The 55,302-nt window shown below is 39.5% G+C and carries 68 protein-coding genes, 3 pseudogenes and 1 other annotated feature (1 of these 72 only partly in view); of the genes and pseudogenes, 64 read left to right on the forward strand and 7 right to left on the reverse strand.

Features of this window, described 5'->3' with window-relative positions:
• Positions 1–6 precede the first annotated feature (6 nt).
• From BET01_RS22595 to BET01_RS08110, 3 genes and pseudogenes are all read right to left on the reverse strand, one after another.
• Positions 7–159 (reverse strand): annotated as a pseudogene (locus tag BET01_RS22595) (transposase); the annotation flags it as partial.
• 91 nt (positions 160–250) lie between these two features.
• Positions 251–1,549 carry a S8 family peptidase gene (locus BET01_RS08105; protein ID WP_120196301.1) on the reverse strand — a complete coding sequence of 433 codons (1,299 nt, stop codon included), beginning with the start codon at positions 1,547–1,549 and terminating at the stop codon, positions 251–253.
• A 155-nt stretch (positions 1,550–1,704) separates the two neighbouring features.
• Positions 1,705–2,151, reverse strand: coding sequence for a hypothetical protein (locus tag BET01_RS08110; protein WP_120196302.1), 447 nt, complete (start codon positions 2,149–2,151; stop codon positions 1,705–1,707).
• 174 nt (positions 2,152–2,325) lie between these two features.
• Between BET01_RS08110 and BET01_RS08115 the strand changes: the two genes are divergently transcribed.
• From BET01_RS08115 to BET01_RS08125, 3 genes are read left to right on the forward strand one after another with little or no spacing between them, the layout of a single operon-like run.
• The gene (locus tag BET01_RS08115) at positions 2,326–3,033 is read left to right on the forward strand and encodes an N-acetylmannosamine-6-phosphate 2-epimerase (protein ID WP_120196303.1); all 708 of its coding nucleotides are present in this window, start codon (positions 2,326–2,328) and stop codon (positions 3,031–3,033) included.
• A 22-nt stretch (positions 3,034–3,055) separates the two neighbouring features.
• Positions 3,056–3,910 carry a MurR/RpiR family transcriptional regulator gene (locus BET01_RS08120; protein ID WP_120196304.1) on the forward strand — a complete coding sequence of 285 codons (855 nt, stop codon included), beginning with the start codon at positions 3,056–3,058 and terminating at the stop codon, positions 3,908–3,910.
• Positions 3,911–3,962: 52 nt separating this feature from the next.
• On the forward strand, positions 3,963–5,000 hold the full coding sequence (locus BET01_RS08125; RefSeq protein ID WP_120196305.1) for an acyltransferase family protein: 1,038 nt from the start codon (positions 3,963–3,965) through the stop codon (positions 4,998–5,000).
• Here BET01_RS08125 and BET01_RS08130 read toward each other — a convergent pair.
• Positions 4,983–5,852 (reverse strand): class I SAM-dependent methyltransferase, encoded by an 870-nt coding sequence (locus tag BET01_RS08130; RefSeq protein ID WP_120196306.1) that lies wholly within the window; start codon positions 5,850–5,852, stop codon positions 4,983–4,985. The genes BET01_RS08125 and BET01_RS08130 overlap by 18 nt on opposite strands.
• A gap of 221 nt (positions 5,853–6,073) precedes the next feature.
• On the opposite strand from BET01_RS08130, the gene BET01_RS08135 reads away from it, so the two are divergent.
• The 46 genes and pseudogenes from BET01_RS08135 to BET01_RS08365 all read left to right on the forward strand — a co-directional run bounded on the left by BET01_RS08135 (position 6,074) and on the right by BET01_RS08365 (position 37,290).
• Complete coding sequence (locus BET01_RS08135; protein WP_120196307.1) at positions 6,074–6,343, forward strand: hypothetical protein; 270 nt, start codon at positions 6,074–6,076, stop codon at positions 6,341–6,343.
• A 149-nt stretch (positions 6,344–6,492) separates the two neighbouring features.
• Positions 6,493–7,848 carry an N-acetylmuramoyl-L-alanine amidase family protein gene (locus BET01_RS08140; protein ID WP_120196308.1) on the forward strand — a complete coding sequence of 452 codons (1,356 nt, stop codon included), beginning with the start codon at positions 6,493–6,495 and terminating at the stop codon, positions 7,846–7,848.
• Positions 7,849–8,261: 413 nt separating this feature from the next.
• Complete coding sequence (gene rpsJ, locus BET01_RS08150) at positions 8,262–8,579, forward strand: 30S ribosomal protein S10 (RefSeq protein ID WP_013274341.1); 318 nt, start codon at positions 8,262–8,264, stop codon at positions 8,577–8,579.
• A 180-nt stretch (positions 8,580–8,759) separates the two neighbouring features.
• On the forward strand, positions 8,760–9,395 hold the full coding sequence (rplC, locus tag BET01_RS08155) for a 50S ribosomal protein L3 (RefSeq protein WP_120196310.1): 636 nt from the start codon (positions 8,760–8,762) through the stop codon (positions 9,393–9,395).
• Positions 9,396–9,424: 29 nt separating this feature from the next.
• Positions 9,425–10,045 carry a 50S ribosomal protein L4 gene (rplD, locus tag BET01_RS08160; RefSeq protein ID WP_120196311.1) on the forward strand — a complete coding sequence of 207 codons (621 nt, stop codon included), beginning with the start codon at positions 9,425–9,427 and terminating at the stop codon, positions 10,043–10,045.
• Positions 10,045–10,344, forward strand: a complete 300-nt coding sequence (gene rplW / locus BET01_RS08165) for a 50S ribosomal protein L23 (RefSeq protein WP_120196312.1) — start codon at positions 10,045–10,047, stop codon at positions 10,342–10,344. Before rplD ends, rplW begins: the two co-directional genes overlap by 1 nt.
• A gap of 195 nt (positions 10,345–10,539) precedes the next feature.
• Positions 10,540–11,388, forward strand: a complete 849-nt coding sequence (gene rplB / locus BET01_RS08170; RefSeq protein ID WP_120196313.1) for a 50S ribosomal protein L2 — start codon at positions 10,540–10,542, stop codon at positions 11,386–11,388.
• Positions 11,389–11,407: 19 nt separating this feature from the next.
• Positions 11,408–11,689: a 30S ribosomal protein S19 gene (gene rpsS, locus BET01_RS08175; RefSeq protein WP_013274336.1), complete on the forward strand. Its 282-nt coding sequence runs from the start codon at positions 11,408–11,410 to the stop codon at positions 11,687–11,689.
• Between the two features lie 72 nt (positions 11,690–11,761).
• On the forward strand, positions 11,762–12,148 hold the full coding sequence (rplV, locus tag BET01_RS08180; protein WP_120196314.1) for a 50S ribosomal protein L22: 387 nt from the start codon (positions 11,762–11,764) through the stop codon (positions 12,146–12,148).
• Between the two features lie 11 nt (positions 12,149–12,159).
• On the forward strand, positions 12,160–12,816 hold the full coding sequence (gene rpsC, locus BET01_RS08185) for a 30S ribosomal protein S3 (RefSeq protein WP_120196315.1): 657 nt from the start codon (positions 12,160–12,162) through the stop codon (positions 12,814–12,816).
• Positions 12,816–13,241: a 50S ribosomal protein L16 gene (gene rplP / locus BET01_RS08190; RefSeq protein WP_120196316.1), complete on the forward strand. Its 426-nt coding sequence runs from the start codon at positions 12,816–12,818 to the stop codon at positions 13,239–13,241. The genes rpsC and rplP overlap by 1 nt, the downstream gene beginning before the upstream one ends.
• A 2-nt stretch (positions 13,242–13,243) precedes the next feature.
• Positions 13,244–13,450: a 50S ribosomal protein L29 gene (rpmC, locus tag BET01_RS08195; RefSeq protein WP_120196317.1), complete on the forward strand. Its 207-nt coding sequence runs from the start codon at positions 13,244–13,246 to the stop codon at positions 13,448–13,450.
• 93 nt (positions 13,451–13,543) lie between these two features.
• Positions 13,544–13,798, forward strand: coding sequence for a 30S ribosomal protein S17 (gene rpsQ, locus BET01_RS08200; protein ID WP_120196318.1), 255 nt, complete (start codon positions 13,544–13,546; stop codon positions 13,796–13,798).
• A 23-nt stretch (positions 13,799–13,821) separates the two neighbouring features.
• Positions 13,822–14,190 carry a 50S ribosomal protein L14 gene (rplN, locus tag BET01_RS08205; protein ID WP_120196319.1) on the forward strand — a complete coding sequence of 123 codons (369 nt, stop codon included), beginning with the start codon at positions 13,822–13,824 and terminating at the stop codon, positions 14,188–14,190.
• Between the two features lie 14 nt (positions 14,191–14,204).
• Entirely contained in the window at positions 14,205–14,510 is a 306-nt protein-coding gene (rplX, locus tag BET01_RS08210) for a 50S ribosomal protein L24 (protein WP_120196320.1), read from the forward strand.
• 21 nt (positions 14,511–14,531) lie between these two features.
• Positions 14,532–15,071: a 50S ribosomal protein L5 gene (rplE, locus tag BET01_RS08215; RefSeq protein ID WP_120196321.1), complete on the forward strand. Its 540-nt coding sequence runs from the start codon at positions 14,532–14,534 to the stop codon at positions 15,069–15,071.
• A gap of 14 nt (positions 15,072–15,085) precedes the next feature.
• Positions 15,086–15,271: a type Z 30S ribosomal protein S14 gene (locus BET01_RS08220; RefSeq protein ID WP_120196322.1), complete on the forward strand. Its 186-nt coding sequence runs from the start codon at positions 15,086–15,088 to the stop codon at positions 15,269–15,271.
• A gap of 24 nt (positions 15,272–15,295) precedes the next feature.
• Entirely contained in the window at positions 15,296–15,697 is a 402-nt protein-coding gene (rpsH, locus tag BET01_RS08225; RefSeq protein WP_120196323.1) for a 30S ribosomal protein S8, read from the forward strand.
• 175 nt (positions 15,698–15,872) lie between these two features.
• Entirely contained in the window at positions 15,873–16,415 is a 543-nt protein-coding gene (gene rplF / locus BET01_RS08230; protein WP_120196324.1) for a 50S ribosomal protein L6, read from the forward strand.
• A 17-nt stretch (positions 16,416–16,432) separates the two neighbouring features.
• Positions 16,433–16,801, forward strand: a complete 369-nt coding sequence (gene rplR, locus BET01_RS08235; RefSeq protein WP_120196325.1) for a 50S ribosomal protein L18 — start codon at positions 16,433–16,435, stop codon at positions 16,799–16,801.
• Between the two features lie 20 nt (positions 16,802–16,821).
• On the forward strand, positions 16,822–17,331 hold the full coding sequence (gene rpsE, locus BET01_RS08240) for a 30S ribosomal protein S5 (RefSeq protein ID WP_120196326.1): 510 nt from the start codon (positions 16,822–16,824) through the stop codon (positions 17,329–17,331).
• A 13-nt stretch (positions 17,332–17,344) separates the two neighbouring features.
• A complete protein-coding gene (gene rpmD / locus BET01_RS08245; protein WP_120196327.1) occupies positions 17,345–17,527 on the forward strand; it encodes a 50S ribosomal protein L30 in 183 nt (60 codons plus the stop codon).
• 26 nt (positions 17,528–17,553) lie between these two features.
• The gene (rplO, locus tag BET01_RS08250) at positions 17,554–17,994 is read left to right on the forward strand and encodes a 50S ribosomal protein L15 (RefSeq protein WP_120196328.1); all 441 of its coding nucleotides are present in this window, start codon (positions 17,554–17,556) and stop codon (positions 17,992–17,994) included.
• Between the two features lies 1 nt (position 17,995).
• Positions 17,996–19,318 (forward strand): preprotein translocase subunit SecY, encoded by a 1,323-nt coding sequence (gene secY, locus BET01_RS08255; protein WP_120196329.1) that lies wholly within the window; start codon positions 17,996–17,998, stop codon positions 19,316–19,318.
• 84 nt (positions 19,319–19,402) lie between these two features.
• Positions 19,403–20,047, forward strand: coding sequence for an adenylate kinase (locus BET01_RS08260; RefSeq protein ID WP_120196330.1), 645 nt, complete (start codon positions 19,403–19,405; stop codon positions 20,045–20,047).
• Between the two features lie 3 nt (positions 20,048–20,050).
• Positions 20,051–20,815, forward strand: coding sequence for a type I methionyl aminopeptidase (gene map, locus BET01_RS08265; RefSeq protein ID WP_120196331.1), 765 nt, complete (start codon positions 20,051–20,053; stop codon positions 20,813–20,815).
• Between the two features lie 10 nt (positions 20,816–20,825).
• Positions 20,826–21,107: a KOW domain-containing RNA-binding protein gene (locus tag BET01_RS08270; RefSeq protein ID WP_120196411.1), complete on the forward strand. Its 282-nt coding sequence runs from the start codon at positions 20,826–20,828 to the stop codon at positions 21,105–21,107.
• A 5-nt stretch (positions 21,108–21,112) separates the two neighbouring features.
• Positions 21,113–21,331 (forward strand): translation initiation factor IF-1, encoded by a 219-nt coding sequence (gene infA / locus BET01_RS08275; RefSeq protein ID WP_120196332.1) that lies wholly within the window; start codon positions 21,113–21,115, stop codon positions 21,329–21,331.
• Positions 21,332–21,639: 308 nt separating this feature from the next.
• The gene (rpmJ, locus tag BET01_RS08280; protein ID WP_003497809.1) at positions 21,640–21,753 is read left to right on the forward strand and encodes a 50S ribosomal protein L36; all 114 of its coding nucleotides are present in this window, start codon (positions 21,640–21,642) and stop codon (positions 21,751–21,753) included.
• A gap of 28 nt (positions 21,754–21,781) precedes the next feature.
• Entirely contained in the window at positions 21,782–22,150 is a 369-nt protein-coding gene (gene rpsM, locus BET01_RS08285; protein WP_120196333.1) for a 30S ribosomal protein S13, read from the forward strand.
• 233 nt (positions 22,151–22,383) lie between these two features.
• Positions 22,384–22,785 carry a 30S ribosomal protein S11 gene (gene rpsK / locus BET01_RS08290; RefSeq protein ID WP_120196334.1) on the forward strand — a complete coding sequence of 134 codons (402 nt, stop codon included), beginning with the start codon at positions 22,384–22,386 and terminating at the stop codon, positions 22,783–22,785.
• Positions 22,786–22,801: 16 nt separating this feature from the next.
• Entirely contained in the window at positions 22,802–23,395 is a 594-nt protein-coding gene (rpsD, locus tag BET01_RS08295) for a 30S ribosomal protein S4 (RefSeq protein WP_120196335.1), read from the forward strand.
• A 108-nt stretch (positions 23,396–23,503) separates the two neighbouring features.
• On the forward strand, positions 23,504–24,472 hold the full coding sequence (locus BET01_RS08300; protein ID WP_120196336.1) for a DNA-directed RNA polymerase subunit alpha: 969 nt from the start codon (positions 23,504–23,506) through the stop codon (positions 24,470–24,472).
• Positions 24,473–24,589: 117 nt separating this feature from the next.
• Positions 24,590–25,126, forward strand: coding sequence for a bL17 family ribosomal protein (locus BET01_RS08305; RefSeq protein WP_120196337.1), 537 nt, complete (start codon positions 24,590–24,592; stop codon positions 25,124–25,126).
• A 198-nt stretch (positions 25,127–25,324) separates the two neighbouring features.
• Complete coding sequence (locus tag BET01_RS08310) at positions 25,325–26,572, forward strand: N-acetylmuramoyl-L-alanine amidase family protein (RefSeq protein ID WP_120196338.1); 1,248 nt, start codon at positions 25,325–25,327, stop codon at positions 26,570–26,572.
• A gap of 23 nt (positions 26,573–26,595) precedes the next feature.
• Positions 26,596–27,618: an N-acetylmuramoyl-L-alanine amidase family protein gene (locus BET01_RS08315; protein ID WP_120196339.1), complete on the forward strand. Its 1,023-nt coding sequence runs from the start codon at positions 26,596–26,598 to the stop codon at positions 27,616–27,618.
• A 146-nt stretch (positions 27,619–27,764) separates the two neighbouring features.
• A complete protein-coding gene (locus tag BET01_RS08320; RefSeq protein WP_120196412.1) occupies positions 27,765–28,670 on the forward strand; it encodes an energy-coupling factor transporter ATPase in 906 nt (301 codons plus the stop codon).
• Positions 28,660–29,508, forward strand: coding sequence for an energy-coupling factor transporter ATPase (locus BET01_RS08325; protein WP_120196340.1), 849 nt, complete (start codon positions 28,660–28,662; stop codon positions 29,506–29,508). The genes BET01_RS08320 and BET01_RS08325 overlap by 11 nt, the downstream gene beginning before the upstream one ends.
• Positions 29,509–29,521: 13 nt before the next feature.
• Positions 29,522–30,322, forward strand: a complete 801-nt coding sequence (locus BET01_RS08330; RefSeq protein WP_120196341.1) for an energy-coupling factor transporter transmembrane component T family protein — start codon at positions 29,522–29,524, stop codon at positions 30,320–30,322.
• A gap of 24 nt (positions 30,323–30,346) precedes the next feature.
• A pseudogene (gene truA, locus BET01_RS08335) lies at positions 30,347–31,081 on the forward strand (tRNA pseudouridine(38-40) synthase TruA); the annotation flags it as partial.
• A gap of 549 nt (positions 31,082–31,630) precedes the next feature.
• On the forward strand, positions 31,631–32,065 hold the full coding sequence (gene rplM / locus BET01_RS08340) for a 50S ribosomal protein L13 (protein WP_120196343.1): 435 nt from the start codon (positions 31,631–31,633) through the stop codon (positions 32,063–32,065).
• Positions 32,066–32,093: 28 nt separating this feature from the next.
• Positions 32,094–32,486, forward strand: coding sequence for a 30S ribosomal protein S9 (rpsI, locus tag BET01_RS08345; RefSeq protein WP_120196344.1), 393 nt, complete (start codon positions 32,094–32,096; stop codon positions 32,484–32,486).
• 472 nt (positions 32,487–32,958) lie between these two features.
• Positions 32,959–33,786 (forward strand): BglG family transcription antiterminator LicT, encoded by an 828-nt coding sequence (licT, locus tag BET01_RS08350; RefSeq protein WP_120196345.1) that lies wholly within the window; start codon positions 32,959–32,961, stop codon positions 33,784–33,786.
• 14 nt (positions 33,787–33,800) lie between these two features.
• Positions 33,801–34,292 carry a PTS sugar transporter subunit IIA gene (locus BET01_RS08355; RefSeq protein ID WP_120196346.1) on the forward strand — a complete coding sequence of 164 codons (492 nt, stop codon included), beginning with the start codon at positions 33,801–33,803 and terminating at the stop codon, positions 34,290–34,292.
• A gap of 112 nt (positions 34,293–34,404) precedes the next feature.
• Positions 34,405–35,838: an N-acetylglucosamine-specific PTS transporter subunit IIBC gene (nagE, locus tag BET01_RS08360; protein ID WP_120196347.1), complete on the forward strand. Its 1,434-nt coding sequence runs from the start codon at positions 34,405–34,407 to the stop codon at positions 35,836–35,838.
• Positions 35,839–36,261: 423 nt separating this feature from the next.
• Positions 36,262–37,290, forward strand: a complete 1,029-nt coding sequence (locus BET01_RS08365; RefSeq protein WP_120196348.1) for a transglutaminase domain-containing protein — start codon at positions 36,262–36,264, stop codon at positions 37,288–37,290.
• 122 nt (positions 37,291–37,412) lie between these two features.
• On the opposite strand, the pseudogene BET01_RS22500 reads toward BET01_RS08365, so the two are convergent.
• Positions 37,413–37,520, reverse strand: a pseudogene (locus tag BET01_RS22500) (winged helix-turn-helix transcriptional regulator); the annotation flags it as partial.
• A gap of 727 nt (positions 37,521–38,247) precedes the next feature.
• On the opposite strand from BET01_RS22500, the gene BET01_RS08375 reads away from it, so the two are divergent.
• From BET01_RS08375 to BET01_RS08445, 15 genes are all read left to right on the forward strand, one after another.
• The gene (locus tag BET01_RS08375) at positions 38,248–39,405 is read left to right on the forward strand and encodes a trans-sulfuration enzyme family protein (protein ID WP_120196349.1); all 1,158 of its coding nucleotides are present in this window, start codon (positions 38,248–38,250) and stop codon (positions 39,403–39,405) included.
• Positions 39,402–40,313 (forward strand): PLP-dependent cysteine synthase family protein, encoded by a 912-nt coding sequence (locus tag BET01_RS08380; protein WP_120196350.1) that lies wholly within the window; start codon positions 39,402–39,404, stop codon positions 40,311–40,313. Before BET01_RS08375 ends, BET01_RS08380 begins: the two co-directional genes overlap by 4 nt.
• A gap of 321 nt (positions 40,314–40,634) precedes the next feature.
• Positions 40,635–41,960, forward strand: a complete 1,326-nt coding sequence (aspS, locus tag BET01_RS08385; protein WP_120196351.1) for an aspartate--tRNA(Asn) ligase — start codon at positions 40,635–40,637, stop codon at positions 41,958–41,960.
• A 309-nt stretch (positions 41,961–42,269) separates the two neighbouring features.
• Positions 42,270–42,593: a PadR family transcriptional regulator gene (locus BET01_RS08390; RefSeq protein WP_120196352.1), complete on the forward strand. Its 324-nt coding sequence runs from the start codon at positions 42,270–42,272 to the stop codon at positions 42,591–42,593.
• A gap of 13 nt (positions 42,594–42,606) precedes the next feature.
• Positions 42,607–43,278, forward strand: a complete 672-nt coding sequence (locus tag BET01_RS08395) for a hypothetical protein (RefSeq protein ID WP_120196353.1) — start codon at positions 42,607–42,609, stop codon at positions 43,276–43,278.
• 97 nt (positions 43,279–43,375) lie between these two features.
• A complete protein-coding gene (gene cbiM, locus BET01_RS08400) occupies positions 43,376–44,389 on the forward strand; it encodes a cobalt transporter CbiM (RefSeq protein WP_120196354.1) in 1,014 nt (337 codons plus the stop codon).
• Positions 44,370–45,200: an energy-coupling factor transporter transmembrane component T gene (locus tag BET01_RS08405; RefSeq protein ID WP_243117158.1), complete on the forward strand. Its 831-nt coding sequence runs from the start codon at positions 44,370–44,372 to the stop codon at positions 45,198–45,200. The genes cbiM and BET01_RS08405 overlap by 20 nt, the downstream gene beginning before the upstream one ends.
• The gene (locus tag BET01_RS08410; protein WP_120196355.1) at positions 45,197–45,937 is read left to right on the forward strand and encodes an energy-coupling factor ABC transporter ATP-binding protein; all 741 of its coding nucleotides are present in this window, start codon (positions 45,197–45,199) and stop codon (positions 45,935–45,937) included. The genes BET01_RS08405 and BET01_RS08410 overlap by 4 nt, the downstream gene beginning before the upstream one ends.
• Positions 45,938–46,098: 161 nt before the next feature.
• Positions 46,099–46,659 (forward strand): nitroreductase family protein, encoded by a 561-nt coding sequence (locus BET01_RS08415; RefSeq protein WP_120196356.1) that lies wholly within the window; start codon positions 46,099–46,101, stop codon positions 46,657–46,659.
• A 169-nt stretch (positions 46,660–46,828) separates the two neighbouring features.
• Positions 46,829–47,082: a binding site (T-box leader), on the forward strand.
• 110 nt (positions 47,083–47,192) lie between these two features.
• A complete protein-coding gene (gene tyrS, locus BET01_RS08420; protein WP_120196357.1) occupies positions 47,193–48,404 on the forward strand; it encodes a tyrosine--tRNA ligase in 1,212 nt (403 codons plus the stop codon).
• A gap of 173 nt (positions 48,405–48,577) precedes the next feature.
• The gene (locus BET01_RS08425; RefSeq protein ID WP_243117161.1) at positions 48,578–49,555 is read left to right on the forward strand and encodes an effector binding domain-containing protein; all 978 of its coding nucleotides are present in this window, start codon (positions 48,578–48,580) and stop codon (positions 49,553–49,555) included.
• A 27-nt stretch (positions 49,556–49,582) separates the two neighbouring features.
• Complete coding sequence (locus tag BET01_RS08430; protein WP_243117159.1) at positions 49,583–50,143, forward strand: NUDIX hydrolase; 561 nt, start codon at positions 49,583–49,585, stop codon at positions 50,141–50,143.
• Positions 50,144–50,277: 134 nt separating this feature from the next.
• Positions 50,278–51,150: an aminoglycoside 6-adenylyltransferase gene (locus BET01_RS08435; protein WP_120196359.1), complete on the forward strand. Its 873-nt coding sequence runs from the start codon at positions 50,278–50,280 to the stop codon at positions 51,148–51,150.
• 123 nt (positions 51,151–51,273) lie between these two features.
• Positions 51,274–52,398 carry a helix-turn-helix domain-containing protein gene (locus BET01_RS08440; protein WP_120196360.1) on the forward strand — a complete coding sequence of 375 codons (1,125 nt, stop codon included), beginning with the start codon at positions 51,274–51,276 and terminating at the stop codon, positions 52,396–52,398.
• A 111-nt stretch (positions 52,399–52,509) separates the two neighbouring features.
• Positions 52,510–53,379 (forward strand): GNAT family N-acetyltransferase, encoded by an 870-nt coding sequence (locus BET01_RS08445; protein WP_120196361.1) that lies wholly within the window; start codon positions 52,510–52,512, stop codon positions 53,377–53,379.
• Positions 53,380–53,643: 264 nt separating this feature from the next.
• Here the strand turns inward: BET01_RS08445 and BET01_RS08450 are convergent, their stop codons facing one another.
• Both BET01_RS08450 and BET01_RS08455 read right to left on the reverse strand, forming a co-directional pair.
• Entirely contained in the window at positions 53,644–54,207 is a 564-nt protein-coding gene (locus tag BET01_RS08450) for a MarR family winged helix-turn-helix transcriptional regulator (protein WP_120196362.1), read from the reverse strand.
• A 97-nt stretch (positions 54,208–54,304) separates the two neighbouring features.
• A protein-coding gene (locus BET01_RS08455) for an acyl-CoA thioesterase/bile acid-CoA:amino acid N-acyltransferase family protein (RefSeq protein ID WP_120196363.1) crosses the window boundary here: on the reverse strand, positions 54,305–55,302 show its 3' portion. 280 nt of this gene lie beyond the right edge of the window; 998 of the gene's 1,278 nt are visible here — the last part of the coding sequence; its start codon lies off the right edge, out of view — the gene reads right to left on this strand; it ends in the stop codon at positions 54,305–54,307.

The raw sequence follows: 55,302 nt of genomic DNA on the forward strand, positions 1-55,302 counted from the left end.
TCAGCCTTTCTCCACAAAATATCTTGATAGGTCAATGTGATCCATAACTTCACAAAAAGTGTATACTGGATCGGAAATATCAATTAATTTTTCGATTTCCAATGGTAATTTTAACTGTCTTACAGTATAATTAACGTTGGTGTTTTTATTTATTAGCATAATTAATTATACCAAAAAATCGCTCAAGCCTCACGGCCTGAGCGATTTTTCTTTAACGGAGTTTTTTTACAGCCCCTTTTTTTGTATAATATTACTTCCAGTTCAGCGCACTGTAAGCGTCTAAAAGGCCGCCGCTTACGACTTTCCCCTGAAGAGAGTCCAGCTTTCTGCTGGAATTAAGCAGAATCTGTTTTACATCGGATAAGGAAATATCGGTCCGGTAAGAATAAACCATGGCAGCCACTCCAGTAACCATAGGAGCTGACATAGAGGTACCGCTCATAAAACCGTATTTATTACCTGGTATGGTACTGAGGATATAAGTGCCGGGAGCGGCAATATCCACACTTTTCGCTCCAAAATTGGATTCCTTGCTTAAGGTACCATCAAAGAGAATGTTTGCTACGGATATTACATTGTCAAAGGGGAGGGACGCTGGATACACAGGATTGATATCTGTATCATAACCAAGCCCGGAGATTCCTCCGTTTCCACTAGAAACAACAAATAGCATGTGAGAATTTTTGATGGTCTGGGCTAGTTCCTCGCTGTAGGCGGAGGTTCCCATACTTAAGTTGCAGATGGAAGCCCCATTGGCCTCGGCATAACGGATGGATTGAATGACTGCCTCCGGAGTTCCGGTGCCTTCTTTTCCACCCAGTGCCTTAAGGGGCATGATTTTAACATAACGGTTGTCTGTAATCCCAGCTATGCCATAAGCACCTCTTGCGGCCCCTATGGTACCAGCTGCATGGGTTCCGTGGCTGTCCTCACTTCCTAAAAACACCTTGTTGTTTCCAGAATAGAAGTTCCAGCCGTGGATATCATCTACAAGCCCATTGCCATCATTGTCCAGGCCGTCTCCAGCAATTTCACCTGGGTTTGTCCAGATGGAATCCCTAAGTTCTTGATGTTTGATATCAATGCCCGTATCTATGATGGCAAGAATGACAGAACGCTTTTCCCCTGCTTTTTCATAGGTTTCCCAAGCTGGTTGTATATCTATATCGATTCCTGCTACCGCTTTTGTAACTTTAGATTCATAATCCCCCGGGCCAGGTATTGGAAGTCCAAGACCCATACCGGATTTTAATCCGTCATAAACGTTATCAACTGACTGGAACTTAGATTTTAATTCCACAAGACGGAATTCGCCATCATTTTTCAATCCCCATTGATAGGTGGAAAATTCATCAGATGGGGATAGATTTACAAGTCCAGGCCCAATGGCAAGTGGGTGAAGGGCTTGTCCCTCATCGGTTGAAAACGAGCGGAGCACATGTTCGGTCCCTGGCTGATTTCCTGACGGTAATTGATTGGTCAGTTCAAAGGAAAGGCCGGTGAGCAAAATGGCAAGGGACAGACATGCGACTCTGGTTCTTTTTTTCATTATTTCGTTCTCCTTACTATGAAGCATTCATTAAAACTATTGCTATTATATCATAAACCCTACGCAGTGAGTCTTCAAATTATGTGAAAAAAAAGATTTATTTTATACTGAGATTGGAAAAAAAGAAAAACCCGGCTTTTCACCAGGTTTTCTATTTATGACTCCTCTTCCATATAAGGTTCCAATTTTGTATCATTTGATGACTCATTTTTACTCTTTTCAGAAGTTCTTCTCATTAACTCTTTATCGGCTTCTGCTTGACTAATGGTTCCTTTATCAACCAGCTTCTGTATCTCTGCTTCAGTAAGGCTGGTCAGGTTTTGAGTGCTGTCTGTGCCGGATTCCGAGGAATTGGATACAGAATCTGATTGGGATTTCAGCTGATAGGCTCTTCCCTCTTTGCTGATCTCTAAGGTATCCTTTGTCCGATCAGAGGGGGAAGACGCTGTTGGAACGTTGGTGGAGCCAGTGTCTACTAATCCTGTAATCTGCGCTTGTTGGGTTGCGACCTGCTCAGTGGACTTTTTTTCTTCTTCTTTTTGCAACTGGAGTTCCATTTGATAATCAAGGGTGGATGTTCCAGATATGCCTGTTATACTCATTTTAATTCCTCCTTTGTATATGAAATACAAAAAGTATAACATCAACATGTGTTCGTAAACTGAATTTAACCTTAAATTGGCTAGGGATATGAATAAAATTTCTAATTAAATTGTATTGAAATATATTTTTTATTTATGGTATGATTGTCTCATAAAAGAAAAGGGGGAGAGGCCATGAGAAAAAATCTTTACGATAAGCTTAGAAATGGTCTGATTGTATCCTGTCAGGCACTCAGCGATGAACCCCTATACAGTCCCCACATCATGTCCCGGATGGCATATGCCGCAAAAGAGGGTGGAGCTGTTGGCATCCGTGCCAATACGGTAGTGGATATCACAGCCATTAAACAAGAAGTAGACCTTCCTATCATTGGGATTGTAAAGCGAGAATATGATGGAAGTGAAGTGTATATAACGCCCACCATGAAGGAAATAGATGAACTGGTATCATGCGAGGCTGAGATCATTGCAATAGATGCCACCAATAGACCCCGCCCTGGAGGAAGAACTCTATCTGAATTTTGGAAGGAAGTCAAAGAAAAATATCCAGATCAGCTTTTCATGGCAGATTGTGCCTCTTATGAAGAAGGAATGAATGCGGCTTCTCTAGGTTTTGATTTCATTGGAACCACCATGAGCGGGTACACAGAGGAGACAAAAGATGCAAATCTTCCAAACCATGAATTGATGAGAAGGCTTTCTCTGGACTCACCAAAACCAGTGATTGCTGAGGGTGGTATCTGGACCCCGGAACAGTTAAAAGAGGCATTCTCTTTAGGCGTATTCGCTGCAGTGATAGGAAGTGCGATTACAAGGCCCAGGGATATCACCAAACATTTTATTTCCGGTTCCGGATGCCGAAGCGGTAATGAAATCAGATGAGGATAAAAGGAGCGTATATAATATGAAAGGGGATTTTTTAACCAGAATCCGTTTGGAATACAATCAGTTCACAAAAGCAGAGAAAAAGGTAGCTGATTACATCCTGCAAAATTCCAGAGAAGTCCTGTTTATGTCAATTACCGGACTAGCCGAGGCATGCGAAGTAGGAGATACCAGTGTATTTCGTTTCTGCAAGACCTTAGATTTAAAGGGATATCAGGAATTTAAGATGAGATTATCTTTGAGCCTTCACGATGAGACCACTGGACAGGGGCGTCTGGAAGGTAATATCAGTTTAAACGATTCCTTTAAAGAGGTCGCACGTAAAGTACTTAATACCAATATGGACACCCTGGAAGAGACGTATTCCCTTCTAGATGAAGTGCAGTTTGGAGCAGTCATTGATGCCCTTTATAAGGCAAGACGAATCTGTTTTTTTGGAGTTGGAACCAGTATGATATCCGCATTAAAAGCTGCGAATAAGTTTATGCGCATCGAGCCTAAAGTATTTTGTATCCAGGATGGACATATGCAGGCAATGGCAGCTTCTATGATGGAAGAAGGAGAAGCGGCTGTATTTTTCTCTTATTCCGGTGCTACAAAGGATACCATTCATGCTGCAGAGCTTGCGAAAAAGGCAGGTGCGGTTACGGTATGTATCACTCGGTTCTTAAAATCACCCCTCACTTCCTTTGCAGATATGACGCTTTTGTGTGGAGCCAATGAAGGCCCCCTTCAAGGAGGTTCCACTTCCTCTGAGATCAGTCAGCTATTTTTGATTGATTTAATGTATACGGAGTATTATAGGAGATATTTTGAACAGTGTGACAGGAATAATGAAAAAGCGTCGGCTTCTGTTCTGGATAAGATGTGGTAACTACAATGTTTCTATAAGATGTTTCTAAAAGATAAGGGAGAATGGTGGCCTCATGGAAGAGCAGAAGTTTAGAAATAAAATCATTTGGTTCACATTTTTCTTTAGTGTCCTTGTTATCTGGGTTCACTCCTATAACGCAGTTCTGTTTTTAGGTACAAATAAAATCGCTTACCGGGCTGATTATCTGGAGCGCTTTTTAGGTGATACAGTGGCTCAGGTGGCAGTCCCTGGTTTTTTCCTGATTTCATCTTATCTATTCTTTCGAACCTTTGCCTTAAACCGGATCTGGGTGAAATGGAATTCTAGAATACGAAGCGTCTTAGTTCCTTATATCCTATGGAATTTCCTCTATTATCTGGGTTATGTCATAGGTAGCAGGATTCCTGTTCTTACGAATATTATGGGGATGGGGAGAATTCCTTTTACCATCACTCAGGCAGGAGAAGCAATTCTATACCATACCTATAATTATGTGTTTTGGTATTTGAATCAACTCATTATACTTCTTATGTTGTCACCTATTATCTATCTTGTGGTAAAGAAGAAAATCATAGGAGGCGCTTTCTTATTAGGGATTTTAATCTCCATCTATTTAGGAGGAGAATTGAGGTTCGTAAATCTGGATGCCATGCTTTATTATACCGTTGGGGCATTTGCAGCAGTCCATGGAAAAGAAATTGTTGAAAGAACCTGGGATTTAAAAGCACTTTTGGTCGGAGGGACCTTGATTGTCTTAGCTTGTCTTGTGTATGGTTTTGATTTTCCAGGAGAGGCCGTAGGGGAGGTGGCAGCTTCCATTGTTTTGTTTCGTTTGTTTGTTCCAGTGGCTTTGTGGTTGATGGTTCCGGAATTTCTTCTGTTTGAAGCAAAGGAATGGATGAAGCAGAATTTCTTTCTTTATGCAATTCATTTTGCAATGGTAAGACTCATAAACAAAACAGGAGCATTTCTGCTCCCGTCTGTTCCGGTCATTCCCGTTGGAATCTTTCTAATGATGCCGGTTGTATGCGTTTTCCTTAGCTATTACATTGCGTGTCTTTTAAGAAAATTTCTGCCAAGAACCTGGTGTTTATTAAACGGAGGTCGATGACCAGCGTCCTGATGCGCCACATGGAAGTACCAGACCTGTCTGTGTGACTGGTAATCCAACTTCCCCAGCCTCTACAGTACCGCCGTATTTCTTTGCAACTTCCGTAGACAACATATAGGACAAGACAGAAGGTGCAAGCCCTGTTGTGTAAGAATTAATGAGGAAAAAAAGTGGGTCATCTGAGAGAAGCTTGGAACAGATCTGAACCAGTGGGTAGATGGCATCTTCAATCTTCCAAATCTCACCCTTAGGTCCTCTTCCGTAAGAAGGAGGATCCATGATAATGGCATCGTACTTAGTTCCTCTGCGGACTTCTCTTTCCACGAACTTCACACAGTCGTCTACGATCCAACGAATGGAAGCAGATTCTAAATTAGAGGAGCGAGCATTCTCTTTTGCCCAACCTACCATTCCCTTGGAAGCATCTACATGAGTAACAGTTGCTCCAGCCTGTGCTGCTGCTAAAGTCGCACCTCCTGTATATGCAAATAAGTTTAATACCTTGATCGGCCGTCCTGCCTTTTTAATTTTCTCACTGAACCAGTCCCAGTTCGCTGCTTGCTCCGGGAAGAGTCCCGTATGCTTAAAGCTAAAGGGTTTAAGCTGAAATGTCAGCTCCTTATAGCTTATGGTCCATTGCTCAGGAAGATTAAAAAATTCCCATTCTCCTCCGCCTTTTGCACTACGGTGATAATGGCCATTCATCTTCTTCCAGCCTTTTTCTGTTTTGGGAGTTGACCAGATGACCTGAGGGTCAGGACGAACAAGGAGATAATTCCCCCAGCGTTCCAGTTTTTCTCCTTCTGTACAATCTATAATTTCATAATCTTTCCAGCCGTCTGCAATCCACATATTCGGTGCCAACCTTTCTTTCTAACAATCCTGTATTTCCTATATTTTCGATGATTCTATGATTATACTGGAAAGAACTTTATGCGTCAAGTACGGTACTATACAGGTTTTGGACGGCTTTATTCACGTCTTGTATTTATGTCCTATATAATAAGGTATAAATAAGATTAAGAGGTGAACCGTTATGAGTTGTTTACGCATGGGCTTTTGTGTAGGAAACTGTGGTCAGAGCTGTTGGTGTAATTACCGATTCTGCAATGGCTGCGGTAATTCTTGTAATCTCTGCTTTAACAATTGCTCTAACCGCAGATGTTGCGGTGGGAACCGCTGTTGCCAACGCTGTAACCGTTGTGGTAACTGTAGATGCAGATGTGGATGCAGAAATAATCGTTGTAATTAACAGAATGTATTGTCATTCTTTCATACTTCATAGATTTGGGTGGGTTTCCGGCTTTGCCGGGCCCGCCTTTTTTGTTGCATATCAGACATAAAAGGTTAAGAACTCTTTCATATTCTTATGGATGGCAGAACAGAGCAATAATTTTGTAATAGAATTGAAAGATTAAAACAGTTGAATTATCTGAGAATAATTGTTAAAATAAAATTAGTAAAAAAGGAAATCCCTGTAAGGAGTGACAATATGAAAAGAAAAGGTCTCATTGTACTGGCGGTAACTGCCGTGCTGGCGGTTCATGTTTCCACGGTAGATGCCTATGCTGGATGGGAGAAATCCGCTTCCGGCAATAACTGGGTGTTTGCAGATGAATCTGGGAATAAAGTAACCAATACCTGGAAAAAAGGTGAAGACAACAACTGGAGATACTTAAACAGCAGTGGTGAGATGTCACTTAATTCCTGGGTGGAGAATACTTATTATGTGGATTCCAACGGAATTTTAGTGACGGATAAGTGGATGAAGTTTCAGGATAATGGCTCTGCTAATTATAAGTGGTATTATTTTGGAAGCAGTGGAAAAGCCATTATGGACAACTGGTCTAAGATCAACAACAAGTGGTATTACTTTGATGCCAATGGGGAGATGCAGACTGGTTGGGTTTTAGATGATATGTATTACACTGGAACAGACGGTGCGATGAGGACAGGCTGGCAGAAGCTATATCCCCCTGACAGCAACGAAGAAACTGGTAGGGTTAATCCTGGAGACAGTGATGACGGAAAGTTCTGGTACTACTTTAGTGAGAACGGGAAAAAGTATGTACCAAAAGATGTGTCCGGAGATTATGGTTCTTATAAGATTGATGGAATCGCTTATTGTTTTGATTCAGATGGGTCTCTTCAGACTGGCTGGAAGAATGTTGGTGTGGACAACGCAGAGCACGAGATTCAAAATTACAAATACTACGATAGTAATGGTAAACTAAGAGTGGGTTGGTTTTCCGTTGAGCCTCCAAAGGAAATTTCGGGTTATGAGGAAAATGTTGAATGGTTTTACTTTTCCACTGCAGGCGTACCAAAAGCCGGACCGAAAGAGGGAGAAGCTACTACACAGAATTTAACCAAAATCAATGACAAGACTTATTTGTTCAATGAGTTGGGCAATCCTGTCTATGGTCTTCAGAAAGTATCCATTGGCGGATCTTCTGATTATACGGCTTTTTATTTCGGAGAAAAGAAAGCCAGCACCATGCAAAAAGGCAAAGTTAAGGTAATAGAAGGTGATGGCAGCGACGCAACCTATTATTTTAGTGACAGCGGTCGTGGCTACACCGGAGTAAAGGATGGTTATCTCTACTATATGGGAAAGCTTCAATGTGCGGATAGCGGGAATAAGTATGATCCAATTGCTATTCCAACAGGAAGCACGAAGACTACCTATGTAGTGAATACCTCTGGTAAAGTATCAAAGAATACTACAGTCAAAAGCGCAGACGGTGTAAAGTATAAGACCGGAAGCAACGGTAATCTGATCAAGGTAGATGAAGAGAATCCATCTGGTAATGAAGGGAAAGCCCCCACAGAACCAGCTTGGCAGTAGGAAAATGGTTCAGACATGGGGCATTCATCATTTGCGGACTGCATCCTATAGAAAAAGACAGGCAACTTTGGCTTTGTGAGCAAGCTCACACGGGAAAGTTGTCTGTCTTTTTCTGCATGACTTAGTTTTATGAATAATTTCAAAAAAAATGCTTGCAATGGAAAAAAATATATGTTATTATGTTAAGGCTGTGGCATGATAGCGTTGAAACGAGAGGTTGCTGCTTGTATAAGCAGGTTTTCTCGTAGAGCGAATGTCAAGTTAGGAAACTGGCGACAAGTCACTGTACAATTTAAAACTCTGGAATTGAAAGAGAAACTCTGTGTGAGGTCCTGTAGGACACACACGGTAACGTGTACAGTCACCGCTTGTCGTACTTCTATTATAAGTGCGAAAAGGAGGCGACTTTTTTTATGGCAAGTCAAGTAATGAGAATCACATTAAAGGCATACGATCATCAGTTAGTTGATCAGTCTGCAGGTAAGATTATCGACACTGTGAAAAAGACAGGATCTAAAGTGAGTGGACCAGTGCCGTTACCAACCAAGAAGGAAGTGGTAACTATCTTAAGAGCGGTTCATAAGTACAAAGATTCAAGAGAACAGTTCGAGCAGAGAACACACAAGAGACTCATTGATATCATCACACCAAGCCAGAAAACTGTTGATGCATTATCCAGATTGGAAATGCCAGCAGGTGTGTACATCGATATCAAGATGAAGAATAAATAATCTTCATCAGAAACAATTTAGGTAATGTCCTGAAGGGTTTTAATATAGAAGCAACACTTTTTTCCTGTAAGGAATCAACATCTCTGCCAGGCAGAGTCATAGTGTTCCACGTATATTGGGCTGTTCTAGGATGATTGCGAAAGCAATCCGCTGTAGAATTAACAAACAGGAGGTAAAAACATGAAGAAAGCTATTTTAGCGACGAAGATCGGAATGACACAGATCTTCAATGAAAATGGAGTATTAACTCCAGTAACAGTTCTTCAGGCTGGTCCTTGTGTAGTAACACAGATCAAGACCGTTGAGAACGATGGTTACAGTGCAGTACAGGTTGGTTATGTTGATAAGAGAGAAAAACTCGTTAGCAAGCCAATTAAAGGCCATTTTGAAAAAGCTGGCGTTTCTTACAAGAGATTTGTAAGAGAATTTAAGCTTGAGAATGCTGATCAGTATTCTGTTAAAGACGAAATCAAAGCTGATATCTTCGCTGCAGGCGATAAGATAGATGCAACCGCAATCTCCAAAGGTAAAGGTTTCCAGGGTGCTATTAAGAGACACGGACAGTCCAGAGGGCCTATGGCTCACGGTTCTAAGTTCCATCGTCATGCTGGTTCCAATGGTGCTGCTTCTGATCCAAGTAAAGTATTTAAAGGCAAGAAGATGCCTGGACAGATGGGTAACAAGAGGATAACAATCCAGAACCTTGAAATCGTAAGGGTTGATATTGAAACTAACCTGATTTTAGTTAAGGGTGCTATCCCAGGACCAAGAAAATCTCTAGTAACAATCAAGGAAACAGTAAAGGCATCTAAATAATGCTTTTATAAGAAAGGAGGATCATACAGATGGCAAACGTATCTGTTTACAATATGGAAGGTAAAGAAGTTGGCACATTAGAGTTAAGCGATGCAGTGTTTGGCGTAGATGTTAATGAACATCTCGTACACATGGCAGTCGTAAGCCAGCTTGCAAATAAGCGCCAGGGAACACAGAAAGCAAAAACACGTGCTGAAGTATCCGGTGGCGGAAGAAAACCATGGAAGCAAAAGGGAACTGGTCACGCAAGACAGGGTTCTACAAGATCTCCACAGTGGACAGGCGGTGGAGTTGTATTCGCTCCAACACCAAGAGATTACACAATCAGACTGAACAAGAAAGAAAAAAGACTTGCTCTTAAATCTGCATTATCAAGCAGAGTAAGCGAGAATAAATTCATTATTGTTGATGAGTTAAAGTTTGATGAGATCAAAACAAAGAAATTCCAGGCTGTATTAAGCAACTTAAAGGTATCCAAAGCACTTGTGGTTGTTGGTGACGACAGCACAAACGTAGTATTAAGCGCAAGAAACATTGCTACAATTAAAACTGCTTTTGTTAACACAATCAATGTATACGATATCTTAAAGTACAACACAGTTGTTGCTACCAAGACTGCTGTTGCAGCAATCGAGGAGGTGTACGCATAATGGCAGATATAAAATATTACGACGTAATTCAAAAACCTGTAGTAACTGAGAAGAGCATGAACGCTATGGCGTCCAAAAAGTATACATTTATTGTTCACACAGATGCTAACAAGACTATGATTAAAGAAGCTGTTGAGAAGATGTTCCCAGGCACTAAAGTTGCCAACGTGAACACTATGAACTTAGAAGGTAAGACCAAAAGAAGAGGTACAACTTTCGGTAAGACATCTAAGACAAAGAAAGCGATCGTTCAGTTAACAGCAGATAGCAAAGAGATCGAAATTTTCGAAGGACTGTAAAATCGGAACGCTTGGTGGCGCGTGAAACACTAGAAACGGTTATTTCGTTTTTCGTGTGAAAACGGATACTCCAAACTGAGTGAGGAGTATCTTTTGCACCGTCAGAGAGTAAAACATACAAACAGTCAACCTATGTGATGAACCTTATATCACGATAATTAGATACGCCAGGCGGCGTTGAGAGGAGAAATAATCATGGGAATTAAAAAGTATAACCCATATACCCCTTCCAGAAGACACATGACCGGTTCGGATTTCAGCGAAATCACAAAAGATACACCTGAAAAATCTTTGATTGGTAAGACAATCAAGAAGTCAGCTGGCCGTAATAATCAGGGTAAAATCACTGTTAGACATCGCGGAGGCGGCGTTAAACGTAAATTTAGAATCATCGATTTCAAGAGAAATAGCAAAGATGGTATTGTTGCAACTGTAATTGGTATCGAATATGATCCAAACAGAACAGCAAATATCGCTTTAATCAGCTATGTTGATGGTACAAAAGCCTATATCCTCGCTCCTGCTGGTTTAACAGACGGAATGAAGGTTATGAGCGGTGAAACTGCAGAAGCAAAAGTAGGTAACTGCTTACCATTAAACAAGATCCCGGTTGGTACTCAGGTTCATAACATTGAGCTCTACCCAGGAAAAGGTGGTCAGTTAGTTCGCTCTGCTGGTAACGGCGCACAGTTAATGGCAAGAGAAGGCAAGTTTGCAACTCTTCGTTTACCTTCTGGTGAGATGAGAATGGTTCCAATTAACTGCAGAGCCAGCATTGGTGTTGTAGGTAATGGTGATCATAACTTAATCAATATTGGTAAAGCCGGTAGAAAACGTCACATGGGATTCCGTCCTACAGTCCGCGGTTCTGTTATGAACCCGAATGACCATCCACACGGTGGTGGTGAAGGTAAGACTGGTATTGGCCGTCCAGGTCCAAGTACACCATGGGGCAAACCAGCACTTGGCTATAAGACCAGAAAGAAAAACAAGCAGTCTAACAAGTTAATCGTTAGAAGAAGAGATGGAAAAACCGTCAAATAATTGAAGGAGGTTAGAATCTATGGCTCGCTCACTTAAAAAAGGACCATTTGCAGATGCACATTTACTCAAAAAAGTAGATGTTATGAACGCAGCAGGACAGAAACAGGTAATTAAGACCTGGTCACGCCGTTCTACAATCTTCCCACAGATGGTTGGACATACAATTGCAGTTCATGATGGCAGAAAACACGTTCCAGTATATGTTACCGAAGATATGGTTGGACATAAACTGGGTGAATTCGTTGCTACTAGAACTTACAGAGGACATGGCAAAGACGAGAAAAAGTCTGGTCGTAAGTAAATAAAGAAACAGACTCCCTCCGGGTAGTCCTAAGGACTCCCAAAGGGCGTTATAGTTGAAAGGAGGATTACCATGGCTAAAGGACATAGAAGCCAGATTAAGAGAGAAAGAAATGCCGAGAAGGACATGAGACCGTCAGCAAAGTTATCCTATGCTAGAGTATCTGTTCAGAAAGCATGTTTCGTATTAGATGCTATCAGAGGCAAGGACGTTCAGACAGCACTTGGTATTGTACTTTACAATCCCAGATATGCTTCTACTTTAATAGAAAAGTTATTAAAATCAGCATTAGCTAATGCTGAAAATAACAACGGAATGGACCCAACAAAGCTTTATGTTGAAGAATGTTTTGCTAACAAGGGACCAACAATGAAAAGAGTAAAACCGAGAGCACAGGGCCGCGCTTATAGAATTGAAAAAAGAATGAGCCACATCACGGTTGTGCTTAATGAAAGATAAGGAGGCAAATAATGGGACAGAAAGTTAATCCACACGGCTTAAGAGTCGGTGTTATTAAAGACTGGGACTCAAAATGGTATGCTGAAGCTGATTTCGCAGACAACTTAATAGAAGACTATGCGATCAGAAAATTTCTGAAGAAGAGATTATACAGCGCTGGCATTTCTCATATTGAAATTGAAAGATCATCTGACCGAGTTAAGGTTATTATCCACACAGCTAAACCAGGTGTTGTAATTGGCAAGGGTGGTTCTGAAATTGAGAGATTAAAAGTTGAAGTTCAGAAACTTACAGATAAGAAGTTATTTGTTGATATTAAAGAAATTAAAAGACCAGATAAAGATGCTCAGCTTGTTGCTGAATCTATCGCTCAGCAGTTAGTAAATCGTGTATCATTCCGTCGTGCGTTGAAATCCACTATGGGTCGTTCTATGAAGACTGGTATTAAGGGTATCAAAGCTGCAGTTGCAGGCCGTCTTGGCGGTGCAGATATGGCTCGTAGCGAGTCCTACAGCGAGGGAACAATTCCGTTACAGACATTAAGAGCAGATATTGACTACGGTTTCGCTGAAGCAGATACAACCTTCGGTAAGGTCGGCGTTAAGGTTTGGATCTATAATGGTGAAGTACTTCCAACTAAAGGAAACAAGGAAGGGAGAGATAAATAATGTTAATGCCAAAAAGAGTTAAACGTCGTAAACAGTTCCGTGGAAACATGGCTGGTAAAGCTTTAAGAGGCAATAAGATCAGCAACGGTGAGTTCGGTTTAGTCTCTTTAGAGCCATGTTGGATCAGATCTAACCAGATCGAGGCAGCCCGTGTTGCCATGACTCGTTACATCAAGCGTGGTGGTAAAGTTTGGATTAAAATCTTCCCGGATAAACCTGTAACAGCAAAACCAGCAGAAACCCGAATGGGTTCCGGTAAGGGCAGTTTGGAATACTGGGTAGCAGTAGTAAAACCAGGCCGTGTATTATTCGAGATCGCTGGAGTACCTGAAGAAACAGCACGTGAAGCTTTACGTCTTGCTATGCACAAATTACCATGCAGATGTAAAATTGCTGCTAAAGCAGATTTAGAAGGCGGTGAATAACAGTGAAAACTAATAAGTATGTAGAAGAATTAAAAGCAAAATCAGTCTCTGAACTGAATACAGAATTAGTAGCTGCTAAGAAAGAACTTTTCAATTTAAGATTTCAGAATGCGACCAATCAGCTTGATAACACAAACAGAATCAAGGAAGTTCGCAAGAACATTGCTAGAATCCAGACTGTTATAACTGAGAGAGCAAAGTTAGCTTAAATTGTTATTTCATAAAAGCATGACACACACGAGTGCGTGTAAACTTATAGATAGGGCCGATGAGGCCATAAACTCGAAAGGAGAATACCTAACGTGGAGAGAAATCTTAGAAAAACCCGTACTGGTAAGGTTGTAAGTGACAAGATGGATAAAACTATCGTAGTTGCTATTGAAGACCATGTAGAACATCCTTTATACGGCAAGATCGTAAAAAGAACGTATAAATTAAAAGCACATGATGAGAAGAATGATTGCAACATGGGCGATACCGTAAAAGTAATGGAGACAAGACCACTATCTAAAGATAAGAGATGGAGACTTGTTGAGGTTATTGAAAGAGCGAAATAATTTACTAGGAAGGAGTAACAGGCATGATTCAGCAGGAGACCAGATTAAGGGTTGCTGATAATACCGGTGCAAAGGAACTTCTTTGCATCCGTGTTATGGGTGGATCTACAAGAAGATATGCTAGTATTGGTGATATTATCGTTGCCACTGTTAAAGATGCAACACCTGGTGGTGTTGTAAAGAAAGGCGATGTAGTTAAGGCCGTTGTTGTACGTACTGTAAAGGGCGCACGCCGTAAAGACGGTTCCTATATCAAGTTCGATGAGAATGCTGCCGTAATTATCAAAGATGACAAGACTCCAAAAGGAACTCGTATCTTTGGGCCGGTTGCCAGAGAGTTAAGAGAGAAGCATTTCATGAAGATTGTTTCCTTAGCTCCAGAAGTATTATAAGGAGGTGTCGGACTGTGCATAAAATTAAAAGAGATGACCTGGTTAAAGTTATCGCAGGTAAAGATAGAAACAAACAGGGTAAGGTTCTTAATATAGACGCTAAGAACAATAAAGTAACCGTTGAAGGTGTTAACATGATTACAAAGCATGTTAAGCCAAGTGCAGGCAATCAGCAGGGCGGAATCGTTCAGAAGGAAGCTGCATTTGATATTTCAAACGTTATGCTCGTTGTTAACGGAACAGCAACAAGAGTTGGTTTTGAAGTAAAAGATGGTAAAAAAGTACGTGTTGCAAAAGCAACCGGTAAGGTAATTGACTAATTCGGAGAGGAGGAATAAAAATTGGCTAGATTAAAAGAGACTTACAATACAGAGATCGTAGAAGCTATGATCAAAAAATTTGGCTATAAGAACGTTATGGAAGTGCCAAAGTTAGATAAGATTGTCATCAATATGGGTATTGGTGAAGCAAAAGATAATGCCAAGGTTTTAGACTCTGCAGTCAGAGATTTAGAGATTATCTCCGGTCAGAAGGCAGTCTTAACAAAGGCTAAGAAATCAATTGCTAACTTCAAACTTAGAGAAGGTATGCCAATCGGTTGTAAAGTAACATTACGTGGGAAGAGAATGTATGAATTTGCTGATCGTCTGATCAACCTTGCACTTCCTCGTGTACGTGACTTTAGAGGCGTAAATGCCAACGCATTTGATGGTAGAGGTAACTTTGCACTTGGTATCAAGGAACAGCTTATTTTCCCTGAAATTGAGTACGATAAGGTTGACAAGGTAAGAGGTATGGACATTATTTTTGTTACTACCGCTAAGACAGACGAAGAATCCCGTGAACTTTTGACATTATTCAATATGCCATTTGCAAAATAGTAGGAGGAATAATCATGGCTAAGACTTCAATGAAGATCAAACAGCAGAAACCAGCAAAATTCTCCTCAAGAGAATATAGTCGTTGCAGAATCTGCGGTCGTCCACATGCTTATTTAAGAAAATACGGAGTTTGCAGAATCTGCTTCCGTGAATTAGCATACAAGGGTCAGATCCCAGGTGTTAAAAAAGCTAGCTGGTAAAATTAGGAAGGAGGCAATTTCAAAATGACAATGAGCGATCCAATTGCAGATATGCTTACAAGAGTACGTAACGCAAATACTGCCAAACATGATACAGTAGATATACCTTCATCCAAGATGAAATTAGCTATTGCTGATATCCTTGTGAAAGAGGGATACGTTAAAAAATATGATATCGTAGAAGACGGTGCATTCCAGTCAATTAGAATCACTTTAAAGTACGGTAAAGATAAAAATGAAAAAATCATAACAGGTATTAAGAGAATCTCCAAGCCAGGTTTACGTGTATACGCAAACAAAGAGGAGTTACCTAAAGTACTTGGTGGTTTAGGAATCGCAATTATCTCCACAAATCAGGGTGTGATTACTGATAAAGTAGCACGTAACATGAATGTTGGCGGAGAAGTTTTAGCATTTGTTTGGTAGGCATTGAACACTTAATGAACGTGAGCTGCAGGCGAAGCGTGAGTTTAGTATGAAAGCCGTTCTTCGACCAAAGGGAGAAGAACTACCCTGTGAACCGTAGTGGGAATCAGGGGTTAAGCATCTGAAAACAGAGGGAACAAAACGTTCCTTCCGAGAATTTAAGGAGGTAAACGGCATGTCACGTATCGGAAGAATGCCTATCGCGATTCCAGCAGAAGTTACTGTAACAATCGCAGAAAATAACAAAGTGACTGTAAAAGGTCCTAAGGGAACTCTTGAGAGAGATTTACCTGTAGAGATGACAATCAAAGAAGAAGATGGTCATATCTTAGTTACTAGACCAAATGACTTAAAGAGAATGAAAGCTTTACATGGTCTGACTAGAACACTTGTTAACAATATGGTTGTTGGTGTTACTAGCGGCTATGAGAAGAAGCTGGAAATCAACGGTGTTGGTTACAGAGCTCAGAAGCAGGGTAACAAATTAATTCTGTCTCTTGGTTACTCTCATCCAGTTGAAATGACTGATCCAGAAGGCATTGAAGCCATTATGGAAGGTCAGAACATCATTTTCATAAAAGGTATCGATAAAGAAAAAGTAGGCCAGTACGCTGCTGAAATCAGAGATAAGAGAAGACCTGAACCTTATAAGGGCAAGGGTATTAAGTATGCTGACGAAGTAATTAGACGTAAAGTTGGTAAGACTGGTAAGAAATAATTAAGGAGGGTGTAAAGATGGTTAGCAAACAGTCAAGAAGCAAAGTTCGCGTTAAAAAGCACAACAGAATTCGTAATCGTTTTGCAGGCACTGCAGGAAGACCGCGTTTAGCTGTGTTTAGAAGCAATAATCATATGTATGCTCAAATTATTGACGATACAGTTGGTAAGACTTTAGTCACTGCTTCTACAGTAGAAAAAGAAGTAAAGGCAGAATTAGAGAAAACTAACGACGTTGATGCTGCAGCATATGTAGGTACCATAGTGGCTAAGAGAGCCATTGAAAAAGGTATCAAGGAAGTTGTCTTTGACAGAGGCGGTTTTATATATCAGGGTAAAGTTCAGGCATTAGCAGACGCAGCAAGAGAAGCTGGTCTGGAATTCTAAGTAGAGAGGAGAATGACAGCGTGAAACGTACAATTGTTGATGCAAATCAGGTAGAATTAAACGACAGAGTAGTTGCTATCAAGCGTGTATCTAAAACCGTTAAAGGTGGACGTACCATGAGATTCTCTGCTTTAGTAGTAGTAGGCGATGGTAATGGCCGCGTAGGTGCAGGTCTTGGCAAAGCTGGTGAAGTTCCAGAAGCAATTCGTAAAGGAAAAGAGGCTGCTGTTAAGAACATGGTTAATGTTCCTATTGATGAAAATAACAGTATTCCCCATGACCTAATCGGAAAATTTGGAAGTGCAGCTGTACTTTTAAAGAGAGCTTCAGAAGGTACTGGAGTTATCGCAGGAGGTCCTGCTCGTGCAGTAGTTGAGCTTGCAGGAATTAAGAATATCCGTACAAAGTCTATGGGCTCTAACAATAAAACTAATGTTGTTTTAGCAACAATCAAAGGATTGACTCAGTTAAAGACTCCTGAGGAAGTTGCTAGACTTCGCGGTAAAACTGTAGAAGAGATTTTAGGCTAAGGAGGATAAGAAGATGGCAGATAAATTAAAAATCACATTGGTGAAATCCCCGATCGGTGCAGTTCCGAAGCACAAAGCAACTGTTTTAGCATTAGGCTTAAAGAAGCTTCATAAAACAGTTGAGATGCCGAATAACGAAGCGGTGAGAGGTATGATCGCCAACGTGCGTCATTTAGTAAAAGTTGAAGAGATTTAAGAAAATACAGTAAGGAGGTGCAAGCGATGGATTTATCAAATTTACAGCCTGCGTTAGGTTCTAAACACAGCAATAACTTCAGAAGAGGCCGTGGCCATGGTTCAGGTAACGGTAAGACTGCAGGTAAAGGTCATAAAGGACAGAAAGCTCGTTCTGGAGCTACCAGACCTGGTTTTGAAGGCGGACAGATGCCTTTATACAGACGTATTCCGAAGAGAGGCTTTACAAATAGAAACTCTAAGACAATTATCGGCATAAATGTAAGCGCTTTGGATAGTTTTGAAGACGGTACAGTTGTTACTGTTGAAACATTACTAGAAAGCGGAATCGTTAAGAATCCGCGTGATGGTGTTAAGATCCTTGGAAATGGAGAATTAACCAAAAAGCTTACAGTAAAGGTGGATGCTTTCAGCGAAGGCGCAAAAACCAAAATCGTGGCTTTAGGTGGAACCTGCGAGGTGATCTAATATGTTGAAAACACTCCGTAATGCATTTAAGATCAAGGATGTAAGACAGAAACTTATCTTCACATTCATGATGCTGGTGGTTACTAGAATTGGTTCACAGTTACCGATTCCAGGAGTTGAAACAAGCTTTTTTAAAGATTTTTTTGCTCGGCAGAACAACGATGCGTTTGGTTTTTTTAACGCCATGACAGGTAGTTCTTTTACGAATATGTCTGTTTTTGCCTTGAGCATTACCCCTTACATCACTTCTTCCATTATCATGCAGCTTTTAACTATTGCTATCCCCAAACTTGAGGAGATGCAAAAAGATGGTGAAGATGGTAGAAAGAAGATAGCAGAATACACCCGTTACGTAACAGTTGGTTTGGCATTAATCGAGTCCATCGCTATGGCGATTGGATTCGGCGGCCAGGGACTGTTGAAAGACTTTAGTGCTTTAAGTATTATCATTGCAGTTGCTACTATGACTGCTGGTAGTGCACTCCTTATGTGGATTGGTGAGCGTATCACAGAGAATGGTGTGGGAAATGGTATTTCCATCGTCCTTTTATTTAACATCATCTCCAGCTTCCCTTCCGATGCATCAACCTTATATACCAGATTCATGACTGGTAAATCAGTAGCATTGGTAGCCATTGCAGGCATTATCATATTTGCCATAATTGTAGCGATTGTTGTTTTTGTCGTTGTCCTTCAGGGCGGCGAGAGAAGAATTCCTGTACAGTATTCCAAAAAGATGCAGGGACGGAAGATGGTTGGCGGTCAAGCCTCCAGTATTCCGCTCAAAGTAAATACAGCTGGTGTTATCCCGGTTATCTTTGCTTCTTCCATCATGTCTTTCCCGGTTGTTATTTCCCAGTTCTTTGGAAATCGGATTGACTACAGCAGTATTGGTGGACACATCTTAACTGCACTTAATTCTTCCAGTTGGTTTAAAGTGGATAGACCTTTCTATTCCGTAGGCATGATCGTTTATGTGGCTCTTATCATTATATTTGCTTATTTCTATACTTCCATTACATTTAATCCATTGGAAGTTGCAAATAACATGAAAAAGTCAGGTGGTTTTATACCGGGCATCCGTCCTGGAAAGCCTACCAGCGATTATCTTAACTCAATTTTAAACTATGTTGTATTTCTAGGTGCATGCGGTTTGACGATTATTTGTATTATCCCTATTATGGTTTCAGGCTTATTTAGCGTAAGCCACTTATCCTTTGGAGGTACTTCACTTATTATTATTGTCAGTGTTGTACTTGAGACATTAAAGGCGATAGAATCTCAGATGCTTGTACGTAATTATAAAGGATTTTTGAATGATTAAAGCACAAACCAAGGGAAGCGCGCATGGCATGTTTCCCTTGGAATTTGTGCTATTTAACCTTATGTTTCCAAGGAGGGACTGTTGATGAAGATCATCATGTTAGGTGCCCCTGGTGCCGGTAAAGGTACTCAGGCGAAAAAGATATCTGAAAAATATCAGATTCCGCACATTTCTACCGGAGATATTTTCCGTGCTAATATTAAAGACGGAACAGAACTAGGAAAAATGGCAAAAGAATATATGGATCAAGGGGCACTTGTTCCAGATGAACTCACTATAGGAATGTTTATAGATCGTATTCAGAAGGAAGATTGCGACAACGGATACGTGCTGGACGGATTCCCAAGAACCATTCCGCAGGCAGAATGCTTGAAGAAGGCTATCTCTGAAATGGGACAAAAGATTGATTTTGCGATAAACGTAGATGTACCAGATGAAAATATCGTCAGCAGAATGTCTGGCCGCCGAGCTTGTGTTACTTGCGGTGCTACATATCATGTTTTATTTAACCCAACCAAGGTTCCGGGCATATGTGATATTTGCGGTTCAGAACTTATGTTAAGAGACGATGACAAACCTGAGACGGTAAAGAAACGCCTTTCCGTTTATCACAGTCAAACAAAGCCTCTCATTGAATATTATAAGAATGAAGGCATGTTAGTAGACATTGACGGAACCCAAGATTTAGGTAAGGTGTTCACCGATATCGTTTCTATTTTAGGAGCTTAGTTTATGTCAGTTACGATTAAATCTGCAAGAGAGATAGAACGAATGAGAGAAGCCGGAAGGATTCTTAGTATTACCCATGAAGAACTTTCAAAGGCTCTAAAGCCCGGAATGACAACCTGGGATATCGACCATATGGGAGAAGAGATCATAAGAAGCTACGGCTGTACGCCATCCTTTTTAAACTATAATGGATATCCTGCATCTATTTGCGTTTCCGTAAACGACGAAGTGGTTCATGGGATTCCAGATAAGAAACGTTTTCTACAGGAAGGCGATATCGTAAGTCTTGATGCTGGCGTCATTTATGAAGGATATCATTCTGATGCTGCAAGGACTTATGGCATAGGAGAAATTACTCCAAGTGCAGGCCAGCTGATTGAAGTGACAAGACAATGTTTCTTCGAAGGGATTAAATTTGCAAAATCTGGCAATCATCTAGGTGATATATCTGCTGCGATTCAAAAATATGCAGAAAGTTTTGGCTATGGTGTTGTCCGTGATCTGGTAGGGCATGGAATTGGAGCTAATCTCCATGAGGAGCCTGAGGTACCGAATTTCGTTCAGAGAAGACGAGGAATCATACTGAGACCGGGAATGACTCTTGCTATTGAGCCGATGATCAATGAAGGAACACCGGATGTGGAATGGCTTGATGATGACTGGACCGTTGTAACGGAAGACGGAACGCTGTCTGCTCATTATGAAAATACCATTCTGATTACTGAAGGGGAGCCGGAGATATTAAGTCTGGTAAATGGAAGTAGGTAAGTTATTGCCCATGGAATTAGAAGTAGGATTACTGGTACAATCAATTGCGGGACACGATAAAGGTAGCTATTTCTTCATATTTAAAGAAGAAGCCGAATATATATATCTGGTGGATGGAAAATACCGATGTCTGGACCGTCCGAAGAAGAAAAAGAAAAAGCATGTAAAATCCCTGGTATGGGAGAAGCAGTCTCCTGGTGATAAGATCCGGGAGAAGCTAAAAGTCACCGATGAAGAAATCAAATACTTCATCCGATGTTTCAAAAGAGAAGAACAGGTTGTTAGGAGGTAAGCTTTATGTCAAAAGCAGATGTTATTGAAATTGAAGGAGTCGTTGTGGAAAAACTTCCCAATGCTATGTTCCAGGTTGAACTGGAAAATGGTCATCAGGTATTGGCCCACATTAGCGGTAAGCTCCGTATGCATTACATTCGTATTTTACCTGGAGATAAGGTGACTATTGAAATGTCTCCTTATGATCTAAGTAAGGGAAGAATCATCTGGAGAGATAAATAAGTCATTATAATGTCTTCAGAGACCTTTTTACCATGACACACCAGGGTAAAGGGTTAATAAATATATAGGAAAAAGCTCTTGCAATTTCTGCCGATTGGTGGTATAATGCTGGAGCGACTTTGTTGAAATACTGGGTGTATTATGCCTGTAAGGCAGCACTGGTTTTATATAAAACACACTGCGGTATACTCAGAAGGCTCTTTGCAAAAGGAGGCTCTTAAGGTCATGGGGGTAAGCTAGCTTATCCGGATACCAGAAGGTGCTTCCGGCATCATGCCAAAGAGCTCATAAAGGAAAGGAGAATTGCTGTGAAGGTTAGATCATCAGTCAAACCAATTTGCGAAAAGTGCAAAATCATCAAAAGAAAAGGCAGTATCAGAGTAATCTGTGAAAATCCTAAGCATAAGCAGAGACAAGGTTAAAAAATATTAATGGAGGTGTACTACACAAATGGCTCGTATTTCAGGTGTTGATTTACCAAGAGAAAAACGTGTTGAGATCGGCTTAACTTATATCTACGGTATTGGTAGAACAAGTTCAAACCGCATTCTCACAAGCGCAGGCGTTAGTCCTGACACTCGTGTCAAGGATTTAACAGACGATGAAGTTAAAAGAATTGCAGAAGAAATTACTGCTAGTCAGACAGTTGAAGGTGATTTACGTAGAGAAATCGCTATGAACATCAAGAGACTTCAGGAAATCGGTTGCTACCGCGGAATTCGTCATAGAAAGAGTCTTCCTGTTCGTGGTCAGAAGACAAAGACCAACGCAAGAACAAGAAAAGGCCCAAGAAAGACTGTAGCAAATAAGAAGAAATAGGCATCGAACACTTAGTGAGGTATCTCACGAACTTAGTGTGACAGCGTGCCCCGCTTTATCGGGCAAAGCCGTTCTTTGACCGTTAGGAAAAAGAACATCAATATAACAAACAATACAGAATCACGTTACATGTTTTAAAAACAGGAATAACAGGATTCGATATTCGTACCCTGCGTCGGCTCTTATTATGAGGGCAGGGCGGAGCAAGTAAAAAGAAAGTAGGTTAGTTTAAAATGGCTAAAAAAATGTCCACTACTAAAAAAGTGACAAAAAAGCGCGTAAAGAAAAACGTTGAACGCGGACAAGCACACATCCAGTCATCTTTTAATAACACAATCGTGACGTTAACGGATACACAGGGTAATGCATTATCCTGGGCAAGTGCTGGTGGTCTGGGATTTAGAGGTTCAAGGAAATCTACTCCATATGCAGCTCAGATGGCGGCAGAAACTGCTACTAAGGCGGCTCTTATACATGGTTTAAAATCAGTAGACGTTATGGTTAAGGGGCCTGGTTCAGGTCGTGAAGCAGCTATTCGTGCACTTCAGGCATGCGGATTAGAAGTAACCAGCATAAAGGACGTAACACCAGTTCCACATAATGGTTGTCGTCCACCAAAACGTAGAAGAGTTTAATTAGGAGGAAATTACAGTGGCAGTTGATAGAGTTCCTGTTCTTAAAAGATGTAGATCCCTTGGTCTTGATCCAATCTATTTAGGAATAGATAAAAAATCAAAAAGAGAATTAAAAAGAGCGAATAGAAAGATGAGCGAATATGGCACTCAGCTTAGAGAAAAGCAGAAGGCTAAATTCATCTACGGCGTTCTTGAGAGACCTTTCCGTAACTATTATGCTAAGGCTTCAAAAATGAATGGTATGGTTGGTGAAAACCTCATGACCCTTCTTGAGAGAAGACTTGACAATGTAGTATTCCGTATGGGATTTGGAAGAACAAGAAGAGAGACCAGACAGATGGTTGACCACAAGAGTCTTCTTGTAAATGGTAAATGCGTTAACATTCCATCTTTCTTAGTAAAGGTTGGAGATGTAATTGAAGTGAAAGAAAAATGCAAAACCAATGCAAGATTCAAAAGTGTTCAGGAGACAACAGCAGGACGTTTAGTTCCAGCTTGGCTTGATGTTGACCATGAGAATTTACGTGGTACTGTTAAAGAGTTACCAACAAGAGATGAGATTGATGTTCCAGTGAATGAAATGCTTATCGTCGAGTTGTACTCCAAATAATTGAAAGTCTGTTGATAGAAGCTGGCTTTCGCCCGGGGGTCCTTCGCCTCCGGGCAAGGTTTGAGTATAAGACCCTCGATACAAATTACCCAAAAGGAGGGGCTATTAGTGTTCGATTTTGAAAAACCAAATATTGAGATCGCTGAGATCTCAGAAGACAAGAAATATGGCAAGTTTGTAGTTGAACCGCTTGAAAGAGGTTATGGTACGACTTTAGGTAATTCCTTAAGAAGAATCATGCTCTCTTCCCTACCGGGCGCTGCAGTTAGTCAGGTAAAAATCGACGGCGTTTTGCATGAATTCAGTTCTATTCCAGGTGTAAAAGAGGATGTAACTGAGATCATTATGAACATCAAGAGCTTATCTATTAGAAACAATAGCGATACCAACGAAGCAAAAGTTGCATACATCGAGTTTGAAGGCGAAGGTGTTGTTACTGCTGCTGATATCCAGGCTGATCCTGATATTGAGATTATGAACCCGGATATGGTTATCGCTACACTTAGTGGCGGAACAGACAGCAAGTTCTATATGGAACTTACTATCACTAAGGGCCGTGGCTATGTGAGTGCAGACAAAAACAAGAGTGATGATTTACCGATTGGGGTAATCGCGGTTGATTCTATTTATACACCAGTAGAACGCGTTAACATGACGGTACAGAACACCCGAGTAGGTCAGGTCACTGACTATGATAAGTTGGCATTAGATGTATTTACAAACGGTACTTTAGCACCAGATGAGGCTGTAAGCCTTGCAGCTAAAGTATTAAGCGAGCATTTAAGCCTGTTCATTGATTTATCTGAAAACGCTAAGACTGCTGAAGTCATGGTGGAGAAGGAAGACAATGAGAAGGAAAAAGTGCTTGAGATGAACATTGATGAACTGGAGCTTTCTGTCCGTTCATACAATTGTCTTAAGAGAGCTGGAATCAATACCGTTGAAGAACTGTGCAACCGCACTTCTGAGGATATGATGAAAGTTCGTAACCTTGGCCGCAAGTCTTTAGAAGAAGTGTTAGCCAAGTTAAAAGAGTTAGGCTTACAGCTTAACCCAAGCGATGATTCCAATGTATAATTGATCCTTCTGGATTGAGGCGGGTGTGTTTACATACCCAATACATGGAGATTTAGCACCGATACAGTAAGACCGAAGAAGCATGTATCTGTGTTCCACAAATGGAGGAATATTATAATGGCAGGATATAGAAAGCTGGGAAAAACTTCCAGCCAGAGAAAAGCATTAATCAGAAGCCAGGTAACTGCATTATTACACAATGGCAAAATCGTGACAACTGAGGCAAGAGCAAAAGAAATTCGTAAAGTTGCAGAAGGCCTTATCGCTTTAGCAGTGAAAGAGAAAGATAACTTTGAAATTGTTAAGGTAACAGCAAAGGTTGCACGTAAAGATAAAGATGGCAAAAGAGTCAAAGAAGTTGTAAACGGCAAGAAAGTTACCGTATACGATGAAGTAGAGAAAGAGATCAAAAAAGATCTTCCTTCTAGACTTCATGCAAGAAGACAGATGTTAAAAGTTCTTTATGATGTGACTGAAGTTCCGGCTGAAGCTGCAGGTAAGAAGAAAAATACAAAATCTGTTGATCTTCCTAAGAAGCTTTTTGATGAGGTTGCTCCTAAGTATGTTTCCCGTAACGGTGGATTTACCCGTATCGTAAAGATCGGTCTTCGTAAAGGTGATGCAGCTATGGAAGTTCTTCTTGAGCTTGTATAATTAGATTTTTTCATTCCCGATATTGGAGTTTCTCCTTTATCGGGAATTTTTTTGTTCATTTTCTCTTGAGAGAAAAGCAAGAATAAAGAAAGAATATCGTAAGTTGACGGTCAATTGCTTTCCGGGCTATAATGTTAAATATAGAATATTATGGCTATATTGCCAGATTCATTAAATATAGGAACGGGAGGAATTTATATGAAGAATATTACGAGAGTGATGGCCTGGGCGTGTTTGATCACCCTGCTGGGGGTAAGTGTCCCATTTGAGGCTTCTGCCGCAGCGGCAAAGACTATATCGTCCGTGACAATCAATGTTGGATTAGAGGAAATTGGAACAGGAGATACCTTACCATCTGAGACTGATTTTAAGACAAATGAGCAAACAGGAAATTACGTTTATGCCAATAACGATAAATACGAAGTGACAAGCTTGGATTGGGTTACTTCTGATAATAAAAAGATGAAGCTTGGTTCCGAGCCAAAGATGAAGGTAACTTTAAGAGCTACTGATTCTGATAACTATGCATTCAAAGGTGGCTATCAGTCCAGTAATGTCAGCATCAAAGGCGGAAACTATGTCTCCACTAACCGGTCTGGCTCAGATACCTTATATGTGACATTTACATTTAAGCCAATTAAAGGAACCTATGAATCACCAGAAGAAGCAGATTGGAGAGATTCTGGTTCCAACCTTGGAAGTGCTAAATGGAATTCTGTAGATGGAAGCTCTGACGTCTATGATGTGTATTTATACCGTGGCAGCACGATTGTAAAAAAAGTTGAGAGGCTGAAAGCAACCTCTTATAACTTCTACCCTTATATGACAAAAGCAGGAACTTACACCTTTAAAGTGCGTACCGTTCCAGCTTCTGACAGCGATTCCAAGTATGGAAAAAACAGTGATTGGACAGAGTCCGGCGAAACTTATGTACCTCAAGAAAAAGTATCAGATGGACGTGGCCAGGACAATGGTAACAGCTCAGTCGTGACAAGTCAGGATGTAGGCTGGATTAAGAATGGCAATAGCTGGTCTTACCGTTATCCAGATGGATCCTATCTTAAGAACAACTGGGGGAACATTAACAGCAGATGGTATTTATTTGACTCCAATGGTACCATGCTCACAGGATGGCAGCAAAAGAATTCTCTTTGGTATTATTTTAACAATGAGGGAGCCATGGTGACAGGCTGGGTTAAGTCATCTGATAACAAGTGGTATTATTTAAATCCATCTTCGACTAGTGGAGTGGAAGGTTCTATGACTACTGGCTGGATTGGTCACAATAACAGATGGTACTATGCAGACAACAAAGGTATTATGCAAGAAGGTTGGAATCAGATAGACGGAAACTGGTATTATTTCTATCCTGGTGAAGGATCAAAGGCAGTTAGCACTACCATAGGAGGATTTACGGTAGATGGCGCTGGTGTTTGGCGTAAGTAATAACGGAAAGGAAGTTGATGCAGATGAGATGGATACGGGGAAAGGTAGCGTGGCTGGTGCTTTTGTGTATGGTCATGGTTCTTGGAATGTCAGTCACAGCCAGTGCATCCGGTAACATAAAAATACGACTGGATGATGGAAGAAAAAGCAGCTGGACCGTAGGGATTCAAAACCCATCGGTTACAGTTAATCTTTCAGAGGCAAGTCCGGAATGGAGTAAGGATCTTGATAAATGGGAGCCGGGGAAAAAGGTGATAGCTACATTAACTGTTCCAGGCACATACACCAATGCTGATTTCTCAGTAACCGGAGGCAAGTTGGTTTCTGCAAAGGCGGAAGACGGCGAAACTATCGTCAAGGTATCTTACATTCCGGTTGCGAAGCTAGCTGATACGGAAAAAGCGGGCTGGAGTGATTCGGCAAGGACAAAAGCCAACTGGAAAAAGGTTCCTTTTGCTTCCAGGTATCAGGTGGTTTTATATAAAGAGGGCGGCATATGGGTTAAAAGTATGACCATTTCAACAAACAATGTTGACCTTCTGCAGTATATGGAAAATGGTGAAAAGTATTATTATACCGTGAAAGCCATTTTAAAAGATTCTTCAGAAGAAGATTATTTACAGGAAGGCGAGTCAGTTGACTCTGACGATTCCGTGGTTCAGGAGCTGGGAGAAACAAACGGAGCTTGGGCTGAGTACAAGAACGGAAAGAAGTATCGCAGTGAAGACGGTTCCTATGTAACCAATGCCTGGAGAATGATTGGCGGTAAATGGTATTACTTCAATGGCGAACAATTTGCAGCTACAGGCTGGCAATTTATTCATAACAAATGGTATTGCCTAGGTAGTGATGGAGCAATGCTTACAGGCTGGCAGAAATTAGACCAAAAGTGGTATTACTTAAATACGGACGGAGATATGGCTTCCGGCTGGATTCAACCACAACCTAACAAATGGTATTACCTGAATTTAGACGGAAGTATGGTCTCTGATACTGTAATTAATGATATTTACAAGATTGACAGTTCCGGTCTTTGGGTACAATAATTGAAATATAAGAAATGGTACAGAAAAAAACTCTGTACCATTTTTTGTATTTATAAAAGATTTATGACGATACTTGACTGATTGGGATTATTCATCTAAAATTATGTGGCATACGAATGTTTAAATATATGACAGAAAGGTCTACCATGGGAATAATAAAAGCGTCAAAGCTGATATTTGATTATATCAGAAGAGATGAGGAAGATAATATAGAAGAAATCAAACGTGCCATCGATGATGTCAGCTTGGATATTGAGGCTGGACAGTTCATCGCCATCCTGGGACACAATGGTTCTGGGAAGTCTACCTTTGCAAAGCAGTTAAATGCAATCTTACTGCCTACAGAGGGGACTGTATGGATACAAGGGCTTGATACTTCCCAGGAGGAAAACTTGTGGGAGGTAAGGAAAAGGACGGGAATGGTTTTCCAAAACCCAGATAACCAGATTATCGGAAATATAGTAGAAGAAGATGTTGGTTTTGGCCCTGAGAACATGGGAGTTCCTACTGAAGAAATCTGGAGACGAGTGGATGAGAGTTTAAACGCGGTTGGAATGGCGCCTTACCGGCTTAAGTCTCCAAACCGATTGTCTGGAGGTCAAAAGCAGAGAGTTGCTATCGCAGGAGTTATGGCCATGCGCCCTCAGTGTATTGTTTTAGACGAGCCAACTGCTATGCTAGACCCTAACGGCCGGAAGGAAGTAGTGAAGACCGTTCATGAGTTAAATAAGAAAGAAGGCATTACCGTGCTTTTGATCACCCATTACATGGAAGAGGTGACAGATGCAGACCGTGTAATCGTTATGGACGAGGGAAAAGTCGTTATGGATGGAACGCCCAAAGAGATTTTCTCAAGGGTAGAAGAGCTTAAGTCTTATCGACTGGATGTTCCTCAGGTAACAGAACTTGCTTATGAACTTAAAAAGGAAGGCGTTGACTTACCAGATGGAATACTGACCCTTAATGAACTGATGGAAAATCTGATGCCTAAATTTGACGGTCATTTATCGAATGAGGAAGCATTGGAGAACGGAGGAGACCATGGGCATTAAAGTGGAACATTTAAATTACATCTATGGACAAGGCACCGCCTTTGAGCAACACGCTTTGAAAGATATAGATTTGGAAATTAAAGACGGAGAATTTGTAGGGCTTATTGGTCATACCGGCTCTGGGAAATCAACTCTGATTCAACATTTAAATGGATTGATCCGTGGGACAAGCGGAGCCATTTACTTCAATGGTAAAAATATATACGAAGCTGGTTATAACATGCAGGCTCTTAGAAGTCATGTAGGTCTTGTATTCCAATACCCGGAGCACCAGCTCTTTGAAGTAGATGTATTTTCTGATGTATGTTTTGGCCCCAAAAATCAAAAACTTTCCAAGGAAGAGATAGAAAGCCGGTCCAGGGAAGCACTTACTATGGTGGGGCTTGATGAAAGCTATTATAAGCGTTCTCCCTTTGACTTATCTGGAGGTCAGAAACGCCGCGTGGCAATTGCTGGAGTTCTTGCCATGAGGCCGGAGGTCCTTATCCTAGATGAACCTACTGCAGGTCTTGATCCAAAGGGAAGAGATGAGATTCTTGATCAGATAGAGCGGCTTCATAAGGAACAGAAGATGACTATTATTTTAGTGTCTCACAGCATGGAGGACATCGCCCGGTACGTGGATCGGATTTTAGTCATGAACCATGGGGAAAAAGTGTATGATGATACCCCAAAAGAGGTGTTTATGCATTATAAGGAATTGGAGGCCATTGGTCTTGCTGCGCCTCAGATCACCTATGTGGTTCATACCTTAAAAGAGCGAGGCATACCCATCGATACCAATATTACAACCATAGAGGAAGCCAGGGACGAGATTTTACGGCTTCTTTCAAAATAGATCAGGAGATACTATGTTAAAAGATATTACATTGGGACAGTATTATCCAGTGGATTCCTTTCTTCACAAGCTGGATCCAAGAACCAAACTGTTTGGGACTATGGTTTTTATTATATCCCTTTTTGTTGTAAATGACATTAGGGCATATTTGATTGCTACCTTATTCTTAGCATCAGCCATATGGCTGAGCCAAGTGCCATTATTTTATATGGTGCGGGGATTAAAAGCAATTGTATTCCTTTTGCTGATCAGTGTCAGCTTCAACTTATTTTTGACACCTGGAGAAGCAATATTTAGACTGGGATTTATAAAGATAACAAGAGAAGGAATTCAGATTTCAGCATTTATGGGTGTTCGACTCATCTATCTGGTTGTTGGTTCCTCCATTATGACCCTTACCACAACACCCAATCAGCTTACGGATGGCCTGGAGAAAAGTTTAAACTTTTTAAATAAGGTCAGAGTACCTGTACATGAGGTTGCTATGATGATGTCCATCGCACTTCGCTTTATCCCTATTTTAGTAGAAGAGACAGATAAGATCATGAAAGCTCAGATGGCACGTGGAGCTGATTTTGAGTCAGGAAATCTAATACAAAAAGCAAAAAATATGATTCCTCTTTTGGTTCCTCTTTTTATCTCTGCCTTTCGCCGGGCCACAGATCTTGCCATGGCTATGGAAGCTAGGTGCTACAGAGGTGGAGAAGGAAGAACAAAGATGAAACCTCTCCGATATGGGAGACGAGATGGAGTTACGTATCTTGTCTTTGTGTTATACCTGGCTGCAGTTGCAGGCGTCCGGTTCATTGGATAAGAAATACCGTAAGAAGGAGAAGATATGAAACGGGTAAAGTTAATCGTTGCCTACGATGGCACTAATTACTGTGGCTGGCAGATTCAAATCAATGGGCTTACCATAGAAGAAGTGCTTAATAAGTACCTTTCTGAGCTGTTAAAGGAACCCATAGCCGTTATCGGGGCCAGCAGAACCGATTCCGGAGTACATGCAGAGGGAAATGTGGCAGTGTTTGATACCGAAAACAGGATGCCCTCTGATAAAATTTGTTTTGCATTAAACCATAGGCTGCCTGATGATGTTAGAATTATTAAATCAGAGGAGGTGGCGCCAGATTACCACCCCAGAAGGCAAAACTGTGTGAAGACATATGAATATAAAATAATGAACCGGAAAATTGAGGTTCCCACCTTGAGACTCTATGCTCATTTTTGCTATTATCCTCTGGATGCAGATCGAATGCGGGAAGCAGCAACCTACCTGACAGGAGAACATGATTTTAAGAGCTTCTGTACGCCCCGTAAGCAGGCGGAAGAGACTGTAAGGAACATTTATAGCCTGGACGTAGAAAAAGCCGGAGATTTGATTACCATACGGATTGTAGGCAGTGGATTTCTATATAATATGGTTCGAATTATTGCAGGGACCTTGATGGCGGTAGGAATGGGAGTCTATCCCCCTTCTTATATGGAAGAGATTCTTGATGCCAGGGATAGAAATGCAGCAGGACCAAAGGCAGCAGCAAGAGGTCTCACCTTGGTCAGCCTGGATTATGAAAAAGAACCTAAAAAAGAGATTCGGGGAGAGAATAAGGAATGGAGTTATACTCTTTCTCAGGAGGAGATTGTTTCCCAGAAGAAAGCCTATCTTACCATACATCGATGCCGCCAAGAGGACTTTGACCGTTTGCTGATTCGAGTGGTTCATCAAGCTGTGAGAAACGGCGCAGAAAGGGTCTATGTTAAGGATGAAGAAATGTCTGGAAGGATCCTTTTGGATAAATCTTATGGATTTTATAATTTTCGAAGCGATGATGAGAATGAAGAGTGGCTGGTCACAGAAAAATAAGCTTGAAAACCTTGATTTTATAGGGAAAAGAGGTTGACACGCGCGGCTGAATGTAATATAATGTATAACTGTGACGTTAGTCAAAGATGTTCAGCCATGCCCCGGAGTGAGCATTTTTAAATATAACTTATTTAGAGGTCATTTTATGATTTCTAATGTAAAGGTGCACTGATTTCAGCACCACGCATCTGATTATGAAACTTGGATTTCATAGTATAGTAATGCTTACTAACACCAGAATTTACAGGAGGTTGTCTAATGAAGACTTTTATGGCTAGTCCAGCAACAATTGAGAGAAAATGGTACGTAGTTGACGCTACAGGATATACATTAGGACGTTTAGCTTCAGAATTAGCTAAAGTTTTAAGAGGTAAGAATAAACCGATCTACACACCACATGCAGATTGTGGTGATTACGTGATCGTAGTAAATGCAGATAAGATTTCCGTTACAGGAAAGAAGTTAGATCAGAAGATCTACTATAATCACTCTGAGTATGTTGGTGGTATGAAAGAAACAACATTAAGAGAAATGATGGCTAAGAAACCTGAGAGAGTTATGGAATTAGCAATTAAGGGTATGCTTCCAAAGGGACCTTTAGGCAGAAGTATGATAACAAAGCTTCATGTATTTGCAGGCCCAGAGCATGATCATGCTGCTCAGAAACCAGTAGTTTTAGACATTAAATTATAATTAGAGGCGCTGAAAGGAGGAAGTTATCATGGCTATTGTAAAATTTTACGGAACAGGCAGAAGAAAAGAATCTGTTGCTAGAGTATATTTAGTACCAGGTACAGGTAAAGTAACAATCAACAAGAGAGATATCGACCAGTACTTAGGACTTGAAACATTAAAGGTTATTGTTCGTCAGCCATTAGTTGCTACAGAGACAGTTGACAAGTTTGACGTTTTAGTAAATGTTCACGGTGGTGGTTTTACCGGACAGGCTGGTGCTATCAGACACGGTATCGCAAGAGCTCTGCTTGAGGCAGATATAGAATATCGTCCAATTCTTAAGAAAGCTGGTTACTTAACCAGAGATCCAAGAATGAAAGAAAGAAAGAAATACGGCTTAAAGGCTGCACGTCGTGCACCTCAGTTCTCAAAGAGATAATAAGCTCTATTATAAAAATGTTAAAATCCTCGAAACTCTTATGTTTCGGGGATTTTTGCTTTACCATGATAGTAAAGTAATGCGAAATAAAGTGAAAAATAATATGTAGAGAACATTAAATTAGGTTAATGGCTTCTAATATCTACTAAATGAAAAGTGTTTTAATTAAATAATAAATAAACAAAAGTGGTTTTGAGAAAAAATTACTAAAAAATAGAATATTATAGCTAATAAAATAATAAAATAGATAAATAATATAAACTCATATATAAAAGTATGTGCAAATAGTATTGAAAAGATTATATTTTATAGAAAGAAATTGTTGACTTTTCAAAATGAAACTGATATGCTTAAAAAAACTTAATATCGAAATGGGTTGTTACTGGCAAGCAGGCAAAACCAATTTTAGTTTAGAAAACAGAATTCTGTTTTTTGAATTAAGATTGGTTTTTTTTATTCACAGGTGAGGTTTATGAGGATTGAAAAGATTATTAACAATAACATTGTAAGCGCTCTGGATATTGATGGGAAAGAAATAATTGTCATTGGCAGGGGAATTGGATTCGGTGCAAGGCCAGGCAAAGAGATTGCGGAAGATAAGGTTAGTAAGGTATATCACTTAGACAATCAAAAAAGTATGGATCAGTTTAAGGAGCTTCTTGTAAATCTACCCCTGGAACATCTTCAGGTTTCAACGGAGATTATCAACTATGCAAAAAGTGTTTTAAACAGAAGTTTAAATCAGAATATATACATAACACTGACGGATCACATAAATTTTGCGATTCATCGTTTCAAACAGAAGATAGATTTTTCCAATCCGCTCCTTAGCGAAATAAAGACCTTTTATAAAGAGGAGTATCTGATTGGAGAATATGCGATCGCTTTAATTGAACGGAAGGTCGGAGTCAAGCTTCCGGTTGATGAAGCGGGCTCCATTGCGCTTCATATCGTAAATGCTGAACTCAATAGTGCAATGCGGGATACCATCGGAATCACAAATCTGATACGAGATGTGGTGAAACTTGTGAAAGAGCATTTTTCTAGAGAACTGAATGAGACCTCTTTGAATTATCAGCAATTCATCAGCCATTTAAGATTTCTTTCTCAGAGGATTGTCGCTAGAGAACCTTCAAACTATCTAGATGAAGGATTTAGCCATGCAATATCCAAGATGTACCCGTATGAATATGAGTGCAGTTTCAAAATTAGGGATTACATATTAGAAACATATCATTATCAGTTAGTAGATGAAGAGATTGCATGTTTGGCAATTCATATCAAAAGATTAGGAGTTTAAGTGGAGGTTAATCTATGTTTCGTTCATTGAAAAAAATCTTTCTAGGCGACAAAAATGAGAAAGAATGGGTATTGGCGCCTGTGGAGGGAAAGGTGGTTCCTCTAAGTGAAGTAAATGACCCTGCTTTTAGTCAGGAGATTTTGGGAAAAGGAGTTGCTATCGTTCCGGAAAAAGGGAGAATCGTGGCACCTTTTGATGGAGTTGTCTCAGTTATGTTCCAGACAAAACATGCAGTCAGCGTTACATCAGAAAAAGGTGCAGAGGTAATTATTCATGTAGGACTGGATACGGTCCATTTAAAAGGAGACCATTTTACTTCATTTAAAAATCAGGGGGACCATGTGAAACAAGGAGAGCTTCTCTTGGAATTTGACAGGAAGGCCATAAAAGAAGCTGGTTATGATCTGATAACGCCTGTCATTGTCTGCAATACATCATGCTACCCGAATATTGTATGCCATAGTGGTATGCAGGTTAAAGAGCTGGAGCCTATTATCGAGTTGTAAAGGCAGGGGAATGGGTTGAATAAAAAGATTTAAAAGGGGTGAAATCTAAACTTGCAGTGATGCAGGAGTGGATAAAAAATGTCCGGGAGGACAAAGGGAAGGGAGTTACTTTATGAAGTATTTACAAAAACTGGGGAAATCATTAATGCTTCCAGTAGCGTGTCTGCCTGCGGCAGGCATTTTGATGGGGATCGGGTATTGGATTGATCCCACCGGCTGGGGAGCCAATAGCGCCATCGCGGCATTTTTGATTAAAGCAGGTGGAGCCATTATTGATAACATGGCTGTACTATTTGCCATTGGAGTTGGAGTAGGAATGTCAGACGATCACGAAGGAACCTCGGCTTTGGCAGCAATCGTTTCCTGGCTGATGATTCAGACTATTTTATCTCCGGGAGTTGTTTCCATGTTAAAAGGGATTGATGTCAGTGAGGTAAATGCTGCTTTTGGAAAAATCAACAATCAGTTTATTGGTATCGTATCAGGAATTATCGGTTCCACCTGTTATAACAGGTTCAAGAATACGAAGCTTCCTGATGCTCTGGCATTCTTTAGTGGAAAGCGTTCGGTAGCCATTGTGACGGCGCTAGTCTCTCTGGTCGCTTGTTTGGTCCTGTTCTTTGTATGGCCCATTTTATATACAGGGCTGGTTATATTTGGAAAAGGAATTTTAGGTATGGGAGCTGTAGGAGCTGGCTTATATGGTTTCTTTAACCGCCTTCTGATACCGGTAGGGCTTCACCATGCACTGAACTCTGTATTCTGGTTTGATGTTGCAGGTGTAAATGACCTTGGGAGTTTCTGGGCAGGAACTGGTACCTTGGGGCAGACAGGGCAGTATATGACAGGCTTTTTCCCGGTTATGATGTTTGGTCTTCCAGGGGCAGCTCTAGCCATGTACCATACTGCAAAGCCTGGAAAGAAGAAAAGTGTGTATGGATTACTGCTGGCAGCCGCCGTATGTTCCTTCTTTACAGGAGTAACAGAGCCTTTGGAATTTGCATTTATGTTCCTTGCGCCAGGTCTATATTTGATTCATGCAATCCTGACAGGTATTTCATTGGCAATCTGTTCTTTGCTTCCAGTGCGTACCGGATTTAACTTCAGTGCTGGTTTTGTTGACTGGGTTTTAAGTTTTAAAGCTCCAATGGCTATGCATCCACTTTATATTATTCCACTTGGTCTTGCTTATTTTGCTGTTTATTATTCTATATTCCGTTTTGCAATTACAAAGTTTAACTTCAAGACTCCAGGACGAGAAGATGAGGATGTAAATGAAACAAAAATAACTCTTTCCAATCATGATTACACCCAGATTGCTGCGATCATTTTAGAAGGCGTAGGTGGGAAGAGTAATATTACCAGCATTGATAACTGCATTACACGATTAAGGCTTGAAATAGTTGATCAGGCGCAAGTAAATGAAAAGATAATAAAATCATCGGGTGTGACAGGGGTAATTAGGCCTGGAAAGAACAGCCTGCAAGTAATTGTGGGAACCCAGGTGCAGTTTGTGGCTGATGAATTTAAGAAGATGTGTGAATGAGTTTCTGCTACATAAATGTCAATATCATGTTTCATATAAAAAAATGCCTGTCGGATGATAGGCATTTTTTTTTGGATATATTGGAAGAGATCAAAATGAGATATTTAGGGGGATATAAGTGGAGAAAATTGTTAGTAAGGGTAAAAAGCAGAAGTCATTGAAGCAATGAAAGAAAAGGATTATAATATAAAGGGGTTTCATGATGTATCTATAGAGGCCGGAAACTATTTTAATTACAAAAAAGGTATAAAGGAGCAGTTTGTTTTATTACAAATAAATTGATTGGATATATAGGATAACTCAATATTAATAAACTACAAAATACTACTTACGGAGATTAGAACTGCCATGACGGTACGAATACAGTTCAAATTTGCTTTGGTATGTTTTTTACTAAAAAGAAGAAATGGTAAATGAGGTAAAATGGAATTATATTATTATAGTCAGTTGGATAAGCAGCAACAAAGAATTTATCAGGTCATGAAGAATGGTCTGGAGTCGCTTTCACTAAGTTTCGATGTTCAAAGAGTTGATGGAAAAGAGCTGAGTGATATTTTTAACAAGTTAAAACTTGATTGCCCGGAGATATTTTATGCTCCAACATTTCGATATTCTTACTATGAGGATTCTACGTTGGTAAAGATAAAACCGGAATACTTGTTTGATAAGAATAAAATTAAAGAGCATCAATTGGCGATGAATGCCAGAGTGGAGAAGCTCGCCCGGGTGGTGATGGATAAAAGTGACTGGGAAAAGGAGCAATATATCCATGACTTTATCTGCGAAAGTGTCACTTACGATAAGCTGAAGAAACAATATTCACATGAAATACTAGGCCCATTGGGGCAGGGAGTTGGCGTTTGTGAAGGAATCGCAAAATCTGTGAAGATTCTTTGTGATCAGTTGTCTATTCCTTGTATTGTTGTTATTTCTGAAAATAACCCGGTTAAGAACATAAAATATCGTCATGCGTGGAATGTGATTCGTATCAATGGAGTTTGGTATCATTTAGATGCTACGTTTGATAATACATTAGGGAAAAAAGAAGTGAGATACGACTACTTTAATTTGGATGATAAGAGTATCTTTAAGGATCACGAAGCTTTGATATACAAAGCTCCTGCGTGTAACGAGGATAATTATTTCTACTATAAAGAGAAGAAGCTTTCTTTTACCAAGCAGGAAGATGTAGCGAAACGTTGCCAACAAGCAATTAAAAAAGGAAAAGTTCTAACCTTTCATTGGAGAGGAGGCTATCTGACCAAAGTTGTCATGGAGGAATTACTGCAAGTCATAGCTGAGGCAGCCAAGGAAAAGAATAGGCACAGTCAGATATCTATCAACTGGCAGCAGGCAGTGATCCGTGTGAAGTTCATGGAAGAGCAAATAGAAAATTCAGTGAAAATGGAAGATGCGTACGAAGAGGAGAATGAGGCAGCGCTGATTCAATAGTTTATGGGCGGGAATCAATTCTTATAACTATTTATAACTTTTAGGTAAGTACTCCACAAAAATGTGCGTACTTGTATCATTCATTATTTAAATAATTTATAGGAAAAGAAGCGACTACTAATTTAATGTAGTTGCTTCTCTATTTTTTCGCCCCAATCACAAAGATCGTATAGAATAGGAATGAGCGTTTCTCCACGTTCAGTTAAAGAGTATTCTACTCTAGGAGGTACTTGTGGATATTCCGCTCAACTTACAATGCCATCATTGATTAATTCTTTTAACATGACACTTAAGGTTTAAAATGAGATTGTTCCAATCAGTCGATGAAGTTCATTATGGCGTAACACCTTATTTTCTGCCAGTAGGTGTAAAATTGTCATCTTGTATTTACCTACGATTATCGACATGGTATAACCAAACCCTGTGTCTTTCGGTAAGGTTCGGTAACGAAAGAGATAAAAATGCTTCATTGGTTATGAACAAATAAGACGTTGATACATAAAATACATATAAAACCAGTATGTAAAGAGGAATTAAGTCAGAGAAGGAGAATATAATTATGGAGAACAGAACTTTTATAGGGAACAATGCTACTTGTCTTGCTATAAGCGCTCAGTATTGTTGCATGTCCTGTTTTGCTATAATTAAACATTGGACTTCTGATTGATGACTCGAACGATATCTTGTGAATGAACAAGGGCAGTCCGAATCAGAATTATTCGGGTTGCCTTTTGCATTTACATTTTAGAGGGGGAATAGGAAATTTATATCCACCAGTAGAATGAAACTGTTTGAAAAGAGGAGTAACCTGCTGTCCTAAAACAATGGTTGTGAAAATACTTTAATTTTAAGATACTAGAAAGTTCACAGAGAAATAGACAAGAGTGCAGTAATTCCTGCAATCTTGTACTTATAACCAGTCAAATGATTTTATTCTCTAGAAGGAGGTTTCTTATTTTGAAAAATTATGAGTTCATAGAGTCAGCACTTATACATGGAGGTATCTATGGAGATGAACGCACCGGTGCAGTAAACACTCCAGTTTATCAGACATCAACCTATATGCAGGATGGATTAGGAAAAAACAGAGGATACGAATATTCCCGTACGGGAAACCCCACAAGAGAGGCACTAGAATTGCTGATTGCAGAACTGGAAAACGGAGATGCGGGATTTGCCTTTGCCTCCGGAATGGCAGCAATTACCGCGGTGCTTAGTCTTTTTAAAAGCGGTGACAGGATTGTTATATCAAGCAACGTCTATGGAGGTACGTTCCGTGTGCTGGATAAGGTATTTCAGAATTTCGGATTTCACTATACCATTGCCGATACCACGGATCTTGAAGCCCTTTCTAAAGTACTTACTCCAGATGTCAAAGCATTCTTGATAGAAAGTCCGGCAAATCCTCTTCTAACAGTAACCGATATAAAGGCCGTAGCGGAGCTTGCGAGAAGTAAAGGTGCTCTGCTGGTGGTGGATAATACCTTTTCAACCCCTTATATTCAACGTCCATTGGAATTGGGAGCAGATATTGTCCTTCATTCGGCTACCAAATATTTAGGTGGTCACAGTGACCTTATTGCTGGTCTTGTTGTAGTACGGTCAAAGGAGCTTGGGGAAAGGCTTCATTTCATTCAAAATGCAACAGGAGGTATTTTGCAGCCATTTGACTCATTCTTGCTTATCCGAAGTATTAAAACACTTAGCGTTCGAATGGACCGTCATGTGGAAAATACGCTGGAAATTGTGAAGCTGTTAAAGGGGAATGATGCGATAAAGACAGTTTATTATCCAGGACTTCCAGATGCACAGGGCTATGACATCAACCAGAAGCAGGCAAAGAATGGGGGAGCTATGATCTCTTTTGAGCTTCAAGATGGGTATGATATCAGGAAGTTTTTCGAAAGTCTAAAACTGATTGCACTTGCAGAAAGCCTGGGTGGTGTGGAATCACTGGTGTGTCACCCCGCTACCATGACACATGCCTCTATCCCAAAGGAGATACGGGAGAAAGTTGGTATTACAGATGGGCTTATTCGGCTTTCGGTGGGAATTGAACATGGAAAGGATATTGCCAAAGACTTAGAACAGGCAATCCGGGAGGCAAAGTTATGAGCCTCTATGATTCTATGAAGGATTTAATTGGCAATACCCCCCTTGTCAGACTGAATCATCTGGGGTTTCCAGATGGGATTCAGCTTTATGCAAAGCTGGAACTTTATAATCCATCAGGAAGTGTGAAGGACCGGATTGGAACCTATATGATCCAGGATGCCGTAAAACGAGGAGTGTTAAAGCCAGGAGATACGATCATTGAAGCTACAGCAGGAAATACAGGGCTTGGTATTGCATTTGCAGCTCTAAACCAGGGGTATCGCCTGATCTTCGTAGTTCCTGAAAAGTTCTCTCAGGAGAAGCAGATCCTTTTAAAGGCACTTGGGGCAGAAATTGTCTCTACACCTCTGGAGGAAGGTATGCTCGGGGCGACAAGAAAAGCGGAAGAGTTGCGGGCAAATATCCCTCACTCTGTAACCTTAGAACAGTTTAAAAACATGGCTAATCCACTGGCCCACTATAAGACTACCGGTCCGGAAATTTACCGGGATTTAAATGGTGATCTGGATTATGTAGTTGCTGGTGCTGGGAGTGGGGGCACATTTGCTGGGGTTTTAAAATATTTAAAGGAGCAGGATCCAAAGATTAAAGGAGTACTGGCGGATCCCATCGGTTCTACCATGGGTGGAGGAGAACACGCCAATTATGAGATTGAAGGCATTGGCAATGATTTTGTTGCAGATACCATGGATATGTCTCTTGTTGATCGGGTTATTAAGATTAGTGATGCGGAAGCATTTCATGAGGTGAAAAATATTGCTAGATATGAAGGAATTTTTGCAGGCTCTTCATCTGGGGCGGCTTTGGCGGCAGCCAGAAAATTAGCAGAATCCATATCATATGGTCGGATTGTCGTAATTTTTCCTGATAGAGGGGATCGGTATTTTAGCAAGCATATTTTTGATTGACACTGAATGATTTGTGTGTTATATTCCTTTACAATTATATTTGGAGGTAGCTGCAATGAATCAGTATCAACTATTTGAAAAGTTGAATAGGGACGACGATTTACAGCGCTTGTAACTGTGAGAAATCATAGGTGCAAGCGCTATAAGTGTTGCACCTATGTGGAAAGTATAGGAAGAGCCACATTGGTAAATTTATTTTACTTGTGTGGCTCTTTTTTTGACCATACAGGTGACTGAAAGGTTGTGATCGTATGGGATATATAGATGATATCCTTATGGATTAAAAAGCTTGTATAAAATATTATCCAGGAGGAAAGAAAAATGATAAAGATAGAGGGAATGATAGAAAAAACAATAGTAGAAGCAGAAGAGCTAAGTAACCATATTGGAAAGACAATAAGGATTCATGGCAGTATCTATAAAATTAGAAGAATGAGTGACTTTGCATTTGTCTTGTTAAGAGCAAAAAGAGAAATCGTTCAATGTATCTACTCAAGGGAAATGACCAAGTTTCTATTGGAAGAATTACAGGAAGAAAGTTGTGTAATAGTAACAGCGTATGTAAATGAAGAAAGCAGGTCAAAGAAGGGATACGATCTTCAAATACAAGATATTGAAATCTTGTCTAGACCAGAAGATTCGAGTCCAATTGTAATCAATCATAAGTTAGTTGATGCATCAATTGAAAAATTACTAGATTATCGACCAATTACACTGAGAAATGAAAAAGAGCGAGCGGTATTTAAGATTCAAGAAGGCATTGTTGATGGAATGCGTGAGTTTTTAAAGAAGGAAAAATTTACAGAGATTCGTACACCTAAAATAGTTTATGCTGGTGCAGAGGGGGGCGCTAATATCTTTCATCTTGATTATTTTGGCAGGGATGCATATCTGGCTCAAAGCCCACAGTTTTATAAGCAAATGATGGTTGGAGTTTATGAGAGAGTATTTGAGATTGCACCTGTGTATCGAGCAGAAAAGCACGATACATCTAGACACTTGAATGAATATACCAGTATAGATTTTGAAATGGGGTATATTACTGGTTATGAAGAAATTATGCAAACTGAAACTATGATGTTACAGCACGTCCTACAGTTTCTAGTAAATAATTATAAACCTGAGATATCTTTATTAAACGTAAAGTTACCAAATATAAAAGAGATCCCAGCAGTTAGGTTTATAGAGGCAAAGGAATTAGTAGCAAAAGAATACAACCGGAACATAAATGACTATGACGATTTGGAACCAGAGGAAGAGAAATTGCTTTGTAAATGGATAAAAAAGGAGATGGGAAGTGACTTTGTTTTCATAACTGGTTATCCAACTAAAAAACGACCCTTTTATGCGATGGAGAATAAAGAAAATAGGGAGGAAACACTAAGTTTTGACCTATTATTTAGAGGGGTAGAAATTACTACTGGTGGTCAAAGAATACATTCCTATCAAGAGCAGATTCGTAAGATGAAACAGAGAGGAATGGAGATTGAACAATTTGAAAGTTATCTTATGATGCATAAATATGGAATGCCGCCTCATGGGGGACTTGGATTAGGCTTAGAGCGTTTCACCAGCAGATTATTGGAACAGGAAAATGTAAGATTTTCAACATTATTTCCTAGAGATATGAATCGATTGGTTCCGTAGAGACATAGTGATGATTGGTTGGTTTCTATGATGGAAAATGTGATTAAGATGACATGGTACGGCTTGAGCCAGATACACATAGTGATCACTCTGTCCAAGTCTATTGTTATAATTCAATGAAACAAATTTAACTTTAATTAGAAACATATCAGAATACAAAGATTCCCGGGATTTGATATCCTGGGAATTTTTGTATATTAAATTTATGAATAAGCAATTGACACCTCCACTATCTTGCAATACAATATAGGTAAGAGGTATCTTGCATTACAAGGTAAAGCCGATTAAATTGTACTAGGAGGTAAATTGTTGATATCATCACAGATGTTAAAAGGAGTATTAGAAGGCAGTATTTTAGCTATTATTCAACAGAAAGAAGTATATGGGTATGAAATTTCGCAAACGTTGAAAGGTTATGGATTTGGAGAAATTTCTGAAGGAACAATATACCCTTTGTTACTTAGATTAGAGAAGAATGGTTGTTTGACTTCAGTGTATAGTGAATCCAAGCAAGGCCCTAAAAGGAAGTATTATTTATTAACAGAAAAAGGCAAGCAGGAATTAGAGGAATTTCAAATTAATTTTCAAGAAATGGTGAAGGCAGTTTTTGATTTATTAGAGATAAAAAAATGAAAGGTGATTGATTATGAATAAAAAGACTAAAATGTTATTAAAGGAAAATAATGAATTTGAAAAATATAATTTGTCTGAGCATAGCAAAAATGTCATGACAGATATTGTGTGTTACTTAAGAGGAAGCGATCTTAGTGAGTATAATCAGGAAGTCGTTAGAAGAGATATTGATTATATGCTATCAGATGGAGAAAAGCGTGGAGAAACAGCGGAATTGGTTGTCGGAAGAGAGTATCAGGCTTTTTGTGATGAAATTGTAAAATCATTCCCCAAGCGGACAATCGTGGAAAGGATAATAAGTGATGTCAATAATATTACATCTGCAATAAGCATTATTGCATTTATTTGGTTGTTTGTAAAAGTTACTCAATCTATTGTAGAAGGGACTTCTGTTTTTTATTTGCAAATTACAATGGGCGAAATAATTGGTAATATGATTGCAGTCATAGAAGCAAAAGTTATATTCAACTATATTACACGTAAAGCTTTTGATGAATCTAATATCAATAAGAATAAAATGAAGTATTTTATTCTTTCATGGCTAAAATTAACTTTATTAATCATCATCCCTGTATGCTTTTATATTTTTTTGAAAAGTCCATCATTTCCAATCGGTATGTCAGTAGCGGTTAGCATCGTTTTAATACCATTAGTGATTGGCTATATTTTGGATAAAGTAGAATAGATTTTAAAAATTATCCCCCCTACAGGCTTGTTGCAATATCATAAACCTTTTATAATTATTTTATTTGAAAATCGAATCATGAAAGGTTGGTAATATTATGCATATTCCAGATAATTACCTAAGTCCAATGACATGCGCAGCTATGGGTGCTGTTATGGTCCCTATTTGGACAAAAGCTGTCAAGAAGGTAAAAGAAGAGGTTTCTAGAGTGAAGATTCCAATGCTTGGTGTCGGAGCTGCATTTTCATTTTTGCTGATGATGTTTAATGTTCCTCTTCCTGGAGGTACCACAGGACATGCGGTAGGTGGAACTCTGCTTGCTGTTTTATTAGGACCTTACGCGGCATGTATTAGTGTTACCGTGGCCCTGTTTATTCAAGCATTTTTATTTGGTGATGGAGGCATTTTGGCCTTTGGAGCAAACTGCTTTAATATGGCGTTTGTATCCCCATTTCTAGGATATTTCGTTTATAAATTAATAAAAGATAATGTGAAATCGCAAAAAGGTGAATACCTTGGTATCGCTATTGGTTCCTATGCGGGTATTAATGTGGCTGCCTTATGTGCTGCAATTGAATTTGGTATTCAACCATTATTATTTAAAGACTCTGCCGGTCAGGCGTTGTATTGCCCGTACCCTCTATCTGTATCAATACCAGCGATGACAATCCCCCATCTTTTGGTTGCTGGAGTTGTTGAAATGATCTTTACAGTTGCAATTGTTGCATACATAAAGAAAGTATCTCCAGGTACAATTTACGAAGGCGCAAAAGAAAGAACAAACGCTATTTATGGTTTGATTTTGGGACTCATATGTCTCGCTCCACTTGGTCTTTTGGCAACAGGAACTGCTTGGGGAGAGTGGGGAACAGATGAAATTAAAGATGTGATTACTGGGGGTAATACATTGGGTTTTATTCCAAAAGGTATGAGTGAAGGTTTTAATTTTAGTGCGGTTATGCCAGATTATGCAATTGGTGGTTTGCCAGAAATTGCGGGCTATATTCTGTCTGCCATCGCAGGGGTGGCTGTACTTATAATTCTATTTCGCGTAATTAGCAGTTTTAAGAAAGATAAGGTTGGATCTCACAATGGATCATACAGAAAGTGAAATGACAGATGTACCAGAATGGCTTCTGATAAATGAAAATTATATACCTCTAACGGATAAGGATACTTTTGTTAACAAAAGTATCCTATCTATATTTAGGGTTATATCAAGGATTAAAATGCAGGATTCAATTCAACAAACCCATTTAAAGATAAATGTACCACTTAATGTTTTATGTACCGCGATTCTTTTGATACTAGTATCCCTCACGAAAAGCTTAATTTTTGTTATGATAATAAATGTGTATCTGCTGTCTATTTTATGCGTAACGGATACAGATAGACTAATAAGGATTTTAAAACTGAGTGTAGGTGTTACTCTGTTTACTGCTATTATTATGTTACCAGCATTTATTCAAGGGAATAGCTACAGCAGTATCATGATTACAACAAAAGTATTTGCTTCCATAACGGCAGTTGGATTGCTTTCACATACGACTAAGTGGAGTTTGCTTACCAAAGCGCTTAAGCGATTTTATGTACCGGATATTTTTATACTAATTCTAGATATTACAATAAAGTATATTTATAGGTTGGGAGAATTATCGCTTAGTATGTTTTATGCTTTAAAGCTGAGGTCAGTGGGGAAAAACAATAAAAAATATACATCAATGGCTGGTGTTGCTGGAACCATGTTTCTGCAATCGATGGAAATGGCAGAGGAAATGTATCATGCGATGGAGTGTAGAGGGTTTTCAGGAGAATATCATAGGATGGAAAAATCTAAATTTAAGTGGATTGACTATTTCCATATAGCCATACATATTGGATTTGTCGTTCTTTACCTTTACTTAGGAAGGGTGTTATCATGATTGAGATTAAGAATGTTTTTTACTCCTATTTAGATATCATTGCATTAAATAATATCAATTTAGAAATAAAACCCGGTGAAGCAGTTGCGTTAATGGGGGCTAATGGATGTGGTAAATCTACCTTATTAAAATTGATGAACGGAATTATCTCACCAGAAAGAGGATCTTATCGATTCGATGGTGAGGAAATAACTCATAAGAAACTGCAAGATAGTAAGTTCTCTAAGCAGCTTCATCAGAGAATCGGATTTGTATTTCAAAATTCTGATACACAACTATTTTGCTCCAGTGTCTTTGAAGAAATTGCCTTTGGACCAAGACAGATGGGGCTAGATGAACTAGAAGTTACAAAAAGAGTAAAGGACTGTTTAAAGCTGCTAAATATTGAAAATTTTGAGAATCGAATCCCGTATCATTTGAGTGGAGGAGAAAAGCGTAAAGTAGCAATTGCTTGTGTCATGTCTCTCAATCCTGATGTCTTAGTGTTAGATGAACCTATGAATGGTCTTGATCCAAAGACACAGAGGTGGCTTGTGGAGTTCCTTGTGAAGCTCAATAAAGCTGGAAAGACTCTAATAATCTCTACTCATAATCTGGAACTAGTGCATGAAATATCGACAAGAGCGATTCTTTTTAATGAGGAGCATACCATCGTTGCAGATATGTTAACCAAAGAGCTTCTAAAAGACATTGATTTACTCAAGAAAGTCAACTTGGTGGATAAATATTATCATTAAAAAAATAGATCAAATTACAGCATTCCATTCCAGTTATTTTGTGATGTATGATACATGACATATCCGTACAATATGATAAAATAATAAAAAGGAGCACCAAAAAAGTTTGCCACGATAACGACCTTATTTACCCCCAAATAATTTCATAGAGGAGAAAACATATGAATGAAGTAATTCAGTCTATTTTAACAAGAAGAAGCGTGAGATCTTTTCAAGAGAAGCAAATCTCAGATGAGGCATTAAATGATATTTTAGAGGCAGCTAAATATGCACCAAGTGGAATGGGCAAACAAGACTGGCATTTCTTGGCGGTACAAAATAAAGAGATTATAAAGAAACTTGCTACCGCAGCAAAGGAAGTCATGATGACTTTTCCAATTGAGCACTTTAAAAAGATTGGAAGTAATCCCGCATACGATCCTTTCTATGGTGCACCAACAATCATCATTTCAGCTTATGAAAAAGAATCAGCTTCAGGAGCATCCAATTGCGCAGCAGCACTGGAAAATATGTTTTTAGCTGCCCACTCTATGGACATTGGTTCTTGTTGGATTCATATTTTAGCATTTGCAGGAAATGATGAAAAGGTAAGAAGTATTCTTACGGAACTTGGTCTTCCTGAAAATTATGAGATTTCAGGAACTGCAGCAGTAGGCTTTAACAGCAAGGAAGCGCCAAAGGCTGCTCCTAGAAAAGAAGGTACGGTTACTATAGTAAAATAAGTTACCAATACCATCATTGTAAAATAGTTGTGGATCAATTGTTTTGTTTTTGATTATGAAAAATCAGGAATATAGCAACTTTATATTGACGCCTCACATTTAATATGATAACATACCAAATAATTAAATATTTGCATTACAAAGGATTGCCATGCAATCTGGAGTATAAGAAAAGGCTATGAAAAGAAAGAGTAGCATTTTCGATTCCAAACAGAAAGATGCCGGTTGATGAGAGGCTCGTGGATAGAAAGTGTGAATACCTCTTGGAGCTGCGCACCAAAACTTTTTTAAGGAGTAGGCTGTGACGGAACGCACACCGTGATCAAGTGCAAGGGTATCGCCAAGGCCGTACCCGACGAGGTAGACAGCGTGAGTTGTCTATGAACTTAAGGTGGTAACACGAGATATACTCTCGTCCTTTTGAAACAAAAGGGCGGGAGTTTTTTTATTGCTTAAAAACTTTAACTCTTTGTTTTCTGAATTTCTTATAAATCTGCAAATATTTATAAAAATATCAAAGGAGATGTTGAAGAATGTTAACACCAAAGGAGCAATTACGAATCATCTGTAAGGGAGTAGACAAATGTATCAATGAGGAAGAATTACTTGCAAAACTGGAGAGGTCCTTTTCACAAAATGAGCCTCTTACCATTAAGCTGGGACTTGATCCTTCCGCACCGGACATTCATTTAGGCCATGGAGTTGTACTGAGAAAAGTCCGGCAAATGCAGGAACTTGGTCATAAGGCAGTTATCGTGATTGGAGATTTTACAGGCAAAATAGGGGATCCTACTGGAAAGTCTAAAGGAAGGGTGGCACTTACGGATGAGCAGGTGAAAGCGAATGCCACCACGTATAGCGAGCAGATTTTTAAGATTTTAGATAAAGAACGTACGGTAGTTAGATTTAACAGTGAGTGGCTCTCCAAACTTGGTTTTGAAGATGTCATGCGGCTGGCTGCTTCCACGACCGTTGCCAGAATGCTTGAGCGGGATGAGTTTGAAAAAAGATTTAGTAATGGTATTCCAATTGGAATCCATGAATTTTTCTATCCGCTGATGCAGGCTTATGACTCTGTGGAACTGCATGCGGATATTGAGCTTGGTGGAACAGACCAGACTTTTAACATACTAATGGGAAGGACACTTCAAAAGTCAATGGGTAAGGAGGTTCAGATCGCCCTTTTCATGCCCATATTGGAAGGAACCGATGGGGTGGAGAAAATGAGTAAAAGCCTTGGAAATTATATTGGAATAGACGAACCTGCTGAGGTGATGTTTAAGAAAGTTATGGAGATACCGGATCATTTAATTATCAGATACCTAGAGCTAGCCACAGATGAGCATCCGGATGAAATTGATAAGATCAGACAGCAGTTATCGGAAGGGGAAAATCCAAGAAATATAAAATTTAAGTTGGCAGAAATAATAACGGCTCTCTATCATTCAGAGGAGGATTTACAAAAGGCAGTATCTTACTATGAGGCTGCATTTCGCAAAAAGTCAACGCCTGAGGACATTCCCACGATGATACTGGCGATTGGTAAGGAGACGGTAAGTGATACCATTCCTCAGCTTGTGGCTATGGGATTTGTAAAAAGTAGAAGTGAGTTTTTACGACTTTTAAAGCAAGGTGGAATTCGATTGAATGAGGAGAAGATTGGGGAAGATGATTTAAGTTCGGTCTTATTTAATAATGATGTATTAAAGATTGGTAAAAAAATATTTGTAAGGGTCAATAAGTAAAAAAGCTAATTTATCCAGAAATTTATTGTATTGGACTGTTGATGGATGATATTATGGATTTATAGTTAGCAACCTTAAAAAAACCGGTCAGAAAAAAGTGAAATAAACAATTGACTGGAACACTGTGTCGTACTTTATACTGATTTTAAAGGGGGGATGAGTCAGTGGAAGCAATGACAATTGGAGAGGTTTCTAAAGAGTTTTTCGTATCTGCAAGAATGATCCGTTACTATGAAAAGATTGGTTTGATAGAGAGTAGCAGAAAAAAAGAGTATGCTTACCGGATCTATGATGAGACGGCAGTAAAGCGATTAAAGCAAATTATTATTCTTCGTAAATTGAGAATTTCATTAAAGCAGATCGCCGTTATTTTAAATGATAAAGAACAGTTTCAGGCTTTGGAAGTGCTTCGTGGAAACATGGAAGCTCTTGATGAAGAAATCAATGCACTTAGCACAATTCGAGCCATAATTGATACCTTTATCCATCGGCTTGATGTGGGGATCCGCGGGAAAATCTGTGTAGATATTCTAGAAGACAATGAGCTGATTGCAATTGCCCATGCCCTTATTTCTCCTAAATATCATTTAAAGGAGGACTGCTCAGTGGAGGAGTTAAATCAGGCAAGTGAAAGAATGGAACGAAAAATGGATATCAGGTTTGTATACCTGCCACCTGCTACGGTAGCAACCAGTCAATATGTAGGGGAAAATCCGGAGGAGGTTTCTGGAGATCGAATCCAAACATTGATCAAAGAGGTAGATTTACCGTTGAAAAAACCAGATTTTCGTGTGTATGGGTTTAACAATCCTTCTCCCAAAGAGGGGGAAGAAGAGTATGGTTACGAGTTTTGGGTGACCATTCCAGATGATCTGGAGGTGAAAGAGCCCATAAGAAAGAGGCAGTTTGCTGGTGGTATCTATGCGGCCCATTGTATTAAGATGGGAGATTTTCACGAATGGGGAGTATTTTTTGAGCAGATGCAAGACCATAATGAATATGAGATTGAGTGGCGTGAGCCATTTGGCATGGGAGGGAGTCTTGAGGAGCATCTAAATGCATTTTCTTATTATACAGGAAAGGAATCCGATTTTAAACAATTGGATCTGCTGATTCCGGTTAAGAAAAAGGCAGATGATGCATTAGAGTAGGAGATAAAGGACTCAAAGGGGGATACGGTGATAAAAGCATATTTTGTACGTCATGCCGAACCGGAGCATGGCTGGGGAGATGATAGGACCCGGCCTTTGACAGAGGAGGGGAAAACGGAGCATTTGCATGTAGAGAAGGTTCCCAATATTGTAACCGAAGTAAAGTTTTATAACGAGGTTGAAGATGATAAGCTGAAATTTGCTGTAATTATAAGCCGAACTCAAGGGAAATGGGTTTTTTGCAAGCATAAAGATCGGGATACCTATGAGGCGCCTGGAGGACACCGGGAGCCAGGGGAAGCAATACTGGTTACGGCAATGAGAGAATTGCAGGAAGAAACTGGGGCCATTGACTTTGAACTGAAGCCAGTATGCGTGTATTCTGTCTCTAACAAAAGAGTTACTGGAGAGCAAATTGGAGAGGAATTCTTTGGAATGCTTTGTTACGCTGAGATTCAGACATTTGAAAAGGAACTCCATAGTGAGATAGATAGCATCTGGATTACAAAACATCTGCCGGATAATTGGACATACCCTTCGATTCAGCCAGAGCTTATAAAGAAGGTAAAGCAATTAGGTTATTTTTAACTTAGCCATTGGTTGTAATGAACAGGCTACTGGTGGAGTACACATAGAATATTATGAATAATGGGGATAACTTTACTAATTTAAGTGTGTGAAGGGGAAAAATTAATCCATAAGTCTTTTGGGGGAGAGCGAGAATGAGAAATGAAGCAGAGATGTTTGATTTGATTTTGAATACCGCAAGGGAAGATAGCCGGATTCTGGCGGTTTATATGAATGGCTCCAGGACCAATAAAAATGCAACGAAGGATATTTTCCAAGATTATGATATTGTTTATGTGGTGGAAGAGGTGGAGCCATTTATCAAAGACCGGCTATGGATTGACCGGTTTGGCGAGAGATTATATATGCAGTATCCGGAAGAACATTCTGGCTTATCCGGCGATGAATTTCAATGTTATGGCTGGTTGATCCAGTTTGCTGACGGAAATCGTTTGGATCTGCATGTTGAATCAGTAGAGCATGCGAGAGAAAATATTATGAAAGACCGGTTGTGTGAAATCTTACTGGATAAAAATGGGGTGCTCCCTTCCATGGATTTGTCTACGGATCAGGATTACTGGGTGAAACGCCCCAGTCAGTTTCAATTCCTATGTGCCTGCAATGAATTTTGGTGGTGTCTCAACAATGTGGCAAAGGGACTTTGGCGCGAAGAAATGGTTTACGCTCAAGATATGGTTAATTACTTGATTCGGAAACAGCTTTTAAAGGTCTTATCCTGGAAAGTGGGAATATTAACGGACTATTCTGTTAGTATAGGTAAGTCCGGTAAGTATATGAATCGATGGCTGACACAAGTGGAATGGAACGAGTATTTATCCACTTATTTTTCTGCTGATTTGGAGGAAGGGTGGGAAGCCGTTATAAGAATGTGCCATCTTTTTGATCAAACAGCTAGGTATGTGGGAGATAAGCTTGGGTATGAGTATAATGAGGCAGAAGGAAAAAACAGCTTGAGTTTCTTAGAGCATGTTAGAAGGTTGCCTAAAGATGCGAAAGAGATTTATTGATTTGAAGGAAATATGATAGATTTCCCACTTTCCAAACTCACGTAATAAGTGAGTGAAGTCGCAATATGAGGGGAATACAACAGGCAAACCATAAGGTATGATAGATGGAAAGGGGGGATTCAGATGAAAAAACATATTCATTTAAAGATTGCGGTACTGCGTAAAAAACGGAACATAACACAGCAGGAACTAGGGGATGCCATTGGTGTATCTTACCAGACCATAAGTAAATGGGAAAATGGAGTAACCATGCCTGATATTGGTATGCTTCCAGAACTAGCGGAGTATTTTCATGTTACGGTTGACGAATTACTGGGATTAAGACCATTAGAAGGAGAAGAATATCTTCCTGCTAAAACAGATACAAAGGAGTTTTGGGCCCTTAAACTTGATTATCTGATGCGGACCAGAAAGAACCTCTGGAATAAGGATTATATGAAATTCCTGATTGAACAGGTATGGAAGTTAAATTCTCCAGTAAAGGTCTTAGACTGTGGGTGTGGATATGGCGCACTTGGCCTCTTAATGATGCCACTGCTCCCAGAAGGAAGCACTTATACAGGCCTTGATTTTACGGAGGAACTGATTAAGGAGGGGAAGGAACTGTTTCTTCGCGCTGGAATTCAGGGAACGTTCATTACATCTGATTTCTTTCAATATCAGTTGAGTTACAAATTTGATGTAGTGATTTGTCAGAATGTATTAAGGCATGTCAGTCAGAGTGAACATTTCCTCACTAACATGATTGGTCATGGATCAAAGAATTCTCTTATTATATCTATTGATGTTAACAGAGAATTTGAGTGTGATGGCTTATATGTGGAAGGCATGGAATATAGCTATTTGTGTGAACATTCCGGTCTGAAGAAGGTCTGGAAAAAGGAGCTTGAGAGTGAAGGCCGTGATTATGCTGCTGCGATTAGGACCGCTTTTTGTATGAGAAAATTAGGTTTGGAGCAAATTGAGATCCGAATGAATGACAGGGTCTCTTTTGTATATCCTGAAATGGATGCATATGAACAGCAAGTGGAAGATTTTTTGATAGCGAACCTCTTAAATCGTGATGATAATGAGGGAAAACTAGAAAGAACAGTGCAGTATATGGAAAATCATGGAATGAGTAGAAAAGAGGCGGAAAGCTTTTTACGCAAAAATCAAGTACTTTCAGATTATTTCAGATTAAATCAGGGCATGGTCTCCTATACTCATACACTAGGTGAAATAATTACCTTTGGAAGAAAGGGATAGCGTAGCTTAAGTTTAATTATAATTAAGATTGGGGTAGATATCTAGCTATTTTAGTATATACTTATCTAAGTTCACTATAGGTTTTATTTCACAAATGAGTTAGGAGATAAGATGGAAAACGATTACAGATTTATAAAAGCATATCAGGCTGACAATACCTATAGAAAGTCTTTCAATGAACTGGCTCAGTCTGTATTTGAGCTTAGTTTTGAGGACTGGTATCAAAATGGATATTGGACAGGAAAATATATTCCTTATTCTTTTCTTCATAATGATAAGGTTGTTGCAAATGTCTCTGTGAGTCCAATGAAGTTTATGCACAATGGCAAGAAAAGAAACTATGTTCAACTAGGGACAGTAATGACAGATGAAGCATACAGAAATCAGGGTCTCATTCGGCGTCTGATGGAAGAAGTTGATTCTGATTTTGGTAAGAGTGCTGATGGATTCTTTCTATTTGCAAATGAGACGGTTCTGGATTTTTATCCTAAATTTGGTTATAAGAAAATGGAGGAGCACAGCTTTTATAAATATCCAAACAACCTTTCAGAAATGACGGCTATGAAAATCCCTATGAAATCAAAAGAAGATTATAAGATTTTAGAGGCAGCAGTTATCAATAGCTGCGCTCAAAGTAGCTTATGGATGCTTGAAAATATGGAACTTGTCATGTTCTATGCAACTCAATTCATGTCTGAAAATGTCTATGAGGTGAAGAATGCTTATGTGATTGCGGAGCTTGATGAAGGCGATCTATTCATTGATCAGATCTTTGCCCCGGATAAGGTGAATCTGGACGAAATTATAGCTTCATTTGGTAAAGAAGTTAAAAAGGTGACTTTGGGATTTACACCACTTGATAAAGATGGTTTTTTGTGGGAAGAAAGTATGGATGAGGATACGGTGCTTTATGGAAAGGGAAGTTCTCTGATTGAATTAGAGGGGCTTAAGCAAAGAATTCCTACTTTGTCGCATACGTAATTAGAAGAAAGTAGTAAAATGAGTTGGTGGACGAATAATAGTTGTAAGAAGCTAGAATGGTCTTATCATTTTAAAACAAAGGGATTTATAGGAAGAAAAATAAGTAGTTAATTGACTTGAGTTTGTACAATAACGCCACATTGAAAAAGTATTTCAATGGATATGTATTAAATATCTTTAATCGCGATGGCTGGTTCTTTGTTGTGGTATTTATATTAAAATACAAAATTGGCGGCTAGAAAGTCTAAAAGGAGAGGAAACAGCTTAATCTGTTTTCTCTCCTTTTCTTCTTAGCGAAAACCGTTTCATAAACGTATAGATTTCCTGCTCACTATACGTGTTCGGAACCTTCACATCTTCTTCCATTCCATCAAGCTCTTCTCCATCGAAACGGTAGAGTTTCTTCAATAATTTCCAGAATATTTCTAATTCTTCAGCAGTGAACTCTTTGAACGTGTCTGCCATAAAATCAATAGAAACGCTTTGTCCCGTTTGCGTCATGGTATCCATTCCTAATTCGGTAATAACTACGTTAATAGCCCGCTTGTCTTTGGAACTGGGTGCTATGGATAGGAAGTTTTTTTTCTGAAGACTGCCAATAATCTGAGCAGTATTTTGTTTTGTGGTACCTATTTTTTGCGCGATATTGTTGAGAGTAGCCTGATCGCTGGGAAGATGAAGGATCCCCAAAAGTACCATGTATTGCCTTAAGGTGAGAGGGATACTATATTTATCTCCGGTAACTTGGAGTTTATTTGAAACGGAAATCAAACTGGAAAAAACTTGTTCCATTAAGTGCAATAATTGAATCTCTCTTTCAAAGTCCATGATAATAAATACCTTCCCAATATTCGATTCACTGATCGAATCAATGATTTATTTATTATTATAAGGCAGTACAATATCATGGTCAATGTTATCTTTGTTATTTGTCTCGGAAGAAGTTAATGGTCCGTTGAAAGGATTGGTATTGCCCTTCCGCATTTCCTAATAGAGTCCCTCCTGTTGAAAATATTCCTCCGTTCATTGGGATAGCAGTGGTGAGACTGACAGGGATAATAAATGGCACTGGTAAAGGATGGCCCATGTGAGGATACGATAACAGTTCTACACGGTGTTTATAGTTTCTTCTCTTTAGGTGATTAATTATTTCCTGACATGCTTCATAGCTGTTCCATATGTTATCTTCTTCTCCGCAGATTAAAAGAAGATCGGCATTAGAATCTTCAACTTTAATTCTCGCTTCATCTTTGTTTGAAGAAGCTAATAAGGACTTTTTGTAGGTGTTGCAAAAACCAAAGGGAACTCCATTTTCTATTTGCAGCTTCTGATCTTGGTAGAAATATTCATTATCCACTTTGACAAATGGAAGTGAATTTCTTTTGTAGGACCAGGAAGATACATTAGCCCCGCTCATTAATCCGTTTAAAGCCTGAAAGCAGTAAGCATGTGGTTCTACAGCCACAACCTTTTTAATCTGTGGGTATTTGGAAGCTAGTAGAAGTGCGAGTTCACCTCCTTTAGAGGTTCCATGGATATAAATTTCTTCGGATTTTGTGATTTCATTTGTCTTGATCCAATCAAATATGTTTTCGAAATATTCTAATGGAATTTCTTCCAGTTTTTCTGGCAGATTTTTGGTTGCAAAATAAGAGACGGTAAGAACGTTAAAACCTCTGGAAGCGAGTGGACCTGCCATCAAAGATAAACTATCCAAGTTTCCATCAGAGCCTCCAAGCATTAGAATGGTTTTATGTCTTGAGTGTTCTTTGTAGAAAAGTTGCCCTGTAAAGGTGTCGTTTATTTTTTGAACTACAATATCTTTTGATTTAAAAAATCGTGTTAAGGTTAATTCACGCTGATCCGATGTCGTTTCAAAAGAGATTTTTATTAAAATGGGATGTTCAATGTTAATGTTTTTTG

Source organism: Lacrimispora algidixylanolytica, assembly GCF_003609635.1.
GTDB classification, from domain to species: domain Bacteria; phylum Bacillota; class Clostridia; order Lachnospirales; family Lachnospiraceae; genus Lacrimispora; species Lacrimispora algidixylanolytica.

What these genes read in the sequence shown, in the direction of transcription:
- rpsI (WP_120196344.1), top strand. Translation starts at nt 32,094, where the DNA reads ATGGCTATTGTAAAATTTTACGGAACAGGCAGAAGAAAAGAATCTGTT.
- BET01_RS08425 (WP_243117161.1), top strand. Translation starts at nt 48,578, where the DNA reads ATGACAATTGGAGAGGTTTCTAAAGAGTTTTTCGTATCTGCAAGAATG.
- BET01_RS08305 (WP_120196337.1), top strand. Translation starts at nt 24,590, where the DNA reads ATGGCAGGATATAGAAAGCTGGGAAAAACTTCCAGCCAGAGAAAAGCA.
- nagE (WP_120196347.1), top strand. Translation starts at nt 34,405, where the DNA reads ATGAAGTATTTACAAAAACTGGGGAAATCATTAATGCTTCCAGTAGCG.
- rpsM (WP_120196333.1), top strand. Translation starts at nt 21,782, where the DNA reads ATGGCTCGTATTTCAGGTGTTGATTTACCAAGAGAAAAACGTGTTGAG.
- BET01_RS08220 (WP_120196322.1), top strand. Translation starts at nt 15,086, where the DNA reads ATGGCTAAGACTTCAATGAAGATCAAACAGCAGAAACCAGCAAAATTC.
- BET01_RS08315 (WP_120196339.1), top strand. Translation starts at nt 26,596, where the DNA reads ATGAGATGGATACGGGGAAAGGTAGCGTGGCTGGTGCTTTTGTGTATG.
- BET01_RS08320 (WP_120196412.1), top strand. Translation starts at nt 27,765, where the DNA reads ATGGGAATAATAAAAGCGTCAAAGCTGATATTTGATTATATCAGAAGA.
- BET01_RS08380 (WP_120196350.1), top strand. Translation starts at nt 39,402, where the DNA reads ATGAGCCTCTATGATTCTATGAAGGATTTAATTGGCAATACCCCCCTT.
- rplR (WP_120196325.1), top strand. Translation starts at nt 16,433, where the DNA reads ATGGTTAGCAAACAGTCAAGAAGCAAAGTTCGCGTTAAAAAGCACAAC.
- BET01_RS08270 (WP_120196411.1), top strand. Translation starts at nt 20,826, where the DNA reads ATGGAATTAGAAGTAGGATTACTGGTACAATCAATTGCGGGACACGAT.
- rplN (WP_120196319.1), top strand. Translation starts at nt 13,822, where the DNA reads ATGATTCAGCAGGAGACCAGATTAAGGGTTGCTGATAATACCGGTGCA.
- BET01_RS08445 (WP_120196361.1), top strand. Translation starts at nt 52,510, where the DNA reads ATGGAAAACGATTACAGATTTATAAAAGCATATCAGGCTGACAATACC.
- BET01_RS08395 (WP_120196353.1), top strand. Translation starts at nt 42,607, where the DNA reads ATGAATAAAAAGACTAAAATGTTATTAAAGGAAAATAATGAATTTGAA.
- BET01_RS08310 (WP_120196338.1), top strand. Translation starts at nt 25,325, where the DNA reads ATGAAGAATATTACGAGAGTGATGGCCTGGGCGTGTTTGATCACCCTG.
- licT (WP_120196345.1), top strand. Translation starts at nt 32,959, where the DNA reads ATGAGGATTGAAAAGATTATTAACAATAACATTGTAAGCGCTCTGGAT.
- tyrS (WP_120196357.1), top strand. Translation starts at nt 47,193, where the DNA reads ATGTTAACACCAAAGGAGCAATTACGAATCATCTGTAAGGGAGTAGAC.
- rpsK (WP_120196334.1), top strand. Translation starts at nt 22,384, where the DNA reads ATGGCTAAAAAAATGTCCACTACTAAAAAAGTGACAAAAAAGCGCGTA.
- map (WP_120196331.1), top strand. Translation starts at nt 20,051, where the DNA reads ATGTCAGTTACGATTAAATCTGCAAGAGAGATAGAACGAATGAGAGAA.
- BET01_RS08330 (WP_120196341.1), top strand. Translation starts at nt 29,522, where the DNA reads ATGTTAAAAGATATTACATTGGGACAGTATTATCCAGTGGATTCCTTT.
- BET01_RS08120 (WP_120196304.1), top strand. Translation starts at nt 3,056, where the DNA reads ATGAAAGGGGATTTTTTAACCAGAATCCGTTTGGAATACAATCAGTTC.
- BET01_RS08260 (WP_120196330.1), top strand. Translation starts at nt 19,403, where the DNA reads ATGAAGATCATCATGTTAGGTGCCCCTGGTGCCGGTAAAGGTACTCAG.
- secY (WP_120196329.1), top strand. Translation starts at nt 17,996, where the DNA reads ATGTTGAAAACACTCCGTAATGCATTTAAGATCAAGGATGTAAGACAG.
- rpsJ (WP_013274341.1), top strand. Translation starts at nt 8,262, where the DNA reads ATGGCAAGTCAAGTAATGAGAATCACATTAAAGGCATACGATCATCAG.
- aspS (WP_120196351.1), top strand. Translation starts at nt 40,635, where the DNA reads ATGATAAAGATAGAGGGAATGATAGAAAAAACAATAGTAGAAGCAGAA.
- BET01_RS08355 (WP_120196346.1), top strand. Translation starts at nt 33,801, where the DNA reads ATGTTTCGTTCATTGAAAAAAATCTTTCTAGGCGACAAAAATGAGAAA.
- rplO (WP_120196328.1), top strand. Translation starts at nt 17,554, where the DNA reads ATGGATTTATCAAATTTACAGCCTGCGTTAGGTTCTAAACACAGCAAT.
- BET01_RS08115 (WP_120196303.1), top strand. Translation starts at nt 2,326, where the DNA reads ATGAGAAAAAATCTTTACGATAAGCTTAGAAATGGTCTGATTGTATCC.
- BET01_RS08440 (WP_120196360.1), top strand. Translation starts at nt 51,274, where the DNA reads ATGAAAAAACATATTCATTTAAAGATTGCGGTACTGCGTAAAAAACGG.
- BET01_RS08405 (WP_243117158.1), top strand. Translation starts at nt 44,370, where the DNA reads ATGGATCATACAGAAAGTGAAATGACAGATGTACCAGAATGGCTTCTG.
- BET01_RS08130 (WP_120196306.1), bottom strand. Translation starts at nt 5,852, where the DNA reads ATGTGGATTGCAGACGGCTGGAAAGATTATGAAATTATAGATTGTACA.
- BET01_RS08450 (WP_120196362.1), bottom strand. Translation starts at nt 54,207, where the DNA reads ATGGACTTTGAAAGAGAGATTCAATTATTGCACTTAATGGAACAAGTT.
- BET01_RS08435 (WP_120196359.1), top strand. Translation starts at nt 50,278, where the DNA reads ATGAGAAATGAAGCAGAGATGTTTGATTTGATTTTGAATACCGCAAGG.
- rplC (WP_120196310.1), top strand. Translation starts at nt 8,760, where the DNA reads ATGAAGAAAGCTATTTTAGCGACGAAGATCGGAATGACACAGATCTTC.
- rplP (WP_120196316.1), top strand. Translation starts at nt 12,816, where the DNA reads ATGTTAATGCCAAAAAGAGTTAAACGTCGTAAACAGTTCCGTGGAAAC.
- cbiM (WP_120196354.1), top strand. Translation starts at nt 43,376, where the DNA reads ATGCATATTCCAGATAATTACCTAAGTCCAATGACATGCGCAGCTATG.
- BET01_RS08410 (WP_120196355.1), top strand. Translation starts at nt 45,197, where the DNA reads ATGATTGAGATTAAGAATGTTTTTTACTCCTATTTAGATATCATTGCA.
- BET01_RS08110 (WP_120196302.1), bottom strand. Translation starts at nt 2,151, where the DNA reads ATGAGTATAACAGGCATATCTGGAACATCCACCCTTGATTATCAAATG.
- BET01_RS08125 (WP_120196305.1), top strand. Translation starts at nt 3,963, where the DNA reads ATGGAAGAGCAGAAGTTTAGAAATAAAATCATTTGGTTCACATTTTTC.
- BET01_RS08140 (WP_120196308.1), top strand. Translation starts at nt 6,493, where the DNA reads ATGAAAAGAAAAGGTCTCATTGTACTGGCGGTAACTGCCGTGCTGGCG.
- rplF (WP_120196324.1), top strand. Translation starts at nt 15,873, where the DNA reads ATGTCACGTATCGGAAGAATGCCTATCGCGATTCCAGCAGAAGTTACT.
- rplW (WP_120196312.1), top strand. Translation starts at nt 10,045, where the DNA reads ATGGCAGATATAAAATATTACGACGTAATTCAAAAACCTGTAGTAACT.
- rplB (WP_120196313.1), top strand. Translation starts at nt 10,540, where the DNA reads ATGGGAATTAAAAAGTATAACCCATATACCCCTTCCAGAAGACACATG.
- rplV (WP_120196314.1), top strand. Translation starts at nt 11,762, where the DNA reads ATGGCTAAAGGACATAGAAGCCAGATTAAGAGAGAAAGAAATGCCGAG.
- BET01_RS08365 (WP_120196348.1), top strand. Translation starts at nt 36,262, where the DNA reads ATGGAATTATATTATTATAGTCAGTTGGATAAGCAGCAACAAAGAATT.
- BET01_RS08325 (WP_120196340.1), top strand. Translation starts at nt 28,660, where the DNA reads ATGGGCATTAAAGTGGAACATTTAAATTACATCTATGGACAAGGCACC.
- rplD (WP_120196311.1), top strand. Translation starts at nt 9,425, where the DNA reads ATGGCAAACGTATCTGTTTACAATATGGAAGGTAAAGAAGTTGGCACA.
- rpsH (WP_120196323.1), top strand. Translation starts at nt 15,296, where the DNA reads ATGACAATGAGCGATCCAATTGCAGATATGCTTACAAGAGTACGTAAC.
- BET01_RS08105 (WP_120196301.1), bottom strand. Translation starts at nt 1,549, where the DNA reads ATGAAAAAAAGAACCAGAGTCGCATGTCTGTCCCTTGCCATTTTGCTC.
- BET01_RS08415 (WP_120196356.1), top strand. Translation starts at nt 46,099, where the DNA reads ATGAATGAAGTAATTCAGTCTATTTTAACAAGAAGAAGCGTGAGATCT.
- rplM (WP_120196343.1), top strand. Translation starts at nt 31,631, where the DNA reads ATGAAGACTTTTATGGCTAGTCCAGCAACAATTGAGAGAAAATGGTAC.
- rpsS (WP_013274336.1), top strand. Translation starts at nt 11,408, where the DNA reads ATGGCTCGCTCACTTAAAAAAGGACCATTTGCAGATGCACATTTACTC.
- rpsC (WP_120196315.1), top strand. Translation starts at nt 12,160, where the DNA reads ATGGGACAGAAAGTTAATCCACACGGCTTAAGAGTCGGTGTTATTAAA.
- rpmD (WP_120196327.1), top strand. Translation starts at nt 17,345, where the DNA reads ATGGCAGATAAATTAAAAATCACATTGGTGAAATCCCCGATCGGTGCA.
- infA (WP_120196332.1), top strand. Translation starts at nt 21,113, where the DNA reads ATGTCAAAAGCAGATGTTATTGAAATTGAAGGAGTCGTTGTGGAAAAA.